The sequence below is a fragment of the uncultured Pseudoteredinibacter sp. genome (genome assembly GCF_947500695.1).
In the GTDB taxonomy this organism is placed as follows: Bacteria; Pseudomonadota; Gammaproteobacteria; order Pseudomonadales; family Cellvibrionaceae; genus Pseudoteredinibacter.
Map to the genome: position 1 here is coordinate 57,672 of NZ_CANMSS010000006.1, position 57,671 is coordinate 115,342.

Sequence of the window (57,671 nt, forward strand, 5' to 3'; positions counted from 1 at the left end):
GTTAAAGCCATGCGCGCCTGCCCACAGCCGATTATTGCCGCTATCGATGGTATTTGCGTAGGTGCTGGCGCCATTATCGCCATGTCTTCTGATTTCCGTTACGGCACCGAGCGCACCAAAACCGGCTTCCTATTTACCCGCGTTGGCCTTGCCGGCTGCGACATGGGTGCCTGTGCGATTTTGCCACGCATCATCGGCCAAGGACGCGCAGCCGATCTTCTATACACCGGTCGCATGATGAGCGCCGATGAAGGTGAGCGCTGGGGTTTCTTTAATCGCTTAGTTGCGCCAGAAGACGTTTTGCAAACCGCCCAAGATATGGCGCACAACCTCTTACAAGGCCCAACCTTTGCCCATGGCATTACCAAAACCATGCTGCACCAGGAGTGGAACATGAGCATTGATCAAGCCATTGAGGCTGAAGCTCAGGCGCAAGCGATCTGTATGCAAACCGAAGATTTCACCCGCGCTTACAACGCTTTTGTTGCAAAAGAAAAGCCGGTATTTGAAGGCAACTAAAATAAAAATGCAGCTCTAAAACTCAATGGCTATAAGCAATTAGCAACACTGATGCTAGTAACTGTTTTGAAGCAAATAGAGCTGCCTTTAGGAGTAAACCATGAGTGATAAATCCTATTTAAACTGGCCCTTTTTAGAGCCAAAGCATCGTGAGCTGGCTGAAACCCTAGATGCTTGGGCGGCGGAAAATATCGATAGCAACCCGCACCCAGGGCCAGATGTTGATGACGAATGTAAAGAGCTGGTACAAAAGCTGGCTGAAGGTGGCTGGTTAAATTACGCCGTTGCGCTACGCAGTGAAGGTCAAAAACTTGATGTACGTTCACTGTGTTTAATTCGTGAAACTCTGGGCCGCTATTCTGGCTTAGCGGATTTTGCTTTTGCCATGCAAGGCCTTGGCAGCGGTTCAATCAGCTTGTTCGGAAGTGATGCCCTACAGCAAGAATATTTAAGCGCTGTACGTGAAGGTAAAAAGATCGCCGCTTTTGCGCTTACCGAGCCAGACGCTGGCTCCGATGTTGCCGCTATGAGTACCACTGCTGAAGACGCTGGCGATCACTACATCGTTAACGGTGAAAAAACCTTTATCTCCAATGGCGGCATTGCCGATTACTATGTGCTATTTGCACGCACTGGAGATGCCGGTGCCAAAGGCATCAGCGCGATGATTCTCGATGCTGATACCGAAGGCCTTGAAATTGCCGAGCGCATTCAGGTCTGCGCACCGCACCCACTCGCCCGCCTCAAAATGACGAATTGTAAAATTCCTAAGAGCAAATTACTGGGTAATGAAGGTGAAGGCTTTAAGATCTCGATGGCTACCCTTGATGTATTCCGCTCTACTGTGGGTGCTGCATCCTTAGGCTTTGCTCGTCGCGCTTTAGATGAAGCAATTGCACGTACCACTAGCCGTGAATTGTTTGGCGCCCCGATGGCCGACTTGCAGCTGGTACAAACTCAGCTGGCCGAAATGGCTTTGGATATTGATGCCTCCGCGCTACTGATTTACCGCGCCGCTTGGACCAAAGACTGCGTTGCCGAGCGCGTAACCCGCGAAGCGGCCATGGCCAAGCTATACGCCACAGAAGCTTCCCAAAAAGCGATCGACACTGCGGTTCAATTATTTGGTGGCCTAGGTGTCACCGTCGGCATGCCAGTTGAAGAGCTTTATCGTGAAGTGCGCGCACTGCGCATCTACGAGGGCGCATCGGAAGTGCAAAAGCTCATCATCGCCAAACAGACATTAATGAACGAAGGCCACTAAGGCTCAAAATAATTACAAATAGGTATCCATATGGAATTTTTACAGCCAGAAAATTGGGTTAAACCTAAAGGTTATGCCAATGGCGTCGCCGCCCAGGGCCGCATGGTGTTTACCGGTGGTTTAATCGGTTGGGATGAAAATGAAAACTTCCCCAGCGACAACTTTGCCGAGCAGGTTCACCAAACCTTTAAAAATATCGTAGCGGTTTTGGCCGAAGCCGATGCTAAACCTAGCGATATTACCCGCTTAACTTGGTATATCACCGATAAACAGGCTTATCTTTCCTCATTAAAAGAGATTGGCGCCGCCTATCGCGATTGCTTCGGCCGCCATTTCCCAGCCATGGCCGTGGTGCAAGTCGCTGCGCTTATGGAAGATGAAGCCATGGTGGAAATCGAAGCCACCGCCGTGGTTGAAGATTAACGTTTTATTTGCACAACCCTCAAAAATCTAAGATTTCTAGCACTCTTCGCAGCGGCCTAAAAGGGATTTAGGCCGCCTTTTTACCCCGGTCCAATTCTTTCTTCTGAGTTCCAAGCTAGTCTTTTATCAACTATTCAAAACTGAATGGGTATAGACTTAAGCCACTCAATCGGTTTCAATATTATTTGGCCTTCAAAGGAGTGTTTAGGGCATGCCATTTCTTATTTTAACGATCTTGATTCAAGTTGCTTTTGTTATTCATGTCGTAAAGACTGGACGCAACACCACCTGGATTTGGATTGTGCTCATGCTGCCCGTTGCCGGCGCACTGGCCTATCTCATTTTGGAAGTTCTGCCTGATGCTGGTAATACCCGCACTGGACGCAGAGCCAAGCAAAAAGTGAGTCAAGCACTTAACCCGGATAAAGACCTAAATCAAGCAACTCGAGCTTACCAACGTGCGGATACAGTAGAGAATGCTATGAACCTGGCTAATTCCTGTTTAGACAAAGGTTTATACCAAGAAGCTCAAAAACTCTTCGACAAAGCACTCCAAGGCCCGCTGGCCGACGACCCACACCTTATGTTCGGAGCGGCCAAGGCCGAATTTGGCTTAGGCAATCTATCCAAAACCAAAGAACTCTTAGATAAACTCATTGAGTCTAATCCTGATTTTAAAGATCAAGATGCCCACCTACTGTATGCCAGATCCCTTGATGGGCTCCAACAAATCAATGCAGCCCAACATGAATACGAAGCCCTATACGATTACTACATGGGCCCAGACGCCATGTTCTACTTTGCCGAGTTCTTAGCCGCAAATAACAATGCCGATCAAGCCCAATCTATTTATTCTGAGATCGTAACTGCTGCAGCAGATCAAAATCGACATTATCGAGAGCTACACGCCGATATTATTAGGAAAGCAAGATTAAAACTGCATTAAGCGTTTGTTTAAACATGCTGCAAACCAAAATCTTCTGTCAGACAAGCTATAGGGCGGAGCGAGATGGGTAACATCATTGGCCTCATTTTAGGGCTAGCGATTATCTTGCATCCCGTCTTATTCCCCTCAGCCAAAGACATCAATCAGTTACATATTATTGACAGCGCCATTGACGATAAGGAGATTGCCCAACGTCGAATGAACCGGACGGTGGTTTACCAACTGAACCTACTAAGCCGCGATCAACAATGGTTATTTCTAAATTTCCCGGACATCTCGCAAGCGCAATATTGGTACAAACAAATCAGGCTCGGCACGAGTTATCGTTTCTATGTTGACGACAACTCACCACCTCGCGTGAAAGCTATACAAGATAGCGACACTTCAAAGTTCTTAATGCCCTTCGAAGACAAGATCGAGAGAGAAAGGAAAGGCAGCTTTGCAGGTTTTTTGGTTTTCTTAATCTTTGCTATTAGGCTCGCTATGGGCAAGCCTAAATCGCCATCTACTATATAAGCTACGAATCAAAGCCCTTACTAGGGCCAAATGATTTAGTTCGGTCGGCAAATTTTCCATAACTCTGGACAAACAGGGCTTTTCTTCGCCTGAGACAAGCTCGAGGAAAATTCTTCAGCCGACAAAATGCGGACGCTGTGCCCAGCCGCAAAGCTGTCGATAATCGCCCCCTTATCTTTTAGCCAAGTAGCTAAAGAAAAGTGACGGGCTTCAGCTTCTGGAGCACCGCTAGCCTCCAAGGAAAAATATAGATCTTCAGCAAATAGAATGTTGTCTTCGGGCAATAACGTTACTATATGATTTGCCACATGGGGGTTTTCAAACTCAGCTAATAACAGCTTACCTTCCGCGATTGATTTTTGTTCAACAAATGATTGGTAACGTGATTTTGGGAGCTTGCTACTGAGTAGAGAATCAACTATCTCTAGAGCTTTTGCTGAGCCAATAAATGTCGCGCCAAGATCAGCTGCCTCCTGCATGCCACCAAGATGATCATAGTGATGGTGACTTACAACTTGATAGGCCAGCGGTTTATTGCTTTTCAGTTTCGCCTGTAGGGCTTTAAAACGTTCTCCCAGCCCTTGGTAGCCACCTACTCCATAAAAGCTATCCCCTACCTCTACAAATAGAGAGAAACCAACAGATTTACCAACATGGTAGACCCCTTCAGCAAGCTTCTGTATTTGCATCTCTTGTGGCATAACTTGCGCAACAGCCTTTGCAGCTTTGTAGGAAGTTGGCAATTCAAATACCTCATCCGGTACTTTGGTTGCTAGCAACTCTCGTTTCACTGAGATATTACGAATATTACCACCCGCAGCGACCTGCAATTGCTCTGCAAACCTTAAGCCTTGGGTTATTTGGTGGTGATCAAATTGAAACTGCTGCTTACGTCCATCAACTGTCAGGCTTACAATATCTCCTGCTAAGCTGATATTAAAGGTCAAACCTGAGAATCCAGCAGCTGAAAAATTAGCTTGATAGCCATCTCTGGCATAGAAGCTTTGCTCTTGAATATTGCTCAGATTTTCAGGGTACAAACTAATAAGCTTGGCCCAAAATAAATCCATACGATAAGGAAGGCCACCAGCGATATTGCTAAAGCCTCTTTTGATAGCGCTAAACTCCTTGGCGTTATCATCCAGGGAATAAGCACCCTTTTCATTCAACAACTGATGCTGATAAAAAGCCTGCTGGTCGTGCTCTCCTTGATAGCGCAAAGCCATCTTTTGCAGCTGAAAATCAATCAGTAGCTCGGCGTCATTATTCTTAGCCTCTTCAATACCGGGGTAAAAACTCTGCTCTTTGTCGATCCGAATATAGCGATCGCGCATCCAAAGCTGATTAAGTTGTACAAGCTTATCGCCGCCGTATCGTTTGGTGATCAGATCAGAGAGTTTTTCAGAATCGATGCTGGCATAGCTTGAAATACTAAAGTTAGCCGCAAGCAAAGCTGCGGCTAACAAAAATCTGTGAATCATAATGCGTCTCCTAAAGTTAACAAAGACGCTAAACCAGCCTGCCGTAAGATGCATTACTTGGAGGGTAAAATATCGATCAACTGAAGAAAATTTGCGGTTAATTATAAGGAAAGCTATACGATCATTTTATGTTCGAATTAATCGATTAATTTTAAGCAAGAAAAGCACAGTTTTCTGGGATAAGCGCAGTTTTTTGAAAGCAAAGCAACACATCAAAAATCAAGCTGCCACTCAGCTACAGTAACTCGCAATCGGAACATAGCATTCCTGGCGAAGAATTCTGCGATTTTGATTCATTGCATTATGCAAAGAAGCTTTATTGGAAGCATCGATATAACCGCAGACTAGCTGGCAGTCTTCTATACGACTCGCCAAAAAACCTCGCTGTAATGAAGAGGCAAAACCCTTACCTCGATATTTCTCGGCAATAAAAATATCGCTTATTAAGATGCCCTGATAGCCAAGTTCAGAAGATGCTTCGGCCATCACCATACCTAAGCGCTCGCCCTTGAGCATGGCGATATCACATAGCCTTTCCTCACAAGCCTCTACGATATCATCTTTTTCAGTTATTGGAACAATATCGCTAAAACGGGGGTTGTCTTGTAGGAACTGATGGTACTCACGCTCATACCATTCCCAATCTTTTTCCACAGAAAAGGCCCGAAAGCTCAAATCGTGATTCATTGTCAACGGCACATCAAGAATATGAGCAGCCAAAAAGTTGTCTGCTAAATAGCTTCCAGAAATAGACAAGAGCGACTTAGCGGCCTCACCGCCCACCTTGGGCCAGCATACAATATACTTTGCCTCAGCCCATGAAAAAAAGTTGTTGAGAAACTTTGCCCAGCGCTCTACAAAAAATCGATCGCAAGCCTCTGTAGTGAAGATTTCAATCAAAGTATCATCTGCATCATTACGGCAGACATTCACCAATAGCAGGCCATTGTTTTCAATCTCGAATACCCTAGCCAAAAGCTGTTCATCTTTTATCTCTGGGCCCAACCCACGGCGTTCACGTAAGGCTTGCAAGCTCTCGAGGTCTTCATCTTCAGTTAAAGCCCATAGGTCACGGGCTTCATTTTTCAGCGCCTTCGGGTAAGAAAATTGATAGAGATCTTGATAGCTGTAGCTTTCTAAAACAGAAGCTGCTAGGCGATCCAAATTACTTTGGCTGATTTGCTTGAGGGGGTAATGTTGCACAATACTTCATTCCTACAAAGGCGACTCATACAATATTGAGTCGCCTTCGTAGAATTTAAAGTCTTATTTTACTAAAGCCGATAAAGTTTTGTGTAGCCGAATATTGAGCAAAATGGCACTCACCGTGATGCCCACTAGAAACCCTGCCCAATAGCCATAAACACCATAAGCTTGGCCCCATAGTTCAGTAGCGCCTAGACTGTAACCCAGCGGGAAACCCAAACACCAATAACCGAATACCTGAAACAACATAGGCACCTTGGTATCCTCAAAGCCACGCAAAATTTGCGCTACGCTAACTTGAGCAGAATCGATTAGCAGAAATATTGGTGCAAACACCAACATACTCAAAGAGATCTGGGCAATACTGTTCTCTTGGGTAAATAAGCGAATAACAGCAGCCGGCTGCCAAGCTATGAGCAAGCCAAACACTAGGGCATAGCTGATGCATAGAACCCGTCCAATTTGAGCTTGCTTTAAGGCCAGTGGCGCTTTGCCCGCGCCAATACTGTTTGATAAACGGATTGACGTCGCCTGCCCCAAGCCGAGGCTTAACATTAATACCAAGGCTACAATCTGCAAGGTAATTTGATGGGCCCCCAAAGGCTCGGTACCGATTGGCGCAATCAATAATGCCGTTACACTAAAGAACCCCTCTTCAGCCAGCAGCGATAAACTAATCGGCAAGCCCAAAACAAATATCGCTCGCCAGCGTGCAAAATCTAAACGCGGCCAACTGCGGAATATTTTTAAAGCTTTAAATTCGGCGCGATATTCAATATAGGCCACCCCCATCAAAGCCCACAGAAAGTAGATGCTTAGGGTGGTTAAGGCGCAACCTACAGCCCCCAGTGCCGGCATGCCGAACTTACCGAATACAAAGATATAATCGAGCACGGCATTTAACGCTAGCACGATCAGGCTAGAGCCCATCGAAAAGCGAATATCGCCACAACCTTCGCATAGACACAGCATCACCCAGATAACACCGCTAGCCGGCATCCCCCAAGCAATAATGCCCAAATAAGATTTTGCTATCTCGGTTACCTCAGCACTTGTTCCCAAGTGATCCAGCAGCGGAATAATCGACCAAATCAGCAGCATAGCCAAGGTGCCAATCGTAAGCGCCATCAAAATTGCTTGCTGAGCTTCGTGACGAATCTCCGCTGGCTTATTGGCGCCTTTCAAACGAGCGAAACGTGGCGTAGTGGCGCTGATCCAGCCCCCCATAAACAGCTCGATGACCAACCAGATATTGGCACCCACCGCTAGCCCGGCCAGCTCAGTACTGCTGACCTGCCCCGCCATCATGGTGTCGACGACTTCCAAACCCACCATCGCCACATGGGCAATCATCAAAGGAATGCCCAAACGCATTATGTGCAGGGCTTCACGCCCATAAAAAGACAAAGAGTTATTTGCAAACATACTTCAACGCTCGAAAAATCGACCAATAATTGAGGCAGTGACGATTAGGATAGTTATCAAATGATGAACAGCATTTGATAACTAACAAGGCGCTGCTAATAGATACTAATGAATAAACAGTAAGCTCAAGCGCCCTGTGAAGCACAACCCCACCAGAGATTGAAGTCAGCTATTCAGGAGGCCAGCAATCGATTTCTAGATTGCGGCGAGTATGGGAATACCCAGCCCACATAGCAGCAAAGCTACGCGGATAGAAATTGCGGCAGGCCGCCACTTGTTTCACTGGGATAAACATGAAAAAAGCCTCAAGGGCAAAAGTTGAATAATTATTTGAATACTAGCGAGAGCAAATAGCTTTTGCAAGCCAGCTAGCTAAGGGGTCAGATCCCCTGGGATCTGACCCCGGTATCGAAGCCGAGATATAAGCGGCTCAAATCAAGTCAATTGACACCAACCCAAGCCACTTCCAAACTAATTTTATACCCTCAACACCCTGCAAAAACAAAGGGGTCAGATCCCGCGGGATCTGACCCCGATTCGAAGCCGGAATGTATCAGTCTTCCAAAGACTCCACCGGAATACCCAACTCAAACTCCGCCACAATCTGCTCACACCAGCGATTCAAACGGGCAGCTGTCATCTCTTCTTGCTGATCTTCATCAATCGCCAAACCCATAAAAAGGTTCTGGCCTTCGAGCAGTGCTTTAGAAGCTTCAAAGTCATAACCTTCAGTTGGCCAATAACCCACTAGCTGAGCGCCTTTTGCCTTAATTACATCGTGCAACATGCCCATGGCATCTAAAAAGTAATCGCCGTAGCCAAACTGATCACCTAAGCCAAACAGAGCCACTCGCTTATTGCTGAAATCGACTTCAGCAACATCATCCCAAAACTCTTCCCAATCGGATTGAATCTGCCCAAAGTCCCAAGTCGGAATACCCAGAATAATGCGATCATAATCGGCAAACTCAAGCTGAGTGATGTCGGCAACATCCATAACATCGACAAAATCTTCACCTAAGCGCTGCTGGATGCGGTATGCCACAGCCTCAGTATTACCTTCATCGCTGCCGAAAATTAAGCCAATCGCTGCCGTCATTGATGTCTTTCTCCTAGCTTTGCCCCTAATTCACTGTTGGGCCGATAAATCGAGCTGCGGATTTTGGCAGCTAACGGCGATGGGTGCAAACAAAGCTATTGCGGACTGGGGCTATTGCGCAATTTTGACAAAAATTGACCCTTTTTAGGAAACATTAAAATTCCTAGGATATACGCCCCATGCGGCCTAGCGCTATGTTAAGAAGAGTAATAGGCACTGACGAAGCATGGCTACTCAGGCAAACTAGCGGCCAGCGATTTGAACGATAGCGGGAAACCCAATGGCAAAACTGTTACTTGTGGACGATGATCAGGAGCTTTGCTCCCTACTTGGTGAATTCTTATCCACCGAAGGCTTTGAAACAACTATGGTACACGACGGCCAAGCTGCCCTCGATGCCACCGCAGAAGGTAGCTATGATCTCATCGTTCTTGACGTAATGCTGCCCATTTACACCGGCTTTGAAGTATTACGTAAACTTCGTGATTACTGCCAAACCCCAGTATTGATGCTGACCGCCAAAGGCGAAGATGTCGATCGTATCGTAGGCCTAGAGATGGGTGCCGACGACTACCTTCCCAAACCTTGTAACCCTCGCGAATTAGTTGCCCGTATACGCGCAATTTTACGTCGTGTTGACCAAGCTCAGCCGGAAGAGCCCAGCGATTTGATTACCGTTGACCAGTTAGAGCTACAAATTAGCGCTCACTCAGCCAGCTACAGTAATAAACCACTTACCCTTACCGGTGCCGAGTTCACCGTTTTGGAACTGCTAATGCGCTCTGCCGGCCAGGTCATCAGTAAAGAAGCGCTCACCGAACAAGCCCTAGGCAGAAAGCTTACCCCTTACGACCGCAGTATTGATGTGCATGTTAGTAATCTGCGCAAAAAGCTAGCCGAAAAAGGCGCCTCTAAAGAGCTTATTATTAATATCCGTGGCGCTGGCTATATGCTAACCGTCAACGGCAAGCTCAACGCTTAGTCAAAGCTATGACCAAAGTTTACGTAAAACTGTTTATTGGCTTTTGGTGCATAACCATCTTAATGATTGTTGGCACCGGCTTAGCCACCCACTGGTTAGATTTACGCCCGGACAAACATCTTTCCTCAAACCCTGAGCTGGAACAAACCACAGCTGCGGCGCGTTTGCTGCGAGAAGTGGTACGCGAGGCGGTCAATTACAGTTTGGATGACATTCGCGCGGGCATGCAATCCATGCAGGAAAACGCCACCCGCTTGGTTTATGTCATCGACCAATATGATGAAGATTTACTACACCGCCCCATCCCGGAAGGCGGCCAAAGAATTCTAGAGCAACTTAGCCCAGAACAACCCTTTGCTCATTACAGCAAAGACGGCAGTTCTTTTGTCGGCCGCCAAGTGTTGTTACCCGACGGCGATTGGGTAAAGATCCTGACTTACGATACACCAGACGATACCGGCCTATGGTGGCAATTGTATTTTTACAATATTTGGCTGCCGCTACTGATCTCTATTGTTATCTCAGGTACCGCTTGTTTTATTTTGGCCAAACGCATGAGCCGCGGTATCGACATTATGCGTGATGCGACAAGACGAATCGCGGCCGGCGATTTAAGTGTTCGCATTGCCCAGGAGTTTACTAACTGCAAAGTTAAAAACCGCGATGAGATTGCTGAGCTCAGTTTAGAGTTCGACCATATGACCGCGCGTTTAGATAAATCCATGCAAGAGCAGCAGCGTCTTATTAAAGACGTTTCCCATGAGCTACGCTCGCCACTAGCACGCTTGCAGTTTGCTTTAGCTATCGCCCAGTCTCGTTGTTGTGGTTCGGACATCGATAAAGAGCTGGTAAAGATTAAAGAGTCGGCCGACTATCTGAATGAGATCATCTCAGATATTCTTTCCATGCCGATGACGGATACCGCAGCATGGGAATTGTGCGACACCATTGACTTGAAGATCTTGCTAGAAACTCTAGTCGAGGAATATCGCAACCCCGCCAATGAGAAAGAAGTCACCCTAGCGCTAGAAACCCCAATTCAAGATGCTTTGGTTGCTACTCACGGCAACAGCCTAATTGGCGTATTCGAAAACATTGTTCGTAATGCCCTGCACTACACGCCTAAATCTACCACTGTGGGCGTAGAGCTTGATGACAGCCACAACAAATATTACAAAATCACGGTAAGAGATCAGGGCCGTGGCGTACCGGCGGAAAACCTTGATGATATTTTCAAGCCGTTTTTCCGTACCGATGAAGCACGCGCACGCAGCAGCGGTGGTTATGGCTTAGGCCTCGCTATCAGTAAGCGCACCGTTGAGCTGCACGATGGCTCCATACGCGCCTACAATCACGCTAATGGCGGCTTGTGCATTGAGGTTAGACTAAAGCGCGGAAAGTTTTAAGACAAAGCAGCAAATTACCAGTTTGTTCCTAGTGAAAGGGTTGCTATTTAATAGCAGCCCTTTTTTTTGCCTTGCCGGCTGCCACTGACTCAGCCTGTAAGCTTTTGATAAACAAGACCAGCGACTGCACATCGATAGCTGTAAATTGATCACCCCAGGCAGGCATTTGCTCAGAGCGATTTACCCCAGCGCCCCCTTTGCGAATGATCTCTGCGAGAGCTTTATTGTCTAACTGGCTTTTCCTAAGGTTAGCAGGCGCCGTTTGCGGCAGCTTCGCCATCCGGCCATCGCCTTTGCCCTGCTGACCATGACAAAGAAAACAAAAATTGGCGAACAACTCTTGGCCACGATTAACGTTGGGCTCCACAGCATTTGCCTGGGCCAAGCTTGTAAGGCCGACCCAGAAAAACACGATTAGCAAACAGCTATTCGACAGTCGTCGGCAATTGTTATTTTCACAATGCTGCTAGACGCAACAAAGCAAGCCCTTCAAACTAAGCATAGTTGATGCTTATCCAGATTCAATGCATGGTTATTGCGGAAGAGTTTTATTTTATTTGCGTCAACAACTATCAAAATTAGGCGCAATTTTTATCCTGCAAAGACAGCAACTTAAGTTTGGGAATAACTACTATTAGTAAATTAATATAGAAACTTCGAGCTAATAAACGGTGAGAAAAAAGAAAGGATAAGGTAGCTATACAGAACAAAGCGCCTCCAACTATAGCAGTAAGCTGCCACATCCACTATGGAAGACGCCACCAATGTATAAGCAGCTTGTAAGCGACTAGCAATATGAATTTAAGAGTTGTTGTTAACACTTAATTCCTTGCGCACTTCTTCATCGAAACTTAAACCAAGCAGTGCACTCATCTTGGGGTAGTACTTTTTAAAATCCGCGATCAGATCTTGATAAGGCAAATCAGCATACTCGCCGCGTTCGCTGAGATATTCCATATGACGATTACCGGCTTGATCAAATTCATGGTACAGAGAATCATCGACGCCATTAAATTCTAAAGGTTTTAAACCAAACTTATCGCAGAGCTCGATATTAAAGGCAGGCGTTGCTTTAACCCATTTGCCTTGCAGATAAATAGAAGTGTAACCATGCCAATAGAACACATCGGTTTCCATTGCTTGGCGCATTTTCTCGGTAGATAGGTGATTGGTAACATCGGCAAAACCAAGCCTTGCCGGCACGCCAATGGATCGACAACAAGCGGCCAATAAAATTGCTTTAGGCACACACCATGCTCGCTGTACTTCTAAGACATGGCTGGCTTTAAAGCCCTGGCTTTGTAGATCGGCTGTAAATGGATCATAAAAAATCTCATCGCGCACAGCATAATAAAGCGAAAGTACCTTACTAAGCTCGTCCTCACCCGATAAGTGTTTTTCAACAAAAGCCAACACCGCGGGATGCTCGCTTTCAATGTAATCTGTAGCTTTAAGAAACTCTTGCATCACTTATGGTCAATCCTTTTTCTTTTTATTGAAATACCGCTCAAGGCTGCCTATGAGCAAGCTCTAGGCAGTTCAAAAAACTCTGTAATATTCTTGATGGTTTAGGTGAGCCCTTAGTAATTGCCATAAACTCGCATAAGTATTGAAACTGCTCGCAAGCAACGGCGCGCATTTCTCCACGCTCTACCCATTTTGCAGCGTAGTGTTCTGGCAAATAACCCAAAAAACAATTGGATAACACCAAGTGCACAATCGCTTCTTGGTCATAGGCCGTTGCTCCGCGCTGCATAGAGAGCTTTTGTCCTACTTCCATATTGGGCGAGTGGTATCCCAAACCAGCATAGGGATATTGCAACACCTCACTCGCAGCAATCACAGTGTCATCTTGATCAAACAATGGATGATTATTGCCACAGTACAAATACATTTGCTCATTAAACAAAGACAGGTAGCTAAGGCTTGTGGACTCGCGATGTGCCGGGATCACCCCTAACTGAAAGCGCCCTTCCATTACCCCTTTCTCAATCACATTAATAGGTTCGACATGCAGCTCTAAAGCTACCTCGGGGGCTTCCTCTACGTAGCGCGCGATAGCCTTATCGATATGGCAGGCCGGGTTACCGGCGGTCTTATCAAACAGCGCAATGCTCAACTTGCCAGTAAGACTCTGATGGATATCGTTAACCTCATTGCGAAAGCTCTCAATAGAACCCAAGAGGTTTAAGGTGGCTCGATAAATGTTGGCGCCTTCATCGGTAAGGGCAAAGCCACTGCGGCCACGCTTGGCGAGATTCATGCCCAGGCGAATCTCTAAGTCTTTTAGGTGGCGGGAGATGGTAGAGCGGCCGATATTAAGCTCTAGCTCTGCAGCGCTTAAGCCACCGGCCTCCACCACACTTTTGAAGACACGAAGCAAGCGCAAATCCACATCGCTTAACTGCCCTAGCGGGCTAGCACTCAGCGCCGCTTTAGGCTTTTGCTTTTGTTTCATAAATACCACACCTAACATTCAATACGAGGCATTTATACAACAAAACAACAGGGCTAGACTAGCCCCAGATTGTCCCTAGTGAGGTGAAAACCCTGACTAGAGATGCACAAAGTATGCATATGAGCCACACGTTATGACACAACACGATCCCAAAGCCGGCTTAAGTCAGGAGCAGTTAGATGCTCACTGGATGCCTTTTACGGCCAACCGCCAGTTTAAACAGGACCCACGCCTTATCGTTTCCGCCGAGGGGAACTATTACTACGACAGTGAAGGCCGCAAGATCTTTGATGGCCTCTCAGGGCTATGGACCAGCGGCCTAGGTCATAGCCGCCCGGAGATTACCGAAGCCGTAGCCCAGCAAGTAAAGCAGCTTGATTACTCGCCTGCATTTCAATTTGGCCACCCCAAAGCATTTGAGCTGGCTCATCGTATTACCGAATTTATGCCGACGGATATTAATCGTGTTTTCTTCACCGGCTCCGGCTCAGAATCCACCGAGACAGCGCTGAAGATCGCTCGTGCTTATTGGCGTAAGCGTGGTATGGCCAGCAAGACCAAACTGATTGGCCGAGCCAAGGGTTACCACGGAGTAAACTGGGGCGGCATCAGTGTGGGTGGTATTGGCGCTAACCGTGCACTTTACGGTACCGCGGTAGATGCCGACCATCTCTCTCACACCATGACAGCCGAAAATCGTTTTAGCAAAGGTATGCCGAGTCATGGCGCGCATCTAGCTGATGAGCTGCTGGAAATGATTGCCCTGCACGATGCCAGCAATATCGCCGCCGTCATTGTTGAACCGCTAGCTGGCTCGGCCGGCGTTATTCCGCCACCGCAAGGCTATTTACAACGCCTACGCGAGATCTGTGATCAACACGATATCTTATTGATTTTTGATGAAGTGATTACTGCCTTTGGCCGTATGGGTGCCAATACCGGCGCCGAGGCCTTCGGCGTAAAACCCGATATTGTAAACATGGCTAAGCAGCTCACCAATGGTGCCATTCCAATGGGGGCCGTTGCTGTTAAGCAAGACATTTATGATTGCTTTATGGAAACCGCTGGCGCCGAATATATTTTAGAGCTACCTCACGGTTACACCTACTCTGCCCATCCCGTCGCTTGTGCCGCCGGCCTTGCCGCCTTAGACGTTTTGGACAACGAAAAACTTCCCCAACGCGTTGCCAGCATGGCTCCTTTGTTTGAAGAAGCCATTCACGGCCTAAAAGGCAGCCAGTACATCAGCGATATTCGCAACTATGGTTTTGCTGCGGGCCTCAGCTTTGAAGCGGCTCCTGGTGAGCCCTTACTGCGCCCCTATCAAGTGGCAATGAAGATGTGGGAAAAAGGTTTCTACGTACGCTATGGCGGCGACACAATTCAACTAGGCCTACCCTTTACCACCGAAGCTAGCGAAATCGATAGCTTGGTAAATGCGCTTGGTGAATCCATTAACAGCCTTTAAAGCATTATTGTAAGAAATGTTGTAAGCAATCACTGTTTAATTCGCAAACGGCCCCTTACGTTTGCTCTCCAGCTCTGTTTTTAAAAGCATATGAATTTAAAGAGAGCGAACAGCATCGGGCCATTTTTAACGCCCACAATTTTTGGAATTTATTATGAACACCGTAGGACATTTTATTAACGGCCAAAATGTTGCCGATAACGAACGCAGCCAAAATGTATTTAACCCAGCCACTGGCCAGGTGAGCAAGCAAGTGGCATTGGCAAGCAAAAGCACTGTGCAACAAGCTATTGATGCAGCGCAGGCCGCCTACCCAGCATGGCGCGATACCCCGCCATTGAAACGTGCACGCGTTATGTTTAAGTACAAAGAGCTGCTAGAAGCCAATGCTGATAAGATCGTTGCCGCCATTACCGAAGAACACGGCAAAGTGTTAAACGATGCCCATGGTGAATTTATTCGCGGTGTGGAAGTGGTTGAATATGCCTGTGGCGCACCCGAGCTATTAAAGGGCGAGCACAGCAAAAATGTTGGCCCTGCTATTGATTCTTGGAGCGAATTCCAGCCTTTAGGTGTGGTTGCCGGTATTACCCCATTTAACTTTCCTGCCATGGTGCCCATGTGGATGTTCCCAATGGCCATCGTTTGCGGCAATACCTTTATTTTAAAACCATCTGAGCGTGACCCAAGCTGTGCCATTTTACTGGCTGAATTACTTAAAGAAGCTGGCCTACCCGATGGCGTATTCAACGTGGTTAATGGTGATAAAGAAGCTGTTGATAGCTTACTAGAAGCACCTGAAGTACACGCAATTTCTTTTGTGGGCTCAACCCCCATCGCCGAATATATTTACAACACTGGCAACAGCAATGGTAAGCGCGTACAAGCGTTAGGTGGTGCTAAAAACCACGCCATCGTTATGCCAGATGCCGATTTAGATAATGCGGTAAACGCACTAATGGGTGCCGCTTATGGCTCTTGCGGTGAGCGTTGCATGGCAATCTCGGTAGCCGTTGCCGTGGGTAACGATACTGGCGATGCCCTTGTTGCCAAACTTAAAGAACAACTTGCTAGCCTAAAAGTTGGCCCAGGTACCGATAATAGCAACGACATGGGCCCACTCATTACCCAGCAGCACTATGAAAAAGTAAAAGGCTATGTTGATGCCGGCGAAGCCGCTGGCGCCAGCTTGGTAGTAGATGGCCGAGGCTTATTGGTGGCTGGTCATGAGGATGGTTATTTCTTAGGTGGCACTTTATTCGATCACGTTAAAAGCGATATGAGCATTTATACCGACGAAATCTTTGGCCCAGTATTGTGTGTGGTACGTGTTGAAAACATGCAAGAAGCCATGGATTTAATTGATGCCCATGAATTTGGTAACGGCACCTGCATCTTCACCCGCGACGGTGAAGCCGCACGTTACTTTACCGACAATATCAAAGTCGGCATGGTCGGTGTAAATGTTCCGCTGCCAGTACCCGTAGCCTGCCACAGCTTCGGTGGTTGGAAGCGTTCACTATTCGGTGACCTACACGCTTACGGCCCAGACGCCGTGCGTTTTTACACCAAGCGTAAAACCATCACCCAACGCTGGCCATCAGGCGGCGTACGCGAAACCGCCCAATTCTCTTTCCCAAGCAATCAATAACAAGAACGGGGTCAGATCCCATACCCAAAACGGGGTCAGATCCCGCGGGATCTGACCCCAAGTACCGGCGCAATCTAAACGCCCCAACCGAAAAGCGGGGTCAGATCCCATGGGATCTGACCCCAGGATTCAGGCACGACTCTAAAACCCCCAATAAAAAAACAACTAACCCCCAGGCAACAATCGCAAACACTCCAACAAACTGGCCGTTTGCTTATTCGAAAGATCACCCAAAACTTGCCCAGCTTTCTGCTCAAAACTAGCACTGGCTTCTTCCAAAATACGCTCACCAGCCTCACTAATTTTTACCATACTCACTCTCGCATCACGGGCACTACTCACCTTTTCCACTAAACCAACTTTTTCCATTGGCATTAGCATGCGAGTAATCCCAGAGGCCGTGCGCCCCAAGCTTTCCGCGATATCGATTCGTCTTAAACTACCATTGTGTGCAGCGGCCAAGGTTTGTAAAACCATAAATTCCGTTAAACCCACACCATGAATAGCACCTAAGCTATTATCTAGCTGCCTGGTTATTTCAGCGCTACTTAAAAACAAACGCTGCAAAATTTCCCCTTGGGGACTTGCTTCTTTCTTACTCATTTTAAAACCTACAATCAATATCTACTGCGCCAACACTAAGCAACTGGCGCCTGCTCAAACTGCGGCAAATTATCTTGAATGCTATACCAATCTGCCTTAGAGCCAACAAAAATATGGGCCTGTGGTTGCTCGGATGGCTCATCATCCAACAGCCCCATCCGAATATGCAAGAAACCGGTTTCTGGCTTTTGCCCGTACACCATCGAACTACAGTTACTGCAAAAATAACTATGGGTTTTCTCACTGCGTTGATAGCTCTTTAAAGCGTTTGCCCCTTGCGTAATCTCAAACTGCTTAGGTGACACCGCGGCCACCGCCGTGCCCACCGCTGCCGAAGCTTTACGGCACAAGGAACAGTGGCAATAACCGGCATATAAAAATGGCTCAGCCACCGTAAAACGTACTTGGCCACATAGACAGCTCCCCTGCAACTTCTTCATCGTCATCATCTTACTCCTGTATCCTAATTAACAATGCTTGCAATATACTTGAGCACTCAAGTATATTGCAAGCATTAAAATATAAAGTTAATACAGCTAGCTGCCCAGAAAGACCATAAATTGATAAAAAGAAGATTTACAGGCCAAGCAAAGCCTTAGTGATGGGGGATAAGGGGTAGGCTATATACCGTAATCGCGCTCAACCTTGGCAATGCGGGTTGTAAAATGGCTATACCAGCGGGAATGCCCTAAGGCTTGAGCCTGCCGGTGTTCGGCATTTGCCTTCCAGGCTTTTATCGATTCCAAATCCGCCCAATAAGATACCGTAATGCCCAGCTCTTCCCTGGCAGATTCTACGCCCAAAAAGCCTTCTTGCTCAGCCGCCAACAGCAACATTCGATCAGCCATCTCGCCATAGCCCTTGTCGTCCTCACTGCGGATTGAGCTAAAGATTACCGCGTAGTACGGTGGCTCAGGTGTTTTGGCAATCACAGACATAAAAACTCCACGGTAGAACAGCAATTAAGGGGACTAAAAAGTACTTACAAAGCAATCTCAAGCAAAGGTATTACCCGCCCCGGAATACTACCCGAAGGGCTGCTACCCACTTTCTTTGCTCCTGCCGATAGATAAAATGCCTCGGCATTAGGATCGCTATTAATAACAATAGCCTGTGCGCCCTCTTGCCACGTAAGCGTTTTGGCATGCTCTAATAGGGCTCTACCAATTCCCTGCCCTATGGCCGAAGGCTCAAGAAACAAGGCTTCCAACTCATATTGCCTAGCGCTTATAAGCTTAAGTATGTAATAGCCCAAAATCGACTGGGCTTGCTCTGCCACAAAACAAAAATAACTATCCGATGTAATTTTTGAGGGTGATACTCGAAGCTCATCGCGACAAGCATCCATAAACTCTTGGGAATAGTCCCAATGGGCCTTCGAGCGCATCGCCAAATCACTTAACTGTGCAGCTTCATCCATCTCAGCTGGGCGAATAAGAAGAGAATCACTAGTCATGAATGTATAACCCTAAAGTAGGCTCAAAATCAAAAGAAGCTAATCAAAAAGCCAACTTCTTTAATTTCACCTTCTATTTCTTTAATAAAATAGCGAGCCAGATATTCCTCCCCGCTCGCCTTATTACTGCATTGTTTCCACAAAATCTGGGCGATACCGTCGTTTCTAATCACCCCAAGAACTTCCCGCTCGAGACTTAAACTACTAAACAACTCAACCTCGTCCCAAGCCTTTAGCATATTGGCCTGATTTTCTGGGTGCTTGGCCTCGGCCTCCGTTTGATAAACAGAGAAGGCTTCCCAATCCTTACGGTTACAAGCATTAATTACTGTATCAATCATCGGCAAAGCAATGGCCAATATTTCTTTATCAGTTTTATCAGTAATAGGCACAGCGACTCTCCTTGTTTAACTGTTAGCTTATATCGGCCCATAAATGAACAGTACATAGCCTAAGCCGTACAACCTTGAAAAGCTAGCTTTCAAAACCCGCTTTATGCTGAATCGCAGATTCCGATAAAGGCTCCCAGGCAGCTTTAGAATCAACAAAAAGGTGATGGCTCAAGCGCAGGCTATCCACCCCATCACTCAATGTGCCAACGGGAATATACATACGATCATCATCGTTTTCACCCGGCATAGCGCTACCACAAACAGAGCAAAAATAGCTGTGCCAATCATGGTCAGGTTTTCGCCAATGGCGCAACACATCTTGGCCACTCAACCACTGAAAGTGCTCGTTTTCAACAATAACTACAGCGATACCACCACTACCTGTTGATTTACAGCAAATAGAGCAATGGCACATATACACATCACTAGGTGATTTCTTTAAGTGGTAACGGATAGCACCGCAGTTACATTCACCTTTCATGGCAGGTGGCCCTATTGTCTTTGCGTGCAAAGCACATAATGGCTAGAGGGGGGTACCTTGTAGGGAATAAAGCAAAATACTTACAAGCTGGTATCGCTGAAATCACCATGTATCTAACCTCTATTACTTATCAGGACCGCGCTTAGCGTGTTTGTATTTTTCTTGGTACGCTCGGCGTTGTTTTGTAATTTCATATAGCACGATCCCAGTAGTAGTGCCCAAATTCAGGCTCTCAATCATGCCAAACATAGGTATCGACACACAGAAATCACTTACTGCTACCGCTTCGTCACTTACCCCTCGAGATTCGTTTCCAAACCAGACGGCCAGCTTCGGCATAGTGTAGTCAGCCTCGTGGAGAATTTCGTTTCTTTTGCCCTTAATATGAGGTGACGTTACTATTGAAGTGAATCTATTCTTTTCTAGGTGAGAAAGACATTCTTCTGTGCTGCCGAATCTCTTCACAAAGCTCCATTTGATCGCAGAAACCGAGGTCTTTGATAAGGACTTCCTTTCCCTCATTTCCTCCCAATCATCGGGCAGCGATTTACGACTATCGACGATATAGGTCTTTTCCACACCAAGGGCATTCACATTCCGTATCACTGTTCCAATATTTTTTATATCCATTGGGTTCTCAAGGACGGCAATAAGGTTCTTACAACGATAGGGCTTTATTTCATTTGTCCGTTGTCTTATTAAAGATTTCTTTTCTTCCATTAGAGTCTTCACAAAAAACACTTAGCCCTTCTAAAATTCTTCTTAGACATCTTACTTACGAACCAAAGAGAGCTTTGATGGACTTTCACCATCCTTACTAAGGTAAATTTCACTTCTCGATATCTTATTCGGCAAATCAGACAGCTTAAAGGCTAAATAATGCTGATGGGATTCATCCAAGCTTTTTAAATTTGTCGCATCCAAATAATTAAAAGAAATGTCATTTATGGTTGAGTCGCTAGACAACTCCAATCTTGGCTGATTTCCTTGCGGGCAATAATGAGTTGCCATCAACTTACTACCGTTCAAATGATAAACGGTTAAAGAGTGCTTATTACCCTTATAATTCCATAATTCAAGGAGTGTTGATCCATTTGCTGTCAACTCGAAAGAAATATTGAAGTCTGAATTTTTGGCGCCCTCTTCCTTCCAAACACCAACTAAAGATTTCATCCTTTCATATATATCAGCAGCTTTAGTGGGCTCATCAGCGCTCACTGAGATCGATGTAAACAATGCCAATATTGCCAGTAATTTCATTAAATAACTCATAAAACTCCTTTTAGTGGTAACTTTTGACTTTTGGACAACTAGAATGAAGGGGTAGACTGTCCCGTGGAAACTACGCTTTTTGCGGTTGGTGCAGATTTGGGCAACTTGTTATAAACCAATGTCGTTAATGGCACCTGACCTTAACGACTCGATGTTGTCTATGACCTCGATAGCATTGCCCTTCGAGATTTCATTTAAAGTTACTGTACCGTTAGAACAGGCTTTTTCAAGTGAGGCTGGACTCTCACCTGAACAACCCACAGCCCACACCCCCTGGCCTTTTCTCCTTGCACCCTCATGCAGGGGATCGACCAATAACGACAAATAAGCTGATACTCCTTCAGGTGACCAAATAGAGCGCAATTCCCAAATTTCGTCGACCCACCAATCAAGGCCATCGTATTGGACATTTTCGATGCGCCAACCGTTCTCGACAATACAGCTTTCCAATTTTTCTCTAGGAGTCTTCATCTTGCTCCAAGTTTATAACGCCCGCTTTTGCAGCTGGTTTGGAGCGCAGCGGAAAACCAGTCCGACAACATGCGCTTGTTATAGCCTTACCACGGAATTATGCTTCTGTGACTTTAGTACTTTTCTTTCTCTATCTGTAAATTGATGCTCTGTGTCAACTTTATCTGAGACGCTCTTGGCAATCTCATTCATAAGCTCCAAGCCGCCACCAAAGTTAAACAAATACAGCAGCAAATATTCATTATGCGATAATTTTAATGTAAGCGTGCAACTATACATTGCATCAACCATAGCCTGTTCCTTCAACCTATGCTTACCACCATAGAAGAAGTTATGCCATTTTGATTTAGGTAAGCCCGGTATAACTTTATCTAGAGTTGAAAGATTCACGCTCAAGTTAACAGGCGACCCCCTACTGAGCATTCCGCCATCCAAGCTCCAGACCTGTTTTGCCTTATATTGCCTTAATCTTAAATAACCAAAGGTTAATGCAGTCGCGAGTACTATGCACGAAGCCAGTATTTGACGAGTTTCAACGCTGTATTCGTATCCAAAGCGTTCAAGAAGGGTGATCACCCCCCCGAACAATACAACTGCACCGAAGAATATTGAAACGAGCAAGAACTCTAAGAAAAGAGAAATTCCCACCCTGAACGTAATCTTTGTTCTCATACTTTACTGCTATAACGCCGGTAGCAACGGCGACCGAAGCGAAGCGTAGGCCGTCCAGGCAGCGCGTCTTTTGCGTTGCCGATGTTACCTACCCTTGTTAGTTGCTTACTCATAACCAATGATAAAACACCCTTTAACATTGACATAATTTTGTTTTTGAAAGAATGAACTAATGCGTTTTACTACATGCTCAAAGCCTCAATAACCGGCGCGCGATTTTTGCGCGTCCGACGCTGAAAAGCGTGCAGTTAATTGCCTTGTTATGCCTTGGTACTGGCATGCACTAATGCCTCCTTTGGTGAACTTACGCCCACCCGAGCGCTAACTACCCTTGCGCCTTTTGCAATGACCTGCAAGGTTTCATCATGAAAAGTAGCAACCCACAAAGAGCAACCAGCAATTAATACTAGTTCTGGGCTAACGTTTAGCTTGTAGAAACCATAATAGTCGATGCCCAATTTATACAAAGGGTGTTCGAAAAGTTCTTCGTCACTCGGCGTACCGAACTTGTAACTTTGAACATCCTCAAATTCGATTACCGCACAATACTCTTCAAACCCAGGATGATCAGGTGGCGCACCGGAATCCCAACCAACAAAATCAGGGTTAGAGCATATATAAGCGCATAAAAGCGAGTTTTCACGCTCCAAAATTTCCGGTAGAGGTGCACCCGATTCCATTATTGGCGGTTCATTCCAATTCATATTCATACGTAGGCATAACGCCGCCATAAACGGCGCGAGTTTACGAACGTCCGGCGACCGAAGGGAGCGAATTTAATGGCCTTGTTAGGCCTATATACCCGCTTGCTGCATAAGAGACGCAGCCATGGCGGAGTTAATAGCAGCATAATTTTTTGCAACCTGGTTTTGCTGAACAAAGTGGATGTTATATTGCGAGGATAAAGCATTAACCCAGTCTACAGTCATACCTCGTGTTCGGCACGCACAGAAAATAATATCGCATTTTTCACCAACAAAAGTGGAAAGAGTGTTTTGTAACCTTGAATTGGGGTCGCCTTGACTTTCAATACCGATATCCAAGCCATTGACACCTCTCACGATGATAGCGACATCAGCTGTGCCTCGATGCAATATTTGAACAGTTGCTGCCGGATATTTGGAGCACACAGCGTTATATAGATTTTTAAGGGTTGTCGTTTTTCCGCAGTTTCCCGGCCCTTGCAACGCGAATAACTCTGGCATTTAACTTTCTCCGTGTAAGGCCTAACGCCCAGATCACCTGGCTATGCCGGAGGGCTTTTTAATATGCAATAATGAACGAAGTGAGTGCATATTGAAAAGGCCGCAGGTATAGGTCTGGTGCATCGTCTTGTTAACCGTTTTGATACTTGGCAAACAGCTCTTCTAAACCGCCAGCCTTAATGGTATTAGCCATATCCAAAGGGCTTCGGCCGTGTTTATTTTTCTGATCGAATATTGCACCAGAGCTTAGCAGAAGCTCAACACATGAATAATCACCCTTTGCATTCATAACGGCAGTCCATAAAGGTGGGTTACCATGCGAATCTATTAGATTTAGGTTAGCGCCGTTTTCAATTAATCGCTGCATCAATTCAAACCGACGATCCTGGGCGTAAAAGTGAAGCGCGCACCAACCATTATCATCTTGAAGGTTTATATCCAATCCTTCTACAAGCAATTTATCTAATTCTTTAATGCTCTCTGCATAATGCAAATCCGTTCGACCGTATTCATCGATTCCCTCGCGCGGATTTTTCTTTGGTATTTTTCCCGTCATCATTACTCCTTTGACGGTTAACGCCAAACGCATACGACAGTTGTAGCGCGAAGCAGCGTAAACTGTTCGCTATGCCGTTTTTTGTTATAACGTCTAATCACTACCCCCACCTCCGTCTCCTCCGTGACCGCCTGAATGAATTCCTGGAGCTTCTTCACCATTGCTACCTTGCCCACCTCTACGCTGCTGGCGATTAAGAACGATCATTCTAAACGGCCAAGGTATATAGAATCTTGCGACAACTTCTGGAGAGTGTTCATTTACCAACATTAAAACAAATGCAGGACCAATAAAAGGAAGTATTATTACTATACCAGCCTGCCCCCATCGCTGGATGGGTTCTAAATCAGGATCTAGAAATAGACACAGTATTGCTAGTAAGCTAATCCATACCCACATTGCTATTAGAGTGACTATACCAATTAGCCAAACATCCACGCTCACACTCCTGAGTTATAACAGCTAAATAAACAGACCAGTAGAATTACAACCAAAAAGCGGACGCGTCTTATTAATTTGGGGATTTCAGAAATAATAGGATGATGTCCGTTTTAATACCTGTCTGCATTCCTTTGTTTGTTGCCCTAATTTATTGTTTTATCAGTACTTTTACAAGTACTAGAAAAATCATACCGAATTAACGAGACCTGGCGCTTAAGTCATTATTTATTGGCTATAAAATTGCTTTTTCTCTTGTGTGGCGGATTAAGAGAATGCGGCTAATTCTCGTATGTAGTTGATTCACTTAGAGCTTTGTAGGGGTTAATTGTTAATTCCCCAATTAATAGGAAGCTTGGCCTATAGCGACCGTAAAATTAAACTGTATAAATATACAGCATTGTCAACTCAAAGCGTGAAACAGTTATGCGTCGATCTAAGTTTATTGAAGAAGTAAGAAGCGTAATGCGCTTGAGGCAGTTAGCGCTTGCTACCGAAAAGAACTATATCTATTGGATTCGCTCATTTATTCGACATCAGGGGTATCGTGATGCCGGGCAAATTCACCCTCATGGGGTTGATCAATTTCTTAGCCATTTAGCAACGCATAAGGAGGTTTCTCCGAATACCCAAAATCAGGCCTTGTGTGCGCTAGCCTTTCTTTTTCAACATGTATTGAAACGCGAGCTTAAAGGTATTAATGCCGTAAGAGCCCGGCAACAGCAGCGGATACCTGTCGTGCTCACTATGCGTGAGGCTCAAACAATACTTAATCATTTAAGCTTCCCTTTTTGCACAATGATAAAACTCGCTTGGGGCGCGGGCTTGCGTAAGGCAGAGGTCTTAAATCTTCGTGTTAAAGATGTTGATTTTGACAATCACTGTTTAACTATTCGACAAGGCAAAGGCGGGAAAGATAGAGTTACCGTTTTGCCAAATGGCGCTGTTGAGGAAATACTACAGTTAATTGAACTGGCTGAAACTTTTTACCAAGACGATATCAAACAAGGCTTCGGTGAGGTAAGCATGCCCTACGCCTTAGCCAAGAAGTTTCCCAATGAGGCCAAAGCTTTGCATTGGCGCTATTTGTTTTCCGCCAGTAAACGGGGTATCGATCCAATTAGCGGACGGGAGAAACGTCACCATATTCACCCTTCTGGGCTTGAGAAGAAACTCAGGCAAGCGGTGCGTAATAGCGGCATTCGCAAGAAGGTTACCGTGCATACTTTTCGGCATACCTTTGCTACACAGCTTTTGCAAAATGGCTACGATATACGCACGGTGCAGGAGTTATTGGGCCATACGGATTTGAAAACCACGCAAATTTATACCCATGTTTTACAGCGCGGTGGTAATGCGGTAATTAGCCCTTTGGATGCGGCCGCTTTAAATTAGTTACGGCCTTTGTATCTAGTATTTTACTTTTTTGTTTAATCACCTGCACTTTACTGGGTAATAAAGTGCAGGCTAGTTGCTTTTCTACGTTTAGTGCTTTGCCGCGTAAGCTTCTACTTGCTGCCACACACGTAGCATATTACCGCCTAGGATCTTGCGGATATCTTCTTCGCTATAGCCACGGTTTATTAAGCCTTGCACCAAGGCCGGGTAGCTGGCCACATCTTTTAGGTTTTGCGGTAGTGAATCACCAACACCGTCGTAATCTGAGCCAACGCCTAAATAATCTATACCCACCAATTTAACCGCGTAATCAAAATGATCCAGCACTTGATCCAGGCTTGCATATGGGTACGGGTTTTCTTTCTTAAATTGCTTTTTAAAGATTTCAATATCGGCTTCGCTGGCCTTTGGGTTAGCCGCTTTATATTTGGCAAGGGCTTCTTTTTGCTTGCCGCCGTATTGAGTAGCTTCTTCGTGAATAAAAGCCGAGCCGAAGTTAATTTGAATAACGCCGCCGTTCTTTTTCAATGCTAGCAGCATTTTGTCATCCATATTGCGCTCCCAGCCTGGGGTAAAGTGACGCAATGAGGAATGCGAGGCGATTACAGGTGCTTTACTTACTGCCATCACATCATAAAAAGCCTGATCAGATACATGGGAGATATCCACGATCATGCCGATATTGTTCATTTCGCTAATCAGTTTTTTGCCAAAGTCGCTAAGACCTTGGTGAGGCTTATCTTCTGAATAAGAAGAATCGCTAATGTGATTACTCTTGGCGTGCGCCAGGGTGATGTAGCGGATACCACGCTCGAAGAAATAATTAAGGTTCTCCATTTTGCCTTCGATAGGTGTGCCGTTTTCCATACCTAAAGGCAATGAGATTTTGCCGTTCTTTTGGTTATCCAGCATTTCTTGGCTGCTATAAGCCAAGGCAAATTTATTGGGTGCGCGCCCTACCATGGCCTCTACCCTATCGATTAAGCGATCTGCCAAGGCAACGCTGCCGCCTTTTTGCTCGTATTCGGCCGGGATATAGATCGACATAAAGGCAGCGTCTAAGCCACCCACTACAGCACGGGGGTAATCGAAATCACCATCTTCAGTGGCCTTGGTCACATCGGCGTAGCTATCTTCTATGCGATACGGCACGTCAATGTGGGTATCTACGATAAGAGCCTCTTTGGCGAGCTGCTTGGCTCGATCGCTGATATCGATGCCGGCCTGTGCAGTAAGCTGCAAGCCTAAGCTGGCGCTAAAAAGCAGTGCAATTGCAGTTTTCTTAAGCTTTGGGTGATTCACCATGAATAGCTCTCTTCGTTGATTATTGGTCTATATTGTTGAAAACAAAGGCGATATTACGAAGTTCGGGGCAAATAAGCAAAACCGCCTAGGTCGCCTAAATTAACCATTACTAAGTGTTATGGTAAATAAGTGAAATCGACTTACACTTTAATAAGATGTTTTTTACGACAAGCATCACAAATCGCGACATCACGCTCATTAAGACAAGCATATGGAATGCAAGCTGTCCCCTACAAAAGCTAGCGCTCAACTAATGATTCGCCAACTGTTTTGGCTTCTGTTCTGTTGGGGCCTGGTGTACGTTCCGCCGCTAGCCAGCGAAAGTCTTTTCGATATTGCCGACCCAGTGGTATTCCCCGTAGATACCCAGAAAAACACGCTATTAATCACGTCGATGACTCGCTCATCCAGCGGCCTTTTATGGGTAGCTTCTCACTTTCACGGCTTACATCAGTACGATGGTTATGAGTTTCGCGATGTAAAATATCAAGACAGCCAGGGCAATGTGCTGGCCAAACAAGCCTTTAGCTCTGTTGCCGCTGGAGCAGCTGGTATTGTCTGGGCAGGCTCTTCCAGTAATGGCCTGTATCGCTTATCTGAAGCAGAGCAGATTTTTCAGCATTATAGCTACCAGCCGAATGAAGAATACAGTATTTCAGGCAATTCGGTTTACGCTCTATTACTAGATGGCGAGCAAGGCCTTTGGTTGGCAAGCGATAGAGGTTTAGAGTATTTAGATTTTAAAAGTGAAAGATTCCAGGTAGTAAAACTGACCAACGTTAACGGCCCTATTCGCAGTTTAAGTTATGATCTTGAAGGCCATTTACTGCTTGGCTCCGATCAAGGTCTGCTGCAATTTTCACCTCCAGACAATAGAATCTTTCTAACCCCTTTACAAACCCGAAGCCTGCTGGCGGACGTTCAAATCAGCACCGTCAAAGTTGATCAACACTCCCAGCTCTGGGTGGGCAGTACCTCTACAGGCCTATATTTAATCGGTGCCGATGGCCAAGCGAAAAACATCGCATCGATTGGCCGGGTTACTTCGATAGAAGTTGTAGACGAAGAGGTCTGGGTATTGAGCTTACAAAACTATCGTAATATTCAAGTTTTTAATAAACATACCGGCAAGCTAAAACGAATTTTAGCGCACGACCCTTTTCGCCCAGGTGGGCTATCAGATGGAACCTTATGGAATTTATATCAGGATGATGAAGGTATTGTTTGGCTTGGTGGCCTAAGCCTTCAGCTAATCCCTCCAGCCAGGCGTTATTCTCGCAATATTCTTTATTCTCCAGCAAAACCCACACCAGGCTTTAAAGCCGACTTGTCAGGTATTGTAGAATTAGATAATGGTGACTTTTGGATAAGCAGCCGCAGCGAAGGCATAGATGTGCTTAATCCTACTTCAGGTTTTGTTCGAGGTCTTAGTGATAAAGCCAATAGCACACCTAGGCTACCAAGCAATCACATCGTCGAGCTTGGCAAGGAGCCCAATGGAGATATCTGGCTGCTTAGCGCAGGTGCAGGTACCTGGCGCTATAGGCTAGAGCGAACCAAAAACAATAATTCCGCATGGCAAAAACAGCGTTGTTTACTAACTGGCCAAAGCGATACCTTGGTATTTCCCGCCAATATCCACCTACTGAAGAATCATCAGACATTTCTGGTTATTCGCCAAGGGCCCGAAAGGGGAACCTATCGTTACGATAAAAAGAACCAAGAAAATTGTAATTTTAGTAAAGTCGCTTCACTTGAAGGCATCAGTCCGCGCTCCATAGTCGCCCTTGACGATAAAAACAGCCTAATGCTCTTTGGTAATAAACACTATTTATTTAGTAGCGATAAGAACACACTTACCGAGCTTAGTCTTGTGGTTGAAGGCAACATTAGCGCTGTAATGCCTACCTTGGTAAAGGGATATCACGCTGCACCTGGCAAAATCTTTTTCAGCACAGCCGATACCACCTATCAGCTAAAAGCCATAAAAGAAGACAAGTTGATCATTACCAAGGTGCTCTTAGGCCTTAATGAAAATTGGTTATTTGATGAAGATCGCACAGGCAACTTATGGGGCCTTGGTGCCTACTGGTTAAAAGGCGCGGAACATCCGCAGCTTTTTGATAAGGGCAACGGTAAAATTACAGACGCTGGCGCCTCGGTTAAATTTTGGCACAGCGCCAATGACGATTTTATCTTCCTTACCCAACAAGGTATACAACTGCTCAGACCCAGTACATTTAAGCCCATCCAGTCCGCGCCCTCTCTTATCGTTAATAAAGTGCGAATCGACGGCAAAGCGGTACAGGGGCAAACTCAAAACATCGAACTACAAGCCGATCAACACAGTTTTAGTGTTAGCTTTTCAGCTTTGGATTATGTTCGACCCCAGCAGATAAAATATCGCTATCGTTTAGATGGCTACAACAATAACTGGATAGAGACCGATGCCAAGGCTCGTCATGCAAGCTACACCAATTTGTCGCCAGGCCAATATACTTTTCGCTTACAAGCGACACCGCGCACAGCTGACTGGCCCAACAAAGAGCTTATTGTGCAAGTTAGTATCTTGCCCGCCTGGCATGAAACCCACTGGTTTCGTTTAATCGCGGTATTACTTGTAAGCGCCCTACTCTATATTATTTATCTTTGCCGTCTGCGTTATTACCGTCATAAAAAAATCGAGCTAGAAAAATTGGTCAATGCCCGCACAGCCGACCTTGCGCAATCGATGCAACAACTAAAAGATACCCAAGAGCAACTACTTAATAGCGAGAAGCAAGCGGCCCTGGGCCGACTTGTTGCTGGAGTAGCCCATCAAATAAATACTCCGCTGGGCGTAGTGAAAATGGCCGCATCTATGGTCGCTGATTTGGCCAAGCAAAGCCTCAAACTGCTTAACTCTACAAGTATCGATCAGCAAGAATTAGATCACCAACAACAGCGCCTACGGAGCAGCACCACCTTGCTAGACGGCAATTTACAGCGCCTCTCGGCCCTAGTCGAAAGCTTTAAAAAGATATCTGTGGATGAGGCTGACTGGAAGCAGACCGAGTTTAATGTGGCCGAAACCATTGCCGGCATACCCGCTTCCTTGCATGATAAGATTGAAGAACACCATATTCAGCTCTGCATTTCTATCGAGCCAGATCTCGATATCTACAGCTACCCTGAGCTTCTGCATTATATTGTTTGTGAGCTGCTTAAGAATGCCGTCAGCCATGCCTATGATGGTATTGAACATGAACAAGCCATCATCAATTTGAAGATTGAGCTATGTAAAGGCAGTGATCAGCAGCAGGCCTATCAATTTTTAGTTATCGAGGTCGATGACAATGGCCAAGGTATCAGTGAATCGCTTAGGGACAATATATTTGATCCTTTCACTGCAGCTAAACCGGCGAACCTTGGTCTAGGGCTGCACACATTGGTTAACCTGGTAAATGAGGTACTGCAAGGTGAGCTAAGTGTTTGCCATAAGCCCCAAGGCGGCTGCAGCTTTAAGGTTAGCTACCCTTTATCCACTCTCAAATAAACACTAAGCACTAAGCAGCGTTCCAATAAGCCGTTTTTGAAAATAAACAGGCATAAAAATCAGACAAAAAAATGGGGGCAAAAAGCCCCCTAAGATCTCTAGCCGAGTGATAAACCGGTTTCGAGCGTGTCGAATTTTCTTGTCGTTAATAACGCTTTAGTTAAGCGCCATTACATCCATCTCTAATTGAGTTAATACTCGCTCAGAAGTATTACCTCGCATGGCAGCCAATAAGCCCTTACGAGCCAAGGTACCAATTAATACAATGTCTGCGTCCAATTCTTTAGCCGCTTCAGAAATCACATCTTCTGGCGCACCCTGGCGAATATGAACATGATCCGAGTCCATATCCAGCTTACGTAGCAAGCTACCACGATCTGGGATATTCATCGTATCGGTATAGGCGTTTACTACATGTAAATCGGCACCATACAATTCAGCGGACCATTTACCGCGTGAAACAATCTTGTCGTTCAGCTCTTGATAGCGCTCGTCTTTGGCTTGCGCATTAATCGCGGCCAAAACAGTCTTACGGTGGTACTCAGCGCCTGGGCGTACAATCAAAACTGGGCATTTAGCGTTACGCAATAAAGCCCACTTTGAATCACTGAAGCGAATACCTTTTTCGCTATCACCATAATCTGGGATCACGATCATGTCGGTCTGGAAGTGTTTACCAGAAGACAACAAGGCTTTTTGCCAATCGTGCGCCCAACAAATCTCTGCGGTGTACTCTAAACCTTCTTTTTCCATACGCTTAGATAGCGCAGAAAAATTATCAACATCGCTGTACATATCTGGGTTGCGATGACTGGTATCTACTGAATGACCATCCACACCAATAAAAATGTGAATCTCAGGTGCGCTTTCACGCATCTTTGCGGTAATGATGGCACGCTCTAATGCAGGGTGCTCATCACGCGTTGGATCAATAACAACCAGTAAGTTTTCTTTTGTACTCATAATGTAAGTGCCTTCTTTTATATACTCGACTAAAGTGGTTACTAATATAGTCTAGAATCTAAAACTTACTTATGATTTAACTCAACTGATTGCTTTATCCCTCGCAAGCAATTCATTCATCGCAATCCGTTCGAAACATGCTACTTAAATCGCGGTGTTAGAACTTGATCTCTATCAATTACGATCCCCTTATATATCGCGCCAAACACTTACAAACACTATGGTATTGATTCATATCAACATCTGCTGCATAAGGCATGGATAAACTGCAACTATCGTAAACTTGGGATACTTGCCACCGTGAACAATCCAAATACCCAGGCCCATCAATGCTTTGATTTAGCGGCCCAGCAGCATCCGCATTTATTGCGCAGCGCCAGCTATAACTACCCCCACCGCATGGCCTATGAGCCGCTTGAGGATCAAAATCTCCAGCCACAAGGGCAGCGCTTAAGCATTTCTCCCATGGCCCTTTGGATTAACTTGCCCGCAAGGCAGTTCGATGCACCGCTAGGCCGCCCCTTCTTCGATGCCCTGATCAATGAGATCAATATACGCAAAGAGCTTTATGGCCGACGACCTGTCACTCAACTGTTATTGCGTCACCCTTTTGTGCATTTTCAGGGTGCTGATATCACTGAACTGATGCATATATTGGCCAGCAGCTTTCGCCTTAGCCACCGTGATAATTCGCCAATTGAATATTGCGCGGAGCTAAACCTTGAAGAAGCCAACACGGCCAATATGGCGCTACTTAAAGGGTTGGGCTTCAATGAATTTATCCTGAGCTTGCCGCCATCACTGAACAAAGAAGAGCAGCAACAACTGGATGACATTTGGCAGCAAGCCAAAGAGTTCGGTCCTGACAGCTTAGCCTTACGTCTGCCTTATGGTTATCCAAGCCAAGATCTGCACGGGATGCGCGTGCTGCTCGACAATGTACTTGAGCTGAGAGCTGATCGAGTTTTGCTAACACCCTCCAGCGAATTAGACCGCTGGAATCTAGCCGATAAGATAAGTGAGCACGGCAGCTACAGCGCCAGCCAATTTACACTTATATATAACGCCATGCGCCACGCTGGCTACCGAGCAATCGGTAACGATTGTTTTGTAAATGGCAAAGATTCATTGGCTATTGCCCAGAACCAGAACCGCCTACGCCGCACGGCCATTGCCTATAATTCCGTTAATGCCTCAGATCTACTTGGCTTTGGACCCGCAGCCAGCAGCCAGCTAGGCAGCCATTACGAATGCAATAGCAGCCAATTGGCTCAATACAGCAAGAAGCTAGAGCAAAGCCAACTCGCCATCGATAAGGTGCTGCAGCTAAGCCCTAAAGCCAAGGCCTGCAGGGTCGTGGCCGATCAACTATTGTGCTACCACCGCCTTGATATTCACTATATCGAAAACCGCTATGACTTGGCCCTGTCATCATTAGCCGACAATATCAGCTGGGAGCTCAATGCAGAGGCTAATATGGAGCTAATGCGAATACATAATGGACTACTGCAGTTAACAGACGATGGTGTTTTAAGGCTACTGTTTATCACAGATACCTTCTTGTCTGGACTGCTAAAATCAGAGTTTAGGGAATAAACTAAAATCAAATTGGAATAAAAAACCCAAAAGCGCTCAAATATTAAACACATAGACTATAGAAGCCCTAGTAATACCAGAGATAAGTAGTAAAATTAAGGGCTCACTAATATGCTTTTTGAGCGATAATCTAGCCAGCAGTGAATGTAATGACATCAAATATCATCAGCAAAACAACACGTTGCCACCATAACCCTCAGGTTTCCTGTGGTGACTGTCGTCTGAATAGTATCTGCCTGCCGATTAGCGTGCATGTAGACGAGCTAGATAGATTAGACGAAATCATCCAACGTGGCCGCCCGCTGCATAAAGGTGATTATCTATATCACGCCAATGATCCGTTTACTTCGGTATATGCGGTACGCTCGGGCACCATTAAATCCATTCGTATTACCAATGACGGTGAAGAACAGGTTACCGGCTTCCATCTGCCTGGAGAAATTCTAGGAATGGACGGTATCGCTCAGAATGTGCACACCAACTCCGCCATTGCCTTAGAAACCACTGCCGTCTGTGAGATTCCCTTTTCTCGCATGGAAGAGCTAAGCATCAAGATTCCAAGCTTGCAGCGTCATTTCTTTCAGTTAATGAGCCAGGAGATTACTGCAGATCAGCAGCTAATTACCTTGCTGAGTAAAAACAGTGCTGAAGAGCGTGTAGCTTCAATGCTATTAAGCATCTCTACTCGCAATCACCGTCGCCAGCTATCTGCGACCCTTTTCCGTTTGGCTATGTCACGTGCGGATATGGGCAACTATTTAGGCCTTACTGTTGAAACTGTAAGCCGTGTTTTAAGTCGCTTCCAAAAGCAGGATATTTTATCGGTTGATAAAAAAGAGATTGAGATTTTGGATATGGACGCGCTGAAAAGATCGGCAAAAACAGAAACCTGTTAATCGTTTTTTCAGTTTCTTAAAGTCAAAAAAAAGCCCGCCATTTGGCGGGCTTTTTGCGTTCTTAGAACTTGTAACCGATCATTACAGAGTAAACCATTGGGTCAATGTTTACGTCAGTAGTAATCTTAGTGCCAGCTGGTAGGCTTAGCGCATTGTCAGAGTTCTTAACAGTCAAAGTAGCTTCGGTGTCGATATCAATGTAACGAACAGAAGCGTTCAACAATAGGTTATCACCTAGATCTAGATCGAAGCCTACCTGTGCAGCCAAACCCCAAGAGTCATCAAGATCAACGTCTAGATCACCAGTAACGGCTTCCAAGTTAGAACCGCCTTCCTCATCAAAGAAGATGGTGTAGTTCAAGCCAAGACCAACATATGGCTTGAAAGCACTGTCAGAGTTGAAGTAGTAAACCGCAGATACAGTTGGTGGTAGTTGCTTGGTATCAGCTACAGAACCAATGCCAGCGCCATTCAAGAAAGAACCCTCACCAGATGCATCGTGAGAGAATGGAGTTGCCGCTAGAACTTCAACACCCCATGCTTTGTCTAGCATGTAAGTGAAAGTTAAACCCAACTGAGTGTCGTTATCTACATCAACACCAGAATCGGCGCCCAAAGAATTGCCACCCGCATAAACCTGAGTGCTATCGCCATCTGGAGCAACAGTAGTTACACCAGCGCGAACAATAAAGTCACCCGCTTCATAAGCGTGTGCTTGAGTGCCAACAACACAGGCTGCGATTGCAGCAGCTAAAGTCAATGGTTTTAGGGTAGCTTTCATAATTACTCTCTCTTCCTCGACAAGGGCGCTTTGTTTGTGCACCCGTTTACTTGTTGAGGCTATTGAACAATATTGAGCTTCCCAAAGACTTGATCCAGATTAACAAAAAACTGCTTTTGACAGTTTTTTGAAAAAAAGCCTACTTTTGTAGGCTTTTGGTTTATCGCTAACTGTAAAAAACTTGTTCTAGATCAAGTCGAGAATTTTGAAAGTGCTGTCTTTATTCAGCTTTTAGGCTGCTGCTTGTTGGCGCGGCAATGGCAGGAGAGCTGTTTTTCTCGCCGTCAGGGACAAAGCGTAAGGCCAAAGAATTAATACAATAACGCTTACCGGTTGGTGCCGGTCCATCATTAAAGACATGCCCAAGGTGCTCGCCGCATTTGCTGAGAATCTCGGTGCGCTTCATCCCCCAGCTGTAATCGGTTTTCAGTACGATATTGTCTTTATTGGCTTCCCAAAAGCTTGGCCAGCCAGTACCAGAATCGTATTTGTGTTCAGATCGGAAAACCGGAACTTGGCATGCTGCACTGACAAAAGTACCCGTCTTTCCCTTGCCCATCTCTTCATTGGTGAAGCGCCTTTCAGTGTCAGCCTCCCAAAGAATTTTATATTGCTCACGCGGTAGGATCTTTTTCCAAACCGACTTAGGCACTTGGCTCAGGTCTTCACCTTTATCAATCAGCTGTTGCAGAGCAGGTGCTTGTTCAGCGCTTTTAGCGGCCATTGTTGTTTGATCGCCATTAGCCTCATTACAGGCAATAAGGGCACCAGCCATCAAGGGCAGTAATAAAGCAAAAGATGTGTGTTTCATGGTATAGCCTCCCTATTTCTATAGGCTTAGCCTACCAAAGGGCAAGCGGCGCTGTTTTTCAAAAGCTGGACAATATCTTCACAAATGTATCGCAGGGCTCAAATACCCAAGCGGCGATTTGCCAGTGCAGGCAATGCAGCGCGAACCCCTACGAGCTGCTGGCGCTGTAATTCTATCAACAGTGCACCTTCTCCACGATCTAGGCTGGCTACGGGCTCCCCCCAAGGGTTGATAGCACAACTGTGCCCCCAGGTAGAACGTCGCTTACTGTGCTCTCCACCCTGTGCAGCGCCAGCAACAAAACACTGATTTTCTACGGCGCGGGCTTTTAGCAATAAATCCCAATGTGCTCGCCCGGTAGCATAGGTAAATGCGGCTGGGACCAACACCAATTCACAGCCTTGTTCCGCGAGGCAACGGAAATACTCGGGAAAGCGTAAATCGTAACAAATCGCTAAGCCGATTTTTCCCCATGGGCTATCAAAACACTGCGGCTTTAACCCGGGCGCAAAGGTATCGGATTCTCGGTATTGGCCTTGGGCATCGTTAACGTTGGCATCAAATAAATGCACTTTATCGTAGCGTGCAATCTCTTGACCTGCTGAGTCGTATACGAAGCAGGCGGCGTAAACCCTCGCTTGTTCAGCACTTAAAGCCGGTGCATTAGCGTATACGTTAGCCGCTGTACATGGAATAGAACCGCCTACCAAATAGACACCGTAGCGAGCCGCCATTTCAGCTAGAAAGCTACGTAATGGGCCAGCGCTACTTGCCTCCGCCTGCCCCGCCGCCAACTGATCGCCGCCGCCAAAGATGGCAAACATCTCTGGCAGCACCACAAGCTCTGCACCCTGCTCGGCGCAAGCGCGAATTTGTCGCTCAGCCGCAGCCAGGTTTTGCTCTAGAGATTTGACCGAGACCATTTGTACCAGGCCAAGCTTGAGGCTTTGCCAGTTGCTATTAGGCATAATTATTTTGGCTCTTCTGTAGCGGGTATTTGTTCTTGCGATTCTTTCGGTGTTTCGGCTACGGCTTCTTGCTGAGACGATCGCTGAGGTGATAGCTGAGTTTCAACTTGCGTTTCCTTGTGCTCTACCTCTTCAGCTACCTTCTCACCGGCATCTTTAGCTGCCTTTGAATCAAATAAGCGTTCAAATTCCATCTTTGGGTCATCCCAGCTACCAGTCATGGAATAACTAACACTGGCCACTTTATCCACTTGATTAGAGAACAGCTTGCTGGCCACATAAACACCTACCGCAGCCGGCCAGTTTACTAACAGGCCGGTAGCAAGTGCGACATTGTTCCCCACCGGCAAGGTAGCCACCAAACTGGTATCTAGGCTTTCTTCTTCCCAATCAATTTTGCCTGCAAACTGTAAGCGGCTTGTCGGCCCTTTAACAATGATCGGCTCTTGAATCAGTAACTCTTGCTGCTGGAAATCGATATGACCATTTACCGAATCAAACACCATACCCTCTTTATACAAGTCGGCAAAATCAAGGCGTAAACGGCGCACCCAAGTATCGAAATTCAAAACACTCAATAAGCGTAATACCGCATTACCACCGGCGCCTGCAGATTGGAAAAAGCGGCCATTTTGGATGCCAAGATTTAACTTGCCGGCAATAAGGCGTGAATCAAAATCCATTGGGCTACCGGGCCAATTCATGGCCAATCGAAACTCGGCCGACTCGGATTCTAAAATACTTGGCATTTGCCACTGCTGGCTTAGAGTATTAATGTTCTTAAATTGAATTCGGCCCTGTAGCTTGCTATTGGATATATAACCGCCCGACCAGTTTAAGCTCGCACCAGGGTCTGCAGCCGCCATGGCATCGGCGCCTTCAACTTGCTCAATATCACCAGAAACTCTGATATCCCCTAGCTCACCAAAAATGCGATCAACGAGTAAGCCACGCTCTTCTCCTGCCTGAATTTGAAAGCGCCAGCTACCTAGCGCTCTAGCGCCATAACGTAATTGTTCGATTTGCACTTGGGTATGAGGAAAAGCGCTGAAATCCCAATTATCGGAATCATCCGCTATTAACTGCGGAGTCTCTCCTTGGGGCGTTGAGTCTGCCGGCTCTTCACTGTCGGCAAGTTCAGGCAAGTTTAGGTGGGCGATGCGAACATCCAATGGACGCTGACTGTCAAAGTATTCGATACTACCCGCCAACATCTCACTCTTCGCGTTAAGCAAAATTCCCTGCTGAGTTTGTCCAGCCTGTAACTCAATATTAGGAATGTTAAAACCGGCTAAATTTAGCGCTTTAACTTTGATCTCTAAATCTACAGGAATAGCTTCCTGTTCGGGCAACTGGCTGCCTGCTTGGCTTGGCACTCGCAGCTCTGCATAGCGAGTTTGCGCCGCGCGATAATCATCAACAATACTTAACCAAGGTTCGATATCTAGCGTTTGCAATTCACCGCTGATCAGGCCCTGTCCGGCACGGGTATCTGGCAGCACTCCATTTAAGCCTAAGGCCAAACTTTCGCCATCACGGTGTTGACGTATCGATAAAGCCAGTGAATCGGTATTCGCCGAGGTGGAATTTTCTTCGTCATCAGCAACACCCTCAGCCAAGGCGTACTGTAAATGAAGTTGCTCCTGCACCTCATTAGTCGCCAGCTCTTCTTTGCCTTGTATAGGAATAGTGATGTTAGTTTTACGCGCTTGCTCAGCGGCTTTACCATAAGGCTCGGGCAAGTTTATGGCGATACCTTGCAGTGATGTCGCCAGCTCCAATTGATTAGGGCCTTGCTGCTCTGCTCGCCTTAAGAAGGTGCTAGGTAAGCTAAGCTTACCTTTTACTGCCGTTTTGCCCTCGGCCATTAGCAAGCCGGGAATATTCATCCATTGTGCTAGCGGCTCGATTGCAAGCTGACTGTCAAACCTTAAATCGGTACTTTTTGCAGTGCTTCCTAACTTGGCCTCTATGCTTTGTCCCCATAAGCTTGCCTGCAAATTATTACCATGCAGTCCGCGCTTTAAATCGTATTTAAGTTTGGCATTGAGCTTTTCAAAATGCAGAGCCAGCTCGGGGATATACAACTCGGCATTGCGAAAATTGGCGTTAATATCATATTTAGCGCCGCGGTTTTCGCTGAGAGACAAGGGTATTTGTAAATCAACATCGCCCGATAAAGGGCCATGCAGCTCCCAGAACTGGAAGTCCTCAGCTTGGCTGCTAGCAATTGGACTGTTTAACAGAAAATCGAAGCCCTGCTGAGCTTGGCCTTTGAAGCGGGCCTTCACATTAATACGATCACCGTTCGCCTTGGGATTATCTTCCAGATCAACTTGGATATCACTTAAGGCCAAACCCATGCTTTGGCCAGCAGCGGTGGCATGTAAAAAGCGTCCGTCGACTTCGAGTCGGGTATTTACCTTACTCAAGCGCGGCCAGCCTTCCATGTAATTTAGCGATACGTCTTCTAAATCGAGAGCCAACTGCGTGGTATAGGTTTTATCCAGCGAGGCCTTTAAACCACCACGATAGATAAAGGCGCCATTGCGCAACTCACCTTCACCTTTTGCATCCGCTAAAAATTTCTTAAGGGAATCGGCAACAACGTTTGGTAGATACTTAGGGTAGTTACTAACTTTGTCATTGCGCAAGCCAATAAATAAGGTTAAATCGCTGGGAACAGTATCGGCAAACCAAGGCGTAAACAGCTGCATGGCACCACGAACCTGGGTTTCCCCTTGCTGCATACTGAGCTGGCCACTATTCACATAGATGCTATTTGCATCGCGATCCAGCACCCACTGCACCTGCCCCTTCATGGTTTCGAAGCGCTGAGCGTCGTCATATACGGTGGTGTAGTGCATGGAAAAGCCGTTTTGCGAATCAATATCGACAAAACCACGCTTAGCGCTTGTTTCCACATAGCCATCAACACCGCTTACCGCTGGTGCTCCCTGCCATGCGCCAGCAGACATCTGTTCTAAATTGGCTTGTAACAAGAAATCCTTGGCGATGTTATTACCTAAACGCAGATAAACATTATTCAGATGCCCAGCAGGCCTTAAACTTGCCAATACATCTTGCAACTCACCTTCAGGAATCCAATTATGCTTAACCGCTAGACGATACCAATATCCAATATCTATTCTAGAGCTACGTAACGCCAGCGGAGTGGAATCACCAAATTCCAAGCCAACGTTTAAAGGCTCAGGTAATTCAAAATCCGAAAACTTGCCATGTAAATTTTGCAGTGAGAGCTGCCACTGGCCCGTGCTATTAAGTAGGCCGGAGATATCCATCTTGGCGACTTCAGGCAATGGCGAACGGCCACCGTCTGATTGCAAACTACCACGCAGCTCCATAAAACTGCCAGGTAATTTCACTGTCCAAAGTTTGCCCGTCAGAGCAACATCTTGTAATTGCTCACGCTGAGGAAATTGCTCCCACGCTTCGCTGCTAAACTGCTCAGCGAGTTCCGATATTTTTACGTGGTTTAATTCTAGATAAGAGCTGGCTAAGAAGGTCTCCCTGTCCCTTGGATCACCCTCACCCTCAAAAACAAATTTCATCAGTGGGCGGCCAGCGCTATTGAGCTGTGCCTTTAAACGGTGAAAACTCTGGGTATTCTCCATCACCACTTCGGGAAGCTGCCAGGTGCTGCTTTCACCCTGCAGGGGATGGAATTCGATTTTAACGGCCGATAACTCTACTCGTCCGCGCAGTAACAGCAGCTCCAAAGGGCTTAAAGTTTCAGCCTCAGGGTCATCTCTTTCGCTTGGTACCACACCTCGTAAATAGATTTGGCCATCGCTAAATTGCTGAAGCGCCACGGTCACATCATCGACACGAAAATCTGACCAGGCTAAGCGCCAATTAAATAGAGAACGTAACAAATCAAATTGGGTATATACCGAATCTACCGCTAACACTTGCTCGTTGCCTTTATTGCGCAGCGTTAAGCCTTCTACGGTAATCTCAGGGCGCATACCTAACCAGCGCCCTTCGATATTGGCAATACTGACTTGCACGCCTAGTTGCTCACCCAGCACGTCGGCAATATCGTCGCGATGATCGTTGATCATGGGCAATAGGAAGCGCCCAGCTTGGACTAATAAAGCCAAGCTGATCACGATTGCCGCACATAAACCCCAAAAGCGGCGGGCGAAACTACGGGTCCAGGATGTTTTCAAGCGTTAAACCAAAATAATATCGTACTGTTCCTGGTGATAAATGGCCTCTACCTTGAACTTAATCGTTCGGCCAATAAATTCTTCCAGGTCCGCTACATTGGACGACTCTTCATCAAGAAGTCGATCAATCACCAGCTGCGAAGCCAAGACCACAATCTCTTCGGTATTGTAAGCTCGCACTTCACGCAAGATTTCACGGAAAATTTCATAGCAGACCGTTTCTGGTGATTTTAAGGTGCCACGCCCCTCGCAAACTGGGCAAGGCACACACAGGCTTTGACCGAGAGATTCACGAGTGCGCTTGCGAGTCATTTCCACAAGACCAAGCTCAGACACGCCGGTTAAGCTGGTTTTGGTGTTATCACGCTCTAACATTTTCTCTAGAGTACGCAGAACTTGGCGCTGATGTTCAGAATCATGCATATCGATAAAGTCGATAATGATGATGCCGCCAAGATTCCGCAGGCGCAGCTGACGGGCAATAGCCGTAGCGGCTTCGAGATTGGTTTTAAAGATGGTTTCTTCTAAATTGCGATGACCAACAAAAGCTCCGGTGTTTACATCAATAGTCACCATGGCTTCGGTCTGCTCGATGATTAAGTAGCCACCAGATTTAAGTGGAACCTTTTCACCCAGCGCACGCTGAATCTCTTCTTCAACACTATAAAGATCGAACAGTGGGCGTTCGCCAGGATAGTGTTCGATTTTTTCAAAGATCTCGGGCGCATAGTCTTCGGCAAATTCGCGCATTTTGCCGTAAACTTCACGGGAATCAATTCTTAGTTTTTCCAGATCGGGTTTAACCAGATCTCGTAAGGTGCGCATAAACAGCGGTAAATCTTCATGTACAACCGCTGGTGCCTTTTGCTCTTTTATCTTTTTGCTAAGATCTTTCCAGAGGCGGTAGAGGAAAATAATATCGGCGGCAATTTCTTCTTTGTTCACACCCTCCGCTACGGTACGAACAATAAAGCCACCCTCTTCTTCCTTACGAATATCGGCATCAACTTCCTGCACTAAATTCTTTAGGCGATCACGCTCGGCATCGTCTTCAATTCGTGTAGATATTCCGGTGTGGCGGGTGAATGGCATATAAACCAAGAAGCGCGCCGATACAGAAAGGTGAGTCGTTAAGCGCGCACCTTTGCTGCTAATGGGATCCTTGGTCACTTGCACGATGAGCTCTTGGCCTTCTCGTACTAGCGAGCGAATATCGGCGACTTCTGCGCCACGCTCTTCCATTCCATCGTCATCTAATGGCGCAATATCGGCCGCGTGGATAAAGCCTGCGCGCTCTAAACCAATTTCTACAAAGGCGGCCTGCATGCCAGGTAAAACTCGCACGACCTTGCCTTTATAAATATTGCCGACATAACCTTTTGCTTGGGTACGTTCGATATGCACTTCTTGCACAAAGCCGTTTTCAACCAAGGCCACTCGGGTTTCTGTCGGTGATACATTGACCAGTAATTCTTCGCTCACAGCGCTTCCTTATACTTTAAATTCCGGGGTAATTTTTAATAACTGCAGTTAGGGCTACCCGGGCCCTCTTGTTGGTACTGCTTACTGTATTACAACGTTATGTAGCCTTAGCTACATTCGCTAGTGGCTTGCCAGATCTGCACGCCCGCTTGCTGTAATAAATCGGCGGTTTCGCTCAGCGGTAAACCCACCACGTTGCTATAGCTGCCTTGAATGCTTTCTACAAATACTGCCCCTAGACCCTGTATGGCATAACTGCCGGCTTTATCTTGGGGCTCTCCACTATCCCAGTAGCGTAAAATTTCAGCCTCGCTCAATTGGCGAAAGCTCACTTGGGTTTTGACCTCAACATAGTCACATTTATCCCCCCAAAGCACGCAAACGCCGGTTACCACGGTATGACTACGCTCGGACATGCGCTTTAACATGGCTAGGGAGTCTGCGCGATCTTTCGGCTTGACCAATATTTCACCATCTAGGTCGCCAATCGTATCAGCAGCTAAAATCACGCTGCTGGCATTTTCCTCTCGGCCAAGTTCAGCCTGCACCGCTTGTGCTTTGGCAATGGCCATGCGGCGTAAGTAATCTAGGCTTGCCTCTTCTGCCAAGGGGGTTTCATCAATATCGGCACTTTGGCGACGAAATGGCACGCCAATTTGCTGCAGTAACTCTGCTCGCCTGGGCGATTGAGATGCCAAAATGAGAGAATTCCCAGCCATTATCCTTAGGCCCTTAAAATGCCGCTAAATAGAGCTGAAGTATAACAGCCAGGGGGCTAAAACGCTTAGCCTTAACAATTCTGAAAACTCTTTATTTATTAGGGAGGTACGGGGCTAATTATCTGGGTTTCAGTTATTGTTTAAGGTAGTGCAGGTCTGACCGTTTTTAGCCCTTGTCATGAAACACGCTTAAACCATCCGAAGGCAGGAACTGGGCCGGCCTTCGTCTCTACAGAGGCTACCCCGCAACTCGCTCAAGCCATCCAGGGCGCTCGGGTCGCGACGTGGATTCGCGCCATCCGGGCGCTCAGCCTTCGGCCAAGCCCAAATTTTCTCCAGGAAAATTAGTCGTGTCGCTTTACGGTTGCTGGTCAGCCTCTGTAGAAACTAAGACCTACAATGTGCAACTAACTAACACTCCCTCCAAGAAGATCCCATTAAACCTCTTCACTAAAAAGCTCCAAGACCACACTGTGTATTTTATCTATTAGTATGGCTGGGTTGCTTTATAGGCGACATGAGGATTCTAGGCTGACAGCAACAAAACTACAGCAGTAGCTTTTAGCCCTTGTAGTACTGGGTCAGGAACCGTAAAGCGACATGGACGTCGCGACCCGAGCGCCCCGGATGGCTTGAGCGCGTTCCAGAACCAGTACTACAAGGGCTGAAAGCGGGAAGCATGCACCTAACTAGAAAAACGGCACCTGGAATTTAAAAGAAAACCAACTCAAACCCCAAGCCGCATCACCCAACATAGGCGATCCAAGCCATGGCTCAACAAAGGCCAGATAAACGCAGAAATTAAAGCAGGCGCCCAGAAGTAGGCGAAGAGTGCTTCGCGCCCTAGCAACATCGAAACCCAGTACAGAAATAATTCATGCACCGCCACAAGCGCAAAAATCCACATCATCTGCTGGATAGTGCCATAGGTACGCAAACGGTGAATACTTAACTGAGTGATATAGATGGTGACAACCAAAGCCAACGCATGCTGCCCCAGCAAACTGCCCTGCACCACATCTTGCACAAGACCCAACAAAAAGGCCATGCCCACCCCCAGCAACTGAGGAAAGCGTAAAACCCAATAGATCACCAGCAAACACATCAACTCTGGGCGTAACCAGCGCCAATCAAGAGGCAATGGGTACACCATCAAAACCAGAGCGACAAGAAAACTTAAACCAATTAGCCAACTATTATTGAGCTTGCCACCCTCCATTAAGGGCGATCCTCATTACGTTGGCCACTAAAGGCTAACAAGACATGACGACTGCGATTAAGCTGGGCTTTCGGGCGCGCAATAACCGTCGCAAAAGACTTACCAGGATCATGCAGAATGGAAACAACATCGGCAACCGGGTAGCCCACCGGGAAGCGTTGCCCTAAACCAGAGCTCACCAACAGATCACCCACTTTGACATCAACCGTGTTGGATACATGGCGAAGCTTAAGCTCGTAAAGATCACCAGTGCCTTCCGCAACAGCACGAACACCGTTGCGATTAATTTGCACAGAAAGCGCATGGCTAGCATCAGTGATCAAAAGTACACGGCTAAAATAGGGGTTTACTTCAATCACCTGCCCCATTAAACCGTAAGCATCTAATAAGGGCTGACCAACGAAAACGCCCTGCTCACTACCCTTATTGACCACCACAACCTGTTCAGTCGGGTCTGGCGACACACCGATTAGCTCAGCGATTAAAACACGGTCTTGCACCAGCTCAGCAGAGTTCATCAACTGACGCAGACGGGCATTATCGGCGGCCAAAGTAGCGTACTGCTGCAATTTACGTTGCAAAATTAAGCGCTCGCCCTTTAAAGAACGATTTTCTTCCAACAACTCTTCGCGTGATACCAGCGAATCATCCAGCCAATTACTGAAGCGATTCGGTAAATCGGTGATCCAATAAAAACCCAAAGCAAAGCCATCAAGCTTTTCTTTGACAGGTTCAATAGAAGGGCTAAAAAAGCGACTGGCAATAATAAGAGCGACGGCGATTAGCGCCAGCACAAATGCACGCAATGCCTTGGATGGGCCTTTGTTAAATAGTGGTTTTATGGCCGTGGTCCTATCCTAAACGCCCAACAGTAAAATCTTTCGGGCAACGATCAAACAGGGCTCAGCGGCCCTAAACCAAAAAGCCCGACACCTTAGCGTCGGGCTACTTTTGCCGCTAGCTTAGCTAGACAGCAGATCAATATTGCGGCTATCCATCAGCTCCATGGCTTTACCTCCACCGCGAGCAACACAGGTTAGAGGATCTTCAGCCACAATCACCGGCAGGCCAGTTTCTTCGGCCAACAAGCGATCCAAATCACGCAACAATGCACCACCACCGGTAAGTACAATACCGCTTTCAGCAATATCAGAAGCCAATTCAGGTGGTGATTGCTCAAGCGCCGATTTCACCGACTGCACAATACCCGCAAGGGTCTCTTGCAGAGCTTCTAGAATTTCATCGCTATTCAAAGTGAAGCTGCGCGGCACACCTTCGGCCAAGTTACGACCACGAACGTCGATTTCGCGTACCTCGCTACCCGCGTAAGCACAACCCACTTCTTGTTTGATACGCTCAGCTGTTGCATCACCAATAACGCTACCGTAATTACGACGCACATAATTGACGATGGCCTCATCGAAGCGGTCACCACCAACACGCACAGAATCAGAGTAAACCACACCGTTCAAAGAGATAATGGCAATCTCAGTGGTACCACCACCGATATCAACAACCATTGAACCGCTGGCTTCTTCTACCTTTAAGCCCGCACCTATGGCAGCCGCCATTGGCTCTTCGATTAGGCGAACTTCGCGGGCACCAGCGCCCAAGGCCGATTCGCGAATGGCTCGTTTTTCAACTTCGGTAGATAGACAAGGTACGCAAACCAAAACCCGGGGGCTTGGCTGGAACCAGTTATTCTCGTGGACCTTCTTAATAAAGTGCTGAAGCATTTTTTCAGTCACTTGGAAGTCGGCGATAACGCCGTCTTTTAACGGGCGGATAGCGGTAATATTGCCAGGTGTACGACCCAACATACGCTTTGCTTCAACCCCAACAGCCTCTACGATTTTTTGTCCATTGTGCTGACGGATGGCCACTACTGAAGGCTCATCCAATACTATTCCCCGCTCACGCACATAGATGAGGGTATTCGCTGTTCCCAAATCGATGGATAAATCGTTGGAAAACATTCCGCGAAGGCCTTTTAACATGGGCTGTCTACACCTTTTATAGTCTTTAATTTTTTACATTATTAGCAGATTGAGTCTGCTTGCAGCCAGTAGTTCCCAGTCTTACGCAAAGACTGCCAAACGGCTCACAAAGCGCTGGGCTTTTGTGGGTCACTGGCCATTCATATATTCTGTTTCACGCACTAACTTCAGGTATCTCAAATACCGCAATGCGGGCTAAAAAAGAGCCTTTTCTAGGCGCTCCCCAGAGTGAATTTGAAATTGCTCAAAGCTTGCAAACAAATCACTCAGCCAAGCACTTAATTTAGCCGTCATTTTCGTGCCAATCTTAGGCGAAGATAGACGACGCCCACGATTGCCGCACTCTATCAATGGTCGCTGTCCAGAGCAAGGAGCAATTGGCCTATAGCGTCTTTTTCTCTGCAAGAAGACAGAAATTGAGCATTTTTTCGCCCCTGATTCCAGGATATTCCGCTCAATGTATTAGCCCCCTAACTAGGCCTTATATCAGGACTTACAAATCCATCATAGAAATTAGCATCCAAGGCTCGGTATATCGCCGCTATTCTGGCACAATAGGGGGTTTTGCGGGGTCAGCCTTGGCATTCCCAAAGCCAACCCCATATAGCGTATTCATTGCCCAATATTTGGAGTCCTTACGTGGATCAATCAGATATCGCCAAACTGGCCAACTTGGCCCGTTTGGACATTAACGAAACGACGGCCAGCGAAGTCGCCGAGAGCATTAACGGCATCCTAGGCTTGGTCGATCAGCTGCAAAATGCCAATACAGACGGCATCGCCCCGATGGCTCACCCCCAGGACGCTATGCAGCGCCTGCGCAAAGACGAAGTGAGCGAAGAGAATGTGCGTGAGCAATTCCAAGCCATCGCGCCCGAGGCCGAAGAAGGCTTATACCTAGTACCTAAGGTAATCGATTAATTAGCAGCCGCTTTCAGATTAGGATTCACTATGCATCAACTGACCATTCGCGAGCTGGCTAAGGGCCTACGCGACAAATCATTCAGCAGTGTCGAGCTTACCCAGCATTATTTGGATCGCATCCAAACACTCGACTCAGCCTATAACAGCTATATCACCGTCACCGCCGATCAAGCATTGGCCCAAGCCAAAGCCGCCGATGAGCGCATTGCTCAAGGTGATGATTCTGTCTTGTGCGGCGTGCCAATGGCCCACAAAGATATATTTTGCACCGACGGCATTAAGACCTCTTGTGGCTCAAAAATGTTGGATAACTTTGTGCCGCCTTATAACGCCACCGTGGTTGAAAACTTCAATCGTTTGGGCGCAGTAAGCCTGGGTAAAACCAATATGGATGAGTTCGCCATGGGCTCAACCAATGAATCCAGCTTTTATGGTGCGGTTAAAAACCCATGGGATACCAGCCGTGTACCGGGTGGATCTTCTGGTGGCTCGGCAGCAGCCGTCGCCGCTTTACTAACACCAGCAGCGACTGCAACAGATACCGGCGGCTCAATTCGCCAGCCCGCATCTTTATGCGGTGTAACCGGCCTTAAGCCAACTTACGGTCGCGTATCACGCTGGGGCATGATCGCCTTTGCTTCAAGTCTTGATCAAGGCGGCCCAATTGCACGCAATGCTGAAGACTGCGCCATCATGATGCAGGCCATGGCCAGCTTCGATAGCAAAGATTCCACTAGCATGGATCACCCTATCGAAGACTACAGCGCACTATTAGATAAACCACTCGCTGGCTTGCGCATTGGTGTACCAAAAGAATATTTCGGCGAAGGCTTAAACCCACAAGTGGCTGAGAAAATTCAGGCCGCTATTAAACAGTTTGAAGCTATGGGCGCCACCATTAAAGATATTACCCTGCCCCATAATTCATTGGCTGTACCGGCCTACTACGTGATTGCACCGGCCGAATGTTCAGCCAACCTGTCACGTTTTGATGGCGTACGTTACGGCCATCGCTGTGAAAACCCAGCCGACTTAATGGATCTGTATAAGCGCTCACGCAGCGAAGGTTTTGGTGAAGAAGTTAAGCGCCGCATTTTAGTGGGCACCTACGCTCTATCGGCCGGCTACTACGATGCCTACTACAGCAAGGCGCAAAAAGTTCGTCGCTTAATCAAGCAAGACTTTATGAACGCCTTTGAAGAAGTGGATGTAATCATGGGCCCAACGGCAACCTCTACCGCCTATGAGTTGGGCAGCTTAAACAAAGACCCAGTGTCCATGTACCTAGAAGATATTTACACCACGGCAACCAACCTTGCAGGCTTGCCGGGCATTTCAATTCCATGTGGTTTTGTCGACGGTTTGCCCGTTGGCTTACAGGTAACCGCCAACTACTGGCGCGAAGGTCAGCTGCTGAACTTGGCCCACCAGTATCAGCAAGAAACTGACCACCACCGCCAAACCGCCCCGAACGTGGCTTAAGGAGTTGACATAATGCAATGGGAAACAGTTATTGGCCTAGAAGTGCATGTGCAGCTGGCCACTAAGACCAAAATCTTTTCTGGCGCCAGCACTGCCTTCGGTGCTGAGCCTAACACCCAAGCCTGCGCCATTGATTTGGCAATGCCAGGTACCTTACCAGTCGTTAACGAGCAGGCTTATCGCTACGCCATTATGTTTGGCCTGGCGATTGATGCCGAGATTGGCAAGCGTTCTTTCTTCGAGCGTAAAAACTATTTTTACCCTGATTTGCCCAAAGGCTATCAGACCACTCAGCTAGAGCAGCCTATCGTTGGCGCCGGCCAAGTGGAATTAAATTTAAGCGAAGGTCGCACTAAAACCGTTCGCATTCACCACGCGCACTTAGAAGAAGATGCCGGTAAATCTTTGCATGAAGATTTCCATGGTATGAGTGGTATCGACCTGAACCGCGCTGGCACCCCCTTGATTGAAATTGTATCCGAACCGGATATGAGCAACGCCGAAGAAGCGGTGGCCTTTGCGAAGAAGCTGCACTCTATTGTTACCTCGCTGGGTATCTGTGACGGTGAAATGTCACAAGGTTCAATGCGTTTTGACGTCAACGTTTCGGTACGCCCGAAAGGCCAAGAAGAACTTGGTACTCGCACCGAAACCAAAAACCTCAACTCTTTTAAGTTTATGGAAGAAGCCATTTTGCTAGAAGTTGAGCGTCAAATTGATGTGCTTGAAAACGGCGGCGAAATCGTTCAGGAAACTCGCCTTTACAACGGCGATACCAAAGTGGCTCGCTCCATGCGCAGCAAAGAGGAGGCCAACGATTACCGTTACTTCCCTTGCCCAGATTTGTTACCGGTTGAACTGGATGATACGTACATTGATGCCATTCGCAATGATATGCCAGAGCTACCAGAGGCACGCTGCGAGCGCTTTAAAGCCGAATACCAGCTATCCGACTACGATGCCGATATTTTAAGTGGCGATATGGCTATGGCAGCTTACTTTGAAGCGGCCACTAAAGCTTGCGGCGATGCAAAGCTGGTTGCCAACTGGGTAATGGGCGACTTGGCCAGCAAACTGAATACTGAAGAGCTGAGCATCAGCCAAAGTAAAGTAAATGCCGAGCAACTAGCTGGTGTGATCAGTCGCATTAAAGATGACACGATTTCCAGCAAAATTGCTAAAGATGTCTTCGAAGGGATCTGGAATGGCGAAGGCGATAGCGCTGATGCTGTCATTGAAGCCAGAGGCTTGAAGCAGGTTTCAGACACTGGCGCACTTGAGCAAATGGCCGACGAAGTGATTTCCAATAGCCAAAAGCAAGTCGATAACTATCGCAACGCTGATCCAGACAAGCGCCCTAAGATGCTGGGCTACTTTGTGGGGCAAATCATGAAAGCTTCCAAGGGCCAAGCCAACCCTAAAGCGATTAATGAGATCTTATTGAAGAAGTTGGACGAGCTACTTTAAGAACGTTCTAACGCGAGGCCAAACAAGGCCTCGCTAATAATGCCGTGTAGATAATTAAAACTGAGAGCAATAGCCATGAGCTTAAAAAAAGACAAACAAAAAGTACTGGGCGAAGTCTTTGATGATGCCCGCATTCGTACCTTCCTAGACTTTGAGGCCCCTGCCGGGATCAATGCCGACTTTCATTTGCTAGAGAAAGCCTATCGCGGCATGAAAGCTGAAAATTTCTCTACTTTTTTAGATATGTTTATTACCGATGGCCGCGATATCAACGCCGCCAATAACGATGGCGAGAGCTTGCTACAACTGATTGCCGATCATAAACAAGCCGCGGAATACACTAGCAGCTTAAAGGCACACGGCGCACAATAAATACCTCTGTTTGCCGGCTTTCCTCGTCTAAGTTGAATTAGTGAATTAAGGATTTGAGCCCTATGAACTCACCCGTAGCTGCTACAGCCGGTATTAACAATGCACAAAGCGGCGCCAATTACCTATTAAATGGCGCCCGCCTAATGCTGCACCCCAAACTCAGAATCTTTGTATTGATTCCCATATTGGTCAATATTGTCATCTTTATGCTGACCACCGCAGCACTGTTTGCACAATTTACCGCCGCCACTCAATGGCTGACTGACTTTTTGCCCGATTGGCTAAGCTTTTTGGCCAATATTTTAGTGGGTATTGCCGTAGTGATGGTGTTATTGATTTACGGCTACAGCTTTAGCCTACTCACCAATATTATCGCCGCGCCGTTTTACGGAGTACTAGCAGAGAAAGTAGAAGAGTTGGTGACTGGCGAATCCATTGAAGGTGAGCCACTTTCACAAATGATTCCCCGTACCATTTGGCGGGAAATGGGCAAACTCTGGTACTTCATCACCCGCGGCCTTGCGGTTATGTTATGCCTGCTGGCTTTATCCTTTATTCCACTGCTTAATTTACTGGTGCCAATACTGAGCTTCGCCTGGGCCATCTGGACAATTTCAGTACAGTATGTGGATTACCCTGCTGATAACCACAAAGTAAGTTTTAAGGATTTACGCGCGAGGCTTTGGAAAAATAAATACAGCACTTATGGCTTGGGTGGCCTAGGAACACTAGGCGCGATGATCCCACTGCTGAATATTATCGTACTGCCTGCGGCCGTATGCGGTGGCACTTTATACTGGCTAAAAGAGTTACGCGAAAACCCAATGACTGAGCTACCAGATTTAAGCAAGCTGTAAAAATAGCTCTAAATAGATCTTAGTTATGCAGTAAGTTCGCTCACTGCATAACTAAAAAATATTTAAATCTAATAGCTTGCCACATCCCAGCTTTGACTATACTGAGCTTAATCCCCCTACTTTTAAGCTCTTATGTTAAAGTGCATCCCCCTTATACTTGCAGCCCTATCCAGCTACGTTTTTGCACAGAGCAATAACGTAAAGCCTGAAATTATATGGCTACAATTTGACTTCCCCCCTTATGAGATAGCCTCTGGCGAGAATAAAAATCAAGGCCAAATCGATCGCATACGCAGCTTATTTATTGAAAGACTACCGCAATACAAACACCAAAAGCCAACACTGGTTAATCAAGCAAGAATGGATAGATTGATGCATCAGAAAAACAGCTGCCATATGTCGATGTTAAAACCCGAAAATCCAAAGCCCCACCTCATCTACTCCAAGCCCCATATGACAGGAACGCCACACCACATTGTGGCCAGCGAAAAAGCTAAAGACCACTTTTACCGCAATGGCAAAGTCATTCCCTTACGTGAATTACTTGAAGCGGGTGAGCTGTCACTCAGCGTACCATCTCGTTCTATGGGTAGCCCGCTCAATGATATTTTTAAAGAGTACCAGCAAAATATTTCTATCCGCGAAAGCTCCAATGTCGGCATCGATTTCTTTACCCTTATCGATAAGGGGCGCATTGACTACACGATTGAATACCCAACCGCCATTAACAGCTGGAATCAAATACACCCCGATAACAAGCTGATCGCTATCCCTATCCAGGAGCTCAAATCATACTACCCCATCGGCCATGCCGCTTGTAGCAACTCTGCCTTAGGCAATAAAGTGGTTAATGATATCAACAGCAGCTTTGAAACTTTGCTACAAAACGAAGACTATATAGAGAATTACTTACTGTATTTGTACCCGGAAAACCTACACCCCCAGCTGCGCCAACAATATCAAGACAGCATCTTCAATCACTATCATTTCTCCGAACCCGCGACTACGCACTCTCTTGCAAAGTAGTTGAGTGCTGGACCAAATCATAGCGCTGCAAATAGCGCTCGATACTACCAAATGTCGCCATTCTAGGGCGCCCGTTATGATCCTTCGTTACAATCTCCTTACGAAATAAGGCACCTAGAGATATCTTTAATCGACTCATGCGCAACTTTTGGGGTTCAAAATAAGCACTAGTATTAGCCTTTAACTGATCGATATCCGTCGTTTGATAAATGGCGGCGTTAAGCAAATCCAAGGTGTACTCTGTACAGTTTTGGTATTGCTGAGTAAGCGGATTAGAAATCAGGGAGTATTTGGGGTTGTGCAAGCTTTTACTTGCACCGCTGTCGATTAAATCAATAAGACGAGACTGAATTTCTTCACTAGGAATCACTATGCCTGCTTTCAATTCCTGCGCTCCCCAAAAGAAATCCATCGGATAATCTGTCAGCAAATAGCTACGTTCTGGCTGCGTAGGCAGTTGATACAAATTATGAATCGCGTAACCCTTTACCTCCTCACCATTGCTTAGCTTGATGTTTGAGTAGATCGCCACTGCGGTATGGGTGTAGCGCACGCCTTTAGGCAATTCATCTTCTGGGCGCCCAAGCCTGGCAATAATGAAAGCTCTTGCACCACGAGCCGCAGCATATTTTTCAACCCGCTTAGCAAATTGAGCAATTCTCTTTGGCTCATATTTAGCCACTACATCCGCTCGACTCCCAGCCACAGCATAGGAAGAACAAAGCATGATAAATAGCAACGAGAAAAACATACGATAAGGCACCATAGCTCAACTCCTTCCTTTGCTAACATCAATTTTAGCTATTGACTGGATCGCTGAATGGCTTGATTGGGAGTAGGCCCAACGGTGACGGTAGTCTCGCTCACTTCGAGTGCAGCTTTGCCTTTGGCCTTTTTAGACTTAACTCCATGGGATTTATAAGAAATAGATTTTGCCGATTCTGTCAAGACGCTGCCAGCAGCCACGCTAGCACTCCCAACAATTGCCACTGGCGCTGCAACGGCTGTAGAGGCTACTTTTACACCAGAATGCAAGCTATGTCCCACCGCCATCACGCTGTGCTTACTGGCCTGCCCGCTATGATTCACAGACTCACTTGCACACGCCGCAATAGGTGAAGTCAATAAAGCAAGCATTAAAAGAGTATTGATCCGTTTCATATGTACCTCGTCTTTGCAATAGATTACGAGGTGGAAACTAGCGATAGAAGTAAACCTTGTAAATTCGAAATACGACTGTATTAACTTACGACACGGGCGGTAGTAATAAGCGATACTTTCCCTAGAAGATTATCTCTTATTATAAATATCGTTCTGATAGCGCTCCATAAAGGTCTCCGGTTTGACCAAAGACGTAAAACCGAATTTTTCATAAAGGCCATGGGCATTTGATGTCGCCAGGGTAAATCGACGAAGCTGCTTTAAAGATGGATGCTCGAAGACTTGCTCTAGCAATGCCGCCGCTATACCTTGTCGTCGATAATCTGGCCAGACAATCACATCGACCAAGTTCGCAAAGGTCGCCATATCGCTAATAACTCGGCAAAAGGCAATCTGCTCGCCGTTTTTAAAAGCGGCAAAGCACAAAGAGTGATCAATAGAAGTTTGAACGGTTTCTAGGGAAATCCCTTTAGCCCAAGTACTTTGCTCACATAAAAAGCTATGGATCTTGCTCACGTCTAAACGTGATTTATCTTGGCTAAACTCAATATCCATAAAAGGGAGGCTTAGAGCACCAGCATGCTACCAATGCTCTATTTTTGATTAGGAATTAAATATCTTTCCAGGGTTCATGATGTTATCAGGGTCAAACACGGCTTTAATGCCTTGCATCAGGGCAACATCGGCATCACTACGCGTGTATTGAATATAATCTCGTTTCACCAAGCCAACACCATGCTCTGCCGAAATAGAACCTTGATAGTTCTCAACAATTTCAAAGACCTGCTTATTTACTGCTTGGCACTTTTCAAAGAACTCTTCTTTCGCCATATCTTCAGGCTTGAGAATATTAAGGTGCAAATTGCCGTCTCCAATATGGCCCCACCATACCAAGGTAAAATCTGGATAAGCTTGGCTGACAACCGCATCAATATCCTCTAAGAAGCCCGGTACCTGTGAGGTGGTAACCGAAATATCATTTTTATAAGGGGTAAAAGGCGCACAGCATTCGCCAAGGTTTTCACGCAATGCCCATAGATTCTCCGCTTGGGATTCACTCTGGGAAATAACACCATCGAGTACCCAGCCTTGTTCCATGCAGTATTCAAATACTTCCATGGCCGTTTCGGCATCCTGTTCAGATTGATTTTCGTATTCAATCAGTACATAAAATGGAGTTTCAGATTCAAATGGGCGCTGCAAACCGTGGGCTGTGGTTAGCTTACAGCCAGACTCGGAAAAGAACTCAAAAGCAGTTAAAGGCATGCGATTTTGAAAAGCGCGCAAGATCTCCATAATAGCGGACATTTCCGACACACCCAGCACTAAGACCGAAAGATCTTTCGGTGGCTGAGTTAAACGCATAGTGGCTTCTACGATAAGGCCAAGAGTACCTTCAGAGCCAGCAAACAAATGACGTAGGTCATAACCAGTATTGTTCTTAAGCAGGTTTTTGTTCAGATCAATCAGCTCACCCGTACCCGTCACCACCTTCATACCGGCAACCCAGTCTCGGGTCATGCCGTACTTGATCACCTTGATACCGCCCGCATTAGTGGCAATATTACCGGCAATTTGACTGGAGCCTGCAGAAGCAAAATCCACTGGGTAATACAAACCCTGCTCTTCGGCAAAATCCTGCAACTGCTGGGTAATGACACCCGGCTGACAAACCACGGTACGGTCAACAGCGTTAAAATCTGACATTTGATTCATATAATCAAATGACACAACGATTTCGCCCTGACTCGCAACGGCACCGCCACTTAGTCCGGTACGACCACCAGAAGGCACCAAGGCGATTTTCTCATCACACGCAAAACGAACCAGTTGCTGAACCTGCTCAACAGACTTAGGAAACACAATCGCTAAAGGGTTAACCTTGTAGAGCTTTGTCCAGTCGCAGCCATGCCCTTGTAAGGACTCTTCATCGATACGAACCTTATCGGCATCGATAAATGCTCGTAGTTGTTCGGCCACCTGCTGACGGCGCTGATCGCTAGGCGCGGTTATAAATTCGGAATTTGGCGTGCTGGGCATAAAGAACTCACTGCTACTCGCTACTATGGTATTTGGCACTGCCCTATTTTTGCTTGTAGGTTGCCGGGCAGTTGCTTGCTATTTGGCTTGGGTCTTGCTGCCCAAGGGGGCGATATTTTCCCTTTACCGGCGGCACATGGCAAGCTTTCTTCTGTCCTCCAAATGCACACATAACCCAATGTTATTGGCGCAATAATAATTGCTCGTCACTTCTTTCAACATAACTCTTACCTATAAGTGTAAGTTGGTGCTATGGTGCGAAGCAGACTCAACGATAGAGTGACCTTAAAAAGTTTAGGCAAACGGTAAAAAAATCAACCACTTAAGCTGCCTAACAATAACTACTGTGTTCGCCTATTCGACCACAACTAGTAAATGGATTTTTGGAGCTTAAGGCCAAGAGTCCCAGGGTGTAATCATCTATAGCGCAGGCCTCGAGATTTGAGCCTGGGTACCCTAGGGCGCTTATGGTCATAAACGGCCGTCATAAGTGGCTGGCTCCTCAGCTCGCATAAGACATGGATACTTAGGGTGAAAATACTGTTTTTAATGGTCTTGCTGGGCTGTGTTAAGCCAACAGAGACCCAGCATGATCGACCAATACACACTGCCAACCGGTGGCCACCCTCTATTCTGAGTCAACAATGCTTGGCATCAAATGGTACAGCCGTTATTGCACAAGGAGAGAAAGCCGCCTCAAATATACAAATTCACACCTCATTTGGCATGTTATTACTTTCAGCAATAGTGCTTGCCATCGCTTTGATTCGTGAGCGTCGACATAAACACCGCTTACAAGAGCTGGCCCATATCGATCATTTAACCTCACTCTATAATCGGCGCTATCTCTATCGCCTCGGTAAACGTTTGCTCAATAGAAGTAATAACGGGGCCGGTAGTTTTGCCGCCATTATGCTGGATGTAGATCATTTCAAGCGGATAAACGATGTTTATGGCCACAGCACGGGCGATCAGGTGCTGGTACAGATCGCCAAGGTCTGCAGTGAAGAATGTCGTCCGAGTGATATTGTCGGGCGCTTTGGTGGCGAAGAGTTTCTTCTGTTACTACCCAATACCCTATTGAGCGAAGCCGTTACTGTTGCAGAGCGGATTCGCGTTAAGATTAGCGATATCAAGATCGACAGCAATAAATATAGCGCACAAAACCAGGAAATCTCCGCCAGTTTAGGGCTGTGCTGCAGCGATCAAGAGGCCAACCTAGACTTTGACCAGCTTATTAAGCTCGCCGACGAAGCCATGTATCTGGCCAAAGCCGCAGGCCGAAACTGTGTACAGTCGAAGCGTCCTTAAGCTAGCTGTTAAAAACATGCGATATTTCCTTGAATACCTAGAAAAAACCAGTACAGTTTGTCGTCTAAAGTAAAGTCGTTATTTAATGATGACCACCCATAAATTACAGCGTTTCGACCGATACGATAAACCGCTGTATTGAATAATAAAATGGATACTACAGTGACCAAGCTTCTGCCTCCTCGCTCACCATGCCGCCTCAAAGTGTATGCACTCAGCTCACTTTTGTGTTTGGGGATAAGTATTAACAGCTCAGCCGATCAACTTTTGAACGGTATTGCCAGCTACAACAAATTGGGCAAAGAGCGTTTTCTTGCAGGCTTGTACCTAGGCTCGACAGGCAATGATCCAGCAGCGATCCTAAACTCCACTGAGCCACAAAAAATGGAAATGCGGGTTACCGCCAAACGCCTCTCCTCGCGCAGCCTGGCAAAGCTGTGGATTGAGAGCATGGCAATCAACAACCCGCCCTCTGTACTAACTGAGCAAGCCAATGCCATGGTGGCCTTTTCCAAATTGGTTAAGCGTACCTTGCGGACCGGCGATCACCTTATCATCCACCGCAAGAGCAGCGGCATTACCGAAATTAGCCTGAACGGCATTAAGCTGGGTGAAATTGAACAGCAAGGTTTCTTTAAAACCCTACTGAATAGTTGGTTAGGGTCGGTACCTTTTTCAAGCAGCTTTAAATCTCAACTATTGGTTGGCGGCAATGTTAACGAAGACCTCAACGCCCGCTTCGTGTCACTTAACCCTGATCCTGAGCGCACCGTTCAGT

General features: G+C 46.6%; 57 protein-coding genes (2 of these 57 cut by a window edge). 21 read left to right on the plus strand and 36 right to left on the minus strand.

Features of this window, described 5'->3' with window-relative positions; genetic code table 11:
- The 5 genes from Q1A08_RS12185 to Q1A08_RS12205 form a co-directional block, all read left to right on the plus strand.
- On the plus strand, window positions 1–519 hold the 3' portion of the coding sequence (locus tag Q1A08_RS12185; protein WP_299773261.1) for an enoyl-CoA hydratase family protein. It extends 312 nt beyond the left edge of the window; 519 of the gene's 831 nt are visible here — the last part of the coding sequence; its start codon lies beyond the left edge, outside the window; it ends in the stop codon at window positions 517–519.
- A 100-nt stretch (window positions 520–619) separates the two neighbouring features.
- On the plus strand, window positions 620–1,783 hold the full coding sequence (locus Q1A08_RS12190) for an acyl-CoA dehydrogenase family protein (RefSeq protein WP_299773263.1): 1,164 nt from the start codon (window positions 620–622) through the stop codon (window positions 1,781–1,783).
- A 30-nt stretch (window positions 1,784–1,813) separates the two neighbouring features.
- Complete coding sequence (locus Q1A08_RS12195) at window positions 1,814–2,206, plus strand: RidA family protein (protein ID WP_299773265.1); 393 nt, start codon at window positions 1,814–1,816, stop codon at window positions 2,204–2,206.
- Between the two features lie 211 nt (window positions 2,207–2,417).
- Entirely contained in the window at window positions 2,418–3,152 is a 735-nt protein-coding gene (locus Q1A08_RS12200) for a tetratricopeptide repeat protein (RefSeq protein ID WP_299773267.1), read from the plus strand.
- Between the two features lie 63 nt (window positions 3,153–3,215).
- Window positions 3,216–3,668, plus strand: coding sequence for a hypothetical protein (locus Q1A08_RS12205; protein ID WP_299773269.1), 453 nt, complete (start codon window positions 3,216–3,218; stop codon window positions 3,666–3,668).
- 35 nt (window positions 3,669–3,703) lie between these two features.
- Here Q1A08_RS12205 and Q1A08_RS12210 read toward each other — a convergent pair whose 3' ends face one another.
- From Q1A08_RS12210 to fldB, 4 genes are all read right to left on the minus strand, one after another.
- On the minus strand, window positions 3,704–5,149 hold the full coding sequence (locus Q1A08_RS12210) for a hypothetical protein (protein WP_299773271.1): 1,446 nt from the start codon (window positions 5,147–5,149) through the stop codon (window positions 3,704–3,706).
- Between the two features lie 231 nt (window positions 5,150–5,380).
- Window positions 5,381–6,352 (minus strand): GNAT family N-acetyltransferase, encoded by a 972-nt coding sequence (locus Q1A08_RS12215; protein ID WP_299773272.1) that lies wholly within the window; start codon window positions 6,350–6,352, stop codon window positions 5,381–5,383.
- A gap of 63 nt (window positions 6,353–6,415) precedes the next feature.
- A complete protein-coding gene (locus Q1A08_RS12220; RefSeq protein WP_299773274.1) occupies window positions 6,416–7,780 on the minus strand; it encodes an MATE family efflux transporter in 1,365 nt (454 codons plus the stop codon).
- A 553-nt stretch (window positions 7,781–8,333) separates the two neighbouring features.
- Window positions 8,334–8,879, minus strand: coding sequence for a flavodoxin FldB (gene fldB, locus Q1A08_RS12225; RefSeq protein ID WP_299773276.1), 546 nt, complete (start codon window positions 8,877–8,879; stop codon window positions 8,334–8,336).
- A 280-nt stretch (window positions 8,880–9,159) separates the two neighbouring features.
- Between fldB and Q1A08_RS12230 the strand changes: the two genes are divergently transcribed.
- Together Q1A08_RS12230 and Q1A08_RS12235 are read left to right on the plus strand one after the other, a co-directional pair.
- Window positions 9,160–9,861 (plus strand): response regulator transcription factor, encoded by a 702-nt coding sequence (locus Q1A08_RS12230; protein ID WP_299773277.1) that lies wholly within the window; start codon window positions 9,160–9,162, stop codon window positions 9,859–9,861.
- Window positions 9,862–9,869: 8 nt separating this feature from the next.
- Window positions 9,870–11,267, plus strand: a complete 1,398-nt coding sequence (locus Q1A08_RS12235) for an ATP-binding protein (RefSeq protein ID WP_299773279.1) — start codon at window positions 9,870–9,872, stop codon at window positions 11,265–11,267.
- Window positions 11,268–11,310: 43 nt separating this feature from the next.
- Here the strand turns inward: Q1A08_RS12235 and Q1A08_RS12240 are convergent, their stop codons facing one another.
- The 3 genes from Q1A08_RS12240 to Q1A08_RS12250 all read right to left on the minus strand — a co-directional run bounded on the left by Q1A08_RS12240 (window position 11,311) and on the right by Q1A08_RS12250 (window position 13,725).
- Entirely contained in the window at window positions 11,311–11,634 is a 324-nt protein-coding gene (locus tag Q1A08_RS12240; RefSeq protein ID WP_299773281.1) for a cytochrome c, read from the minus strand.
- Window positions 11,635–12,068: 434 nt separating this feature from the next.
- Complete coding sequence (locus Q1A08_RS12245) at window positions 12,069–12,734, minus strand: transglutaminase family protein (protein ID WP_299773283.1); 666 nt, start codon at window positions 12,732–12,734, stop codon at window positions 12,069–12,071.
- 40 nt (window positions 12,735–12,774) lie between these two features.
- The gene (locus Q1A08_RS12250) at window positions 12,775–13,725 is read right to left on the minus strand and encodes a LysR family transcriptional regulator (RefSeq protein ID WP_299773285.1); all 951 of its coding nucleotides are present in this window, start codon (window positions 13,723–13,725) and stop codon (window positions 12,775–12,777) included.
- Window positions 13,726–13,858: 133 nt separating this feature from the next.
- On the opposite strand from Q1A08_RS12250, the gene Q1A08_RS12255 reads away from it, so the two are divergent.
- Together Q1A08_RS12255 and Q1A08_RS12260 are read left to right on the plus strand one after the other, a co-directional pair.
- A complete protein-coding gene (locus Q1A08_RS12255) occupies window positions 13,859–15,193 on the plus strand; it encodes an aspartate aminotransferase family protein (RefSeq protein WP_299773287.1) in 1,335 nt (444 codons plus the stop codon).
- A gap of 154 nt (window positions 15,194–15,347) precedes the next feature.
- Window positions 15,348–16,844 (plus strand): CoA-acylating methylmalonate-semialdehyde dehydrogenase, encoded by a 1,497-nt coding sequence (locus tag Q1A08_RS12260; RefSeq protein WP_299773289.1) that lies wholly within the window; start codon window positions 15,348–15,350, stop codon window positions 16,842–16,844.
- Window positions 16,845–17,009: 165 nt separating this feature from the next.
- Here Q1A08_RS12260 and Q1A08_RS12265 read toward each other — a convergent pair whose 3' ends face one another.
- The 14 genes from Q1A08_RS12265 to Q1A08_RS12330 form a co-directional block, all read right to left on the minus strand.
- Complete coding sequence (locus tag Q1A08_RS12265; RefSeq protein ID WP_299773291.1) at window positions 17,010–17,447, minus strand: MarR family transcriptional regulator; 438 nt, start codon at window positions 17,445–17,447, stop codon at window positions 17,010–17,012.
- 35 nt (window positions 17,448–17,482) lie between these two features.
- Window positions 17,483–17,896, minus strand: a complete 414-nt coding sequence (locus Q1A08_RS12270; RefSeq protein WP_299773293.1) for a GFA family protein — start codon at window positions 17,894–17,896, stop codon at window positions 17,483–17,485.
- Window positions 17,897–18,067: 171 nt separating this feature from the next.
- Entirely contained in the window at window positions 18,068–18,385 is a 318-nt protein-coding gene (locus tag Q1A08_RS12275; RefSeq protein WP_299773295.1) for an antibiotic biosynthesis monooxygenase, read from the minus strand.
- Window positions 18,386–18,429: 44 nt separating this feature from the next.
- Window positions 18,430–18,903, minus strand: coding sequence for a GNAT family N-acetyltransferase (locus tag Q1A08_RS12280; RefSeq protein ID WP_299773297.1), 474 nt, complete (start codon window positions 18,901–18,903; stop codon window positions 18,430–18,432).
- 29 nt (window positions 18,904–18,932) lie between these two features.
- On the minus strand, window positions 18,933–19,295 hold the full coding sequence (locus Q1A08_RS12285) for a hypothetical protein (RefSeq protein WP_299773300.1): 363 nt from the start codon (window positions 19,293–19,295) through the stop codon (window positions 18,933–18,935).
- Between the two features lie 82 nt (window positions 19,296–19,377).
- Window positions 19,378–19,776 carry a GFA family protein gene (locus Q1A08_RS12290; RefSeq protein ID WP_299773302.1) on the minus strand — a complete coding sequence of 133 codons (399 nt, stop codon included), beginning with the start codon at window positions 19,774–19,776 and terminating at the stop codon, window positions 19,378–19,380.
- Window positions 19,777–19,899: 123 nt separating this feature from the next.
- Window positions 19,900–20,496 carry an RNA methyltransferase gene (locus tag Q1A08_RS12295; protein ID WP_299773304.1) on the minus strand — a complete coding sequence of 199 codons (597 nt, stop codon included), beginning with the start codon at window positions 20,494–20,496 and terminating at the stop codon, window positions 19,900–19,902.
- A gap of 51 nt (window positions 20,497–20,547) precedes the next feature.
- On the minus strand, window positions 20,548–21,048 hold the full coding sequence (locus tag Q1A08_RS12300; RefSeq protein WP_299773306.1) for a hypothetical protein: 501 nt from the start codon (window positions 21,046–21,048) through the stop codon (window positions 20,548–20,550).
- Between the two features lie 108 nt (window positions 21,049–21,156).
- Window positions 21,157–21,519 carry a hypothetical protein gene (locus Q1A08_RS12305; protein ID WP_299773308.1) on the minus strand — a complete coding sequence of 121 codons (363 nt, stop codon included), beginning with the start codon at window positions 21,517–21,519 and terminating at the stop codon, window positions 21,157–21,159.
- 78 nt (window positions 21,520–21,597) lie between these two features.
- Entirely contained in the window at window positions 21,598–22,191 is a 594-nt protein-coding gene (locus Q1A08_RS12310; RefSeq protein ID WP_299773310.1) for a hypothetical protein, read from the minus strand.
- 260 nt (window positions 22,192–22,451) lie between these two features.
- Entirely contained in the window at window positions 22,452–22,895 is a 444-nt protein-coding gene (locus tag Q1A08_RS12315) for a hypothetical protein (protein WP_299773312.1), read from the minus strand.
- 90 nt (window positions 22,896–22,985) lie between these two features.
- Window positions 22,986–23,396, minus strand: a complete 411-nt coding sequence (locus tag Q1A08_RS12320) for a hypothetical protein (RefSeq protein ID WP_299773314.1) — start codon at window positions 23,394–23,396, stop codon at window positions 22,986–22,988.
- 130 nt (window positions 23,397–23,526) lie between these two features.
- Entirely contained in the window at window positions 23,527–23,952 is a 426-nt protein-coding gene (locus Q1A08_RS12325) for an ankyrin repeat domain-containing protein (protein WP_299773316.1), read from the minus strand.
- A 93-nt stretch (window positions 23,953–24,045) separates the two neighbouring features.
- Window positions 24,046–24,390: a hypothetical protein gene (locus Q1A08_RS12330; protein WP_299773318.1), complete on the minus strand. Its 345-nt coding sequence runs from the start codon at window positions 24,388–24,390 to the stop codon at window positions 24,046–24,048.
- Between the two features lie 426 nt (window positions 24,391–24,816).
- Between Q1A08_RS12330 and Q1A08_RS12335 the strand changes: the two genes are divergently transcribed.
- A complete protein-coding gene (locus tag Q1A08_RS12335) occupies window positions 24,817–25,785 on the plus strand; it encodes an integron integrase (RefSeq protein WP_299773320.1) in 969 nt (322 codons plus the stop codon).
- Between the two features lie 90 nt (window positions 25,786–25,875).
- Here Q1A08_RS12335 and Q1A08_RS12340 read toward each other — a convergent pair whose 3' ends face one another.
- Complete coding sequence (locus Q1A08_RS12340; RefSeq protein ID WP_299773322.1) at window positions 25,876–27,093, minus strand: dipeptidase; 1,218 nt, start codon at window positions 27,091–27,093, stop codon at window positions 25,876–25,878.
- Window positions 27,094–27,304: 211 nt separating this feature from the next.
- Here Q1A08_RS12340 and Q1A08_RS12345 point away from each other — a divergent pair, with 211 nt between their 5' ends.
- On the plus strand, window positions 27,305–30,628 hold the full coding sequence (locus tag Q1A08_RS12345) for a sensor histidine kinase (protein WP_299773324.1): 3,324 nt from the start codon (window positions 27,305–27,307) through the stop codon (window positions 30,626–30,628).
- 156 nt (window positions 30,629–30,784) lie between these two features.
- On the opposite strand, the gene Q1A08_RS12350 is transcribed toward Q1A08_RS12345, so the two are convergent.
- Complete coding sequence (locus Q1A08_RS12350; RefSeq protein WP_299773325.1) at window positions 30,785–31,591, minus strand: universal stress protein; 807 nt, start codon at window positions 31,589–31,591, stop codon at window positions 30,785–30,787.
- A gap of 300 nt (window positions 31,592–31,891) precedes the next feature.
- Here Q1A08_RS12350 and Q1A08_RS12355 point away from each other — a divergent pair, with 300 nt between their 5' ends.
- Both Q1A08_RS12355 and fnr read left to right on the plus strand, forming a co-directional pair.
- Window positions 31,892–33,187 (plus strand): hypothetical protein, encoded by a 1,296-nt coding sequence (locus tag Q1A08_RS12355; protein ID WP_299773327.1) that lies wholly within the window; start codon window positions 31,892–31,894, stop codon window positions 33,185–33,187.
- Window positions 33,188–33,336: 149 nt separating this feature from the next.
- Window positions 33,337–34,083: a fumarate/nitrate reduction transcriptional regulator Fnr gene (gene fnr / locus Q1A08_RS12360; RefSeq protein ID WP_299773329.1), complete on the plus strand. Its 747-nt coding sequence runs from the start codon at window positions 33,337–33,339 to the stop codon at window positions 34,081–34,083.
- 61 nt (window positions 34,084–34,144) lie between these two features.
- Here fnr and Q1A08_RS12365 read toward each other — a convergent pair whose 3' ends face one another.
- The 9 genes from Q1A08_RS12365 to Q1A08_RS12405 all read right to left on the minus strand — a co-directional run bounded on the left by Q1A08_RS12365 (window position 34,145) and on the right by Q1A08_RS12405 (window position 46,253).
- Window positions 34,145–34,864 (minus strand): OmpW family outer membrane protein, encoded by a 720-nt coding sequence (locus Q1A08_RS12365; RefSeq protein ID WP_299773331.1) that lies wholly within the window; start codon window positions 34,862–34,864, stop codon window positions 34,145–34,147.
- A 220-nt stretch (window positions 34,865–35,084) separates the two neighbouring features.
- Window positions 35,085–35,675: a peptide-methionine (R)-S-oxide reductase MsrB gene (gene msrB, locus Q1A08_RS12370; RefSeq protein WP_299773333.1), complete on the minus strand. Its 591-nt coding sequence runs from the start codon at window positions 35,673–35,675 to the stop codon at window positions 35,085–35,087.
- A gap of 98 nt (window positions 35,676–35,773) precedes the next feature.
- The gene (locus tag Q1A08_RS12375; protein WP_299773335.1) at window positions 35,774–36,643 is read right to left on the minus strand and encodes a carbon-nitrogen hydrolase family protein; all 870 of its coding nucleotides are present in this window, start codon (window positions 36,641–36,643) and stop codon (window positions 35,774–35,776) included.
- A gap of 2 nt (window positions 36,644–36,645) precedes the next feature.
- The gene (locus Q1A08_RS12380) at window positions 36,646–40,836 is read right to left on the minus strand and encodes an AsmA-like C-terminal region-containing protein (RefSeq protein WP_299773337.1); all 4,191 of its coding nucleotides are present in this window, start codon (window positions 40,834–40,836) and stop codon (window positions 36,646–36,648) included.
- A gap of 3 nt (window positions 40,837–40,839) precedes the next feature.
- On the minus strand, window positions 40,840–42,318 hold the full coding sequence (rng, locus tag Q1A08_RS12385) for a ribonuclease G (protein WP_299773339.1): 1,479 nt from the start codon (window positions 42,316–42,318) through the stop codon (window positions 40,840–40,842).
- A 107-nt stretch (window positions 42,319–42,425) separates the two neighbouring features.
- Window positions 42,426–43,037: a Maf family protein gene (locus tag Q1A08_RS12390; protein WP_299773341.1), complete on the minus strand. Its 612-nt coding sequence runs from the start codon at window positions 43,035–43,037 to the stop codon at window positions 42,426–42,428.
- A 727-nt stretch (window positions 43,038–43,764) separates the two neighbouring features.
- Complete coding sequence (mreD, locus tag Q1A08_RS12395; RefSeq protein WP_299773342.1) at window positions 43,765–44,256, minus strand: rod shape-determining protein MreD; 492 nt, start codon at window positions 44,254–44,256, stop codon at window positions 43,765–43,767.
- Window positions 44,256–45,098, minus strand: a complete 843-nt coding sequence (mreC, locus tag Q1A08_RS12400; RefSeq protein WP_299773641.1) for a rod shape-determining protein MreC — start codon at window positions 45,096–45,098, stop codon at window positions 44,256–44,258. Before mreC ends, mreD begins: the two co-directional genes overlap by 1 nt.
- 120 nt (window positions 45,099–45,218) lie before the next feature.
- Window positions 45,219–46,253, minus strand: coding sequence for a rod shape-determining protein (locus Q1A08_RS12405; protein ID WP_299773344.1), 1,035 nt, complete (start codon window positions 46,251–46,253; stop codon window positions 45,219–45,221).
- Window positions 46,254–46,892: 639 nt separating this feature from the next.
- Between Q1A08_RS12405 and gatC the strand changes: the two genes are divergently transcribed.
- From gatC to Q1A08_RS12435, 6 genes are all read left to right on the plus strand, one after another.
- Window positions 46,893–47,174, plus strand: coding sequence for an Asp-tRNA(Asn)/Glu-tRNA(Gln) amidotransferase subunit GatC (gatC, locus tag Q1A08_RS12410; RefSeq protein WP_299773346.1), 282 nt, complete (start codon window positions 46,893–46,895; stop codon window positions 47,172–47,174).
- 30 nt (window positions 47,175–47,204) lie between these two features.
- Window positions 47,205–48,659: an Asp-tRNA(Asn)/Glu-tRNA(Gln) amidotransferase subunit GatA gene (gatA, locus tag Q1A08_RS12415; RefSeq protein WP_299773348.1), complete on the plus strand. Its 1,455-nt coding sequence runs from the start codon at window positions 47,205–47,207 to the stop codon at window positions 48,657–48,659.
- Window positions 48,660–48,671: 12 nt separating this feature from the next.
- A complete protein-coding gene (gatB, locus tag Q1A08_RS12420) occupies window positions 48,672–50,126 on the plus strand; it encodes an Asp-tRNA(Asn)/Glu-tRNA(Gln) amidotransferase subunit GatB (protein WP_299773350.1) in 1,455 nt (484 codons plus the stop codon).
- A gap of 75 nt (window positions 50,127–50,201) precedes the next feature.
- Complete coding sequence (locus Q1A08_RS12425; RefSeq protein ID WP_299773352.1) at window positions 50,202–50,498, plus strand: PA4642 family protein; 297 nt, start codon at window positions 50,202–50,204, stop codon at window positions 50,496–50,498.
- A gap of 62 nt (window positions 50,499–50,560) precedes the next feature.
- Entirely contained in the window at window positions 50,561–51,355 is a 795-nt protein-coding gene (gene cysZ, locus Q1A08_RS12430) for a sulfate transporter CysZ (protein ID WP_299773354.1), read from the plus strand.
- A gap of 372 nt (window positions 51,356–51,727) precedes the next feature.
- A complete protein-coding gene (locus Q1A08_RS12435; protein ID WP_299773356.1) occupies window positions 51,728–52,381 on the plus strand; it encodes a hypothetical protein in 654 nt (217 codons plus the stop codon).
- Here Q1A08_RS12435 and Q1A08_RS12440 read toward each other — a convergent pair.
- The 4 genes from Q1A08_RS12440 to Q1A08_RS12455 form a co-directional block, all read right to left on the minus strand.
- Window positions 52,359–53,147, minus strand: a complete 789-nt coding sequence (locus tag Q1A08_RS12440; protein WP_299773358.1) for a DUF2145 domain-containing protein — start codon at window positions 53,145–53,147, stop codon at window positions 52,359–52,361. The genes Q1A08_RS12435 and Q1A08_RS12440 overlap by 23 nt on opposite strands.
- Window positions 53,148–53,182: 35 nt before the next feature.
- A complete protein-coding gene (locus tag Q1A08_RS12445; RefSeq protein ID WP_299773360.1) occupies window positions 53,183–53,542 on the minus strand; it encodes a hypothetical protein in 360 nt (119 codons plus the stop codon).
- Between the two features lie 129 nt (window positions 53,543–53,671).
- Window positions 53,672–54,097 (minus strand): GNAT family N-acetyltransferase, encoded by a 426-nt coding sequence (locus Q1A08_RS12450; protein ID WP_299773361.1) that lies wholly within the window; start codon window positions 54,095–54,097, stop codon window positions 53,672–53,674.
- 48 nt (window positions 54,098–54,145) lie between these two features.
- Window positions 54,146–55,582: an FAD-binding oxidoreductase gene (locus Q1A08_RS12455; RefSeq protein WP_363323533.1), complete on the minus strand. Its 1,437-nt coding sequence runs from the start codon at window positions 55,580–55,582 to the stop codon at window positions 54,146–54,148.
- Between the two features lie 531 nt (window positions 55,583–56,113).
- Between Q1A08_RS12455 and Q1A08_RS12460 the strand changes: the two genes are divergently transcribed.
- Together Q1A08_RS12460 and Q1A08_RS12465 are read left to right on the plus strand one after the other, a co-directional pair.
- Window positions 56,114–56,893 (plus strand): GGDEF domain-containing protein, encoded by a 780-nt coding sequence (locus tag Q1A08_RS12460; protein WP_299773365.1) that lies wholly within the window; start codon window positions 56,114–56,116, stop codon window positions 56,891–56,893.
- 162 nt (window positions 56,894–57,055) lie between these two features.
- Window positions 57,056–57,671, plus strand: partial view of a TonB family protein gene (locus Q1A08_RS12465; RefSeq protein ID WP_299773367.1) — the 5' portion only. 656 nt of this gene lie beyond the right edge of the window; the window shows 616 of its 1,272 coding nt (coding positions 1–616); its start codon is at window positions 57,056–57,058; its stop codon lies off the right edge, out of view.

What these genes read in the sequence shown, in the direction of transcription:
- Q1A08_RS12445 (WP_299773360.1), bottom strand. Translation starts at nt 53,542, where the DNA reads ATGAAACGGATCAATACTCTTTTAATGCTTGCTTTATTGACTTCACCT.
- Q1A08_RS12270 (WP_299773293.1), bottom strand. Translation starts at nt 17,896, where the DNA reads ATGATGACGATGAAGAAGTTGCAGGGGAGCTGTCTATGTGGCCAAGTA.
- Q1A08_RS12325 (WP_299773316.1), bottom strand. Translation starts at nt 23,952, where the DNA reads ATGACGGGAAAAATACCAAAGAAAAATCCGCGCGAGGGAATCGATGAA.
- Q1A08_RS12205 (WP_299773269.1), top strand. Translation starts at nt 3,216, where the DNA reads ATGGGTAACATCATTGGCCTCATTTTAGGGCTAGCGATTATCTTGCAT.
- Q1A08_RS12295 (WP_299773304.1), bottom strand. Translation starts at nt 20,496, where the DNA reads ATGGAAGAAAAGAAATCTTTAATAAGACAACGGACAAATGAAATAAAG.
- Q1A08_RS12245 (WP_299773283.1), bottom strand. Translation starts at nt 12,734, where the DNA reads ATGCAAGAGTTTCTTAAAGCTACAGATTACATTGAAAGCGAGCATCCC.
- Q1A08_RS12390 (WP_299773341.1), bottom strand. Translation starts at nt 43,037, where the DNA reads ATGGCTGGGAATTCTCTCATTTTGGCATCTCAATCGCCCAGGCGAGCA.
- Q1A08_RS12335 (WP_299773320.1), top strand. Translation starts at nt 24,817, where the DNA reads ATGCGTCGATCTAAGTTTATTGAAGAAGTAAGAAGCGTAATGCGCTTG.
- Q1A08_RS12375 (WP_299773335.1), bottom strand. Translation starts at nt 36,643, where the DNA reads ATGCCTAATAGCAACTGGCAAAGCCTCAAGCTTGGCCTGGTACAAATG.
- Q1A08_RS12200 (WP_299773267.1), top strand. Translation starts at nt 2,418, where the DNA reads ATGCCATTTCTTATTTTAACGATCTTGATTCAAGTTGCTTTTGTTATT.
- mreD (WP_299773342.1), bottom strand. Translation starts at nt 44,256, where the DNA reads ATGGAGGGTGGCAAGCTCAATAATAGTTGGCTAATTGGTTTAAGTTTT.
- msrB (WP_299773333.1), bottom strand. Translation starts at nt 35,675, where the DNA reads ATGAAACACACATCTTTTGCTTTATTACTGCCCTTGATGGCTGGTGCC.
- Q1A08_RS12305 (WP_299773308.1), bottom strand. Translation starts at nt 21,519, where the DNA reads ATGAAGACTCCTAGAGAAAAATTGGAAAGCTGTATTGTCGAGAACGGT.
- Q1A08_RS12315 (WP_299773312.1), bottom strand. Translation starts at nt 22,895, where the DNA reads ATGAATTGGAATGAACCGCCAATAATGGAATCGGGTGCACCTCTACCG.
- Q1A08_RS12250 (WP_299773285.1), bottom strand. Translation starts at nt 13,725, where the DNA reads ATGAAACAAAAGCAAAAGCCTAAAGCGGCGCTGAGTGCTAGCCCGCTA.
- gatA (WP_299773348.1), top strand. Translation starts at nt 47,205, where the DNA reads ATGCATCAACTGACCATTCGCGAGCTGGCTAAGGGCCTACGCGACAAA.
- Q1A08_RS12260 (WP_299773289.1), top strand. Translation starts at nt 15,348, where the DNA reads ATGAACACCGTAGGACATTTTATTAACGGCCAAAATGTTGCCGATAAC.
- fnr (WP_299773329.1), top strand. Translation starts at nt 33,337, where the DNA reads ATGACATCAAATATCATCAGCAAAACAACACGTTGCCACCATAACCCT.
- Q1A08_RS12210 (WP_299773271.1), bottom strand. Translation starts at nt 5,149, where the DNA reads ATGATTCACAGATTTTTGTTAGCCGCAGCTTTGCTTGCGGCTAACTTT.
- Q1A08_RS12255 (WP_299773287.1), top strand. Translation starts at nt 13,859, where the DNA reads ATGACACAACACGATCCCAAAGCCGGCTTAAGTCAGGAGCAGTTAGAT.
- Q1A08_RS12320 (WP_299773314.1), bottom strand. Translation starts at nt 23,396, where the DNA reads ATGCCAGAGTTATTCGCGTTGCAAGGGCCGGGAAACTGCGGAAAAACG.
- Q1A08_RS12350 (WP_299773325.1), bottom strand. Translation starts at nt 31,591, where the DNA reads ATGAGTACAAAAGAAAACTTACTGGTTGTTATTGATCCAACGCGTGAT.
- Q1A08_RS12230 (WP_299773277.1), top strand. Translation starts at nt 9,160, where the DNA reads ATGGCAAAACTGTTACTTGTGGACGATGATCAGGAGCTTTGCTCCCTA.
- Q1A08_RS12290 (WP_299773302.1), bottom strand. Translation starts at nt 19,776, where the DNA reads ATGAAAGGTGAATGTAACTGCGGTGCTATCCGTTACCACTTAAAGAAA.
- cysZ (WP_299773354.1), top strand. Translation starts at nt 50,561, where the DNA reads ATGAACTCACCCGTAGCTGCTACAGCCGGTATTAACAATGCACAAAGC.
- Q1A08_RS12235 (WP_299773279.1), top strand. Translation starts at nt 9,870, where the DNA reads ATGACCAAAGTTTACGTAAAACTGTTTATTGGCTTTTGGTGCATAACC.
- gatB (WP_299773350.1), top strand. Translation starts at nt 48,672, where the DNA reads ATGCAATGGGAAACAGTTATTGGCCTAGAAGTGCATGTGCAGCTGGCC.
- Q1A08_RS12300 (WP_299773306.1), bottom strand. Translation starts at nt 21,048, where the DNA reads ATGAGTTATTTAATGAAATTACTGGCAATATTGGCATTGTTTACATCG.
- Q1A08_RS12310 (WP_299773310.1), bottom strand. Translation starts at nt 22,191, where the DNA reads ATGAGAACAAAGATTACGTTCAGGGTGGGAATTTCTCTTTTCTTAGAG.
- fldB (WP_299773276.1), bottom strand. Translation starts at nt 8,879, where the DNA reads ATGACGGCAGCGATTGGCTTAATTTTCGGCAGCGATGAAGGTAATACT.
- Q1A08_RS12345 (WP_299773324.1), top strand. Translation starts at nt 27,305, where the DNA reads ATGGAATGCAAGCTGTCCCCTACAAAAGCTAGCGCTCAACTAATGATT.
- Q1A08_RS12190 (WP_299773263.1), top strand. Translation starts at nt 620, where the DNA reads ATGAGTGATAAATCCTATTTAAACTGGCCCTTTTTAGAGCCAAAGCAT.
- Q1A08_RS12405 (WP_299773344.1), bottom strand. Translation starts at nt 46,253, where the DNA reads ATGTTAAAAGGCCTTCGCGGAATGTTTTCCAACGATTTATCCATCGAT.
- Q1A08_RS12435 (WP_299773356.1), top strand. Translation starts at nt 51,728, where the DNA reads ATGCATCAGAAAAACAGCTGCCATATGTCGATGTTAAAACCCGAAAAT.
- Q1A08_RS12440 (WP_299773358.1), bottom strand. Translation starts at nt 53,147, where the DNA reads ATGGTGCCTTATCGTATGTTTTTCTCGTTGCTATTTATCATGCTTTGT.
- Q1A08_RS12365 (WP_299773331.1), bottom strand. Translation starts at nt 34,864, where the DNA reads ATGAAAGCTACCCTAAAACCATTGACTTTAGCTGCTGCAATCGCAGCC.
- Q1A08_RS12220 (WP_299773274.1), bottom strand. Translation starts at nt 7,780, where the DNA reads ATGTTTGCAAATAACTCTTTGTCTTTTTATGGGCGTGAAGCCCTGCAC.
- Q1A08_RS12450 (WP_299773361.1), bottom strand. Translation starts at nt 54,097, where the DNA reads ATGGATATTGAGTTTAGCCAAGATAAATCACGTTTAGACGTGAGCAAG.
- Q1A08_RS12280 (WP_299773297.1), bottom strand. Translation starts at nt 18,903, where the DNA reads ATGACTAGTGATTCTCTTCTTATTCGCCCAGCTGAGATGGATGAAGCT.
- Q1A08_RS12265 (WP_299773291.1), bottom strand. Translation starts at nt 17,447, where the DNA reads ATGAGTAAGAAAGAAGCAAGTCCCCAAGGGGAAATTTTGCAGCGTTTG.
- Q1A08_RS12275 (WP_299773295.1), bottom strand. Translation starts at nt 18,385, where the DNA reads ATGTCTGTGATTGCCAAAACACCTGAGCCACCGTACTACGCGGTAATC.
- Q1A08_RS12340 (WP_299773322.1), bottom strand. Translation starts at nt 27,093, where the DNA reads ATGGTGAATCACCCAAAGCTTAAGAAAACTGCAATTGCACTGCTTTTT.
- Q1A08_RS12425 (WP_299773352.1), top strand. Translation starts at nt 50,202, where the DNA reads ATGAGCTTAAAAAAAGACAAACAAAAAGTACTGGGCGAAGTCTTTGAT.
- Q1A08_RS12455 (WP_363323533.1), bottom strand. Translation starts at nt 55,582, where the DNA reads ATGCCCAGCACGCCAAATTCCGAATTTATAACCGCGCCTAGCGATCAG.
- Q1A08_RS12195 (WP_299773265.1), top strand. Translation starts at nt 1,814, where the DNA reads ATGGAATTTTTACAGCCAGAAAATTGGGTTAAACCTAAAGGTTATGCC.